Raw genomic sequence first — 54,498 nt, forward strand, 5'->3', positions numbered from 1 at the left:
TTGCCCTCCTTCCAGACGATGTGGCCGGCGTAGCGCTTCTTCTTGCCCGCTTGGAAGAACCGGCGATACAGTTTCTCGAACTCTATCTGGAACCGGTGGTCCTCGGCGTTCAGGCGCTCGCTGGCGAACTCGTCGTAGGAGGCGTTGATGACGTCCTCCAGTTCGAACCCCTTCTCGATGGTCGCCGCGACGGTCAGCAGTTCGTCGTCGTCCATCTCGGGGTGTTTCGCCCGTATCTCGTCGGTGACTTCGACCTCGCCGTCGACGTCTTCGGGGCCGACGTCGCCGACCTGCAACATCACGGAGTCGGTGTCGCCGTAGACGACTTCGTACCCCTCCTCGGCCACGACTTCGTCTGTGTAGTCGATGACCTCCCGGCCGGTGGCCGTGACGGCCGCGCCCATCTCCTTGTCGTAGAGGCGGAACCGGTCCCACCCCAGCACGCCGTACAGCGAGTTCATGATGACCTTCACGGCGGCCTGCTGGCGGTCGTAGCGCTCGTACTCGGGGTCGTCCGGGTCGTGGCTGTTTCGCAGGCCCTTCTTCTCCTCGCGTTCGGTCAGCAGTTCGTCGACCATCTCCCGGATGACGCCGTCCGGTTCCTTCCGGAAGTGGGTCCCGTTGGGTGCGACGTAGGTGTCGCCGTCGTATCGGTCGGGGTCGACCTTCGTCTCGGGACTCGCGTTGGTCGTCACCATGCACATCGGGTACAGCGACTTCAGGTCCAGCACCGTGACGTTCTCGCGGACCCCGGTGATGGGGTCGAAGACGGCCCCACCCTCGTAGTCCTCGCTCTCCTGTTGACCCTTCGAAGGGAGCGCGTACTCCCCGTACAGTTTGTGCAGGACGTACATGTCGACGGCGTCGCCGGGCGTCGTGGCGTCCTCCAGTTTGCACCCGACGAACGTGCGGACCTCGTCCCAGAAGTCGATGATGTCCTGTTCCCGGTCCAACTCGACGCAGAGTTCCACGTCCCGGAGGTTGTACTCCAGCAGGCGCTCGGGGTTCTCCTCCCAGAGGTCGCCGATGTCGCCGGTGTACCGCTCCTTGCCGACGCCGAGTTCCTGTTCGCCGACGGCGTCCAGCCGATAGGACTCCAGTTCGGTGAACTGCGTGCGCTTGTAGGCGTACAGCAGGTCGAAGACGACACGACCCTTGATGTCGGGGCCCTGCCAGTCGCTGCGCCACACCTCGTTCACCCGCGAGAGGCGGTTCACGTCGAGGTCGTAGTCGTGGGCCGGACTCGACAGTTCGTCGAGTCGGTCCAGCAGGTACGGCGCGTCGAAGTCGTCGAAGTTCCACCCAGTCAGCACGTCCGGGTCCGTCTCGACGACGTAGTCGACGAACGCCTCCAGCATCGCCTCCTCTCGCTCGAACACGCGCACGTCGGCCTCGAAGTCCGCGTCCTCGCGGATGGGGTCGTACTCGGCGAGCGCCGCCGGCCCCTCGATGCCGTCGGGCGACTCGTACAACCAGACGACGTACTCGTCCTCGTAGGAGTCGTGGGAGGTGAGACAGACGATGGTCTCCTCGCCCTCTTCGGGGAAGCCGTGCCGGTCGTCCACTTCGATGTCGAAGGTGTTCACGCGCGGTTCGGCGCTGGCGTCGACCGGCGAAACCTCCTCGTGGTGGACCTTGTAGCTCCCGTCGTCCAGTTCGCGGGCGGGGACCCGGATCCCGCTGGTGATGTCCTTGTCGATGAGCAGGCGGTTCGGGAAGAGGATGTCCGCCTCGTAGTGGTCGAAGTCGTCCCGCATCTGCCCGACGTCCCGCGGCGTCTGGCCGAATATCTTCACGAGGCGCTCTCCGCGGATGGACTCGTAGGGGTCGCCGTCGGCGTCGGACTTCTCCCACCCGGTGATGCGGTCGTACTGCCGGAGTCTGTCCTCGCCGACGCTGCCGGCCGGCGCGTAGAAGTACGGCTTGAACTCGTAGACGCGTGCGTGGACCGGGTCGTTCGCCTCGGTCCGCCCGAAGACGTGGACCACGGGGAACTCGTCGTCGCCCCGTCCCTCCACCGTGTAGTCCACCTGCGTGACAACGAACTCGACTGTCTCCTCGACGTCGGGGAACTGGCGCTCGTCGATGTCGACGACGCTCGCACCGTTGCCCCCGTCGCCGGCGACGGCCGCTGCCTCCTCGGCCGGCCGGTCCTCGCCCGCACCCTCGTTCTGGAAATCCCCGAAGGTGCGTTGGCCTTCGTCACTCATTCTTGGCGACCCTTCGAGACCACGGATAAAAACGTCGGTGGTCGGCGGTGTTTGACACGGACAGAAGATATATGGTATGGAATGTCATACCAACGCACGACGTCCCCATGTCGCACCACGCATCTCCCGACGGTCAGTCGGACAGGGCGGACGATATTCGGTCGGAGCCTGCACTCCCGGACGCCGTGCAGACCACCGAGACCTACGAGACCGAACAGGGGACAGTGTTCTACGACGCCCAACACCCGCTGGCGTGGATTCAGACTGACACCACGCTCAAACTGCGGGACGCGACCTGACTGAGAAGTCCTTTTGGTGGTCGCGGTCCCACGGAGAGTCGTGCTAGACGGTCCCGACGAAGACGACCCGGCCGACGCGCCGGGGGTCCTCTCGGAGAAGAGCCCCTACGAACCCGAGGAGTTCGACCCGGAGAGTCTCGGCCCGGACGTCCCGAAAGCGCCCAGTCCTCCGGACGGCGGCGCGAACAGCGACGCCGCCGCCCTGTTCTGGAAACTCGTCCTCGTGTTCAACGTCGCGCTGTTGGGCCTCTCCGTCGGGCCGATGCTGGTCTACTTCGAGGGGCAGGTCGACCTCGGTCTGCAAGTGTTCCTCGTCGGGTTCGTCGCCTTCGCCTACGGGACCTTCCGCTACGTCAGGTTCAGACAGGACCGCGAGAGCGACAGCGATTCTGCCGATGAGTCCGACCCCGACGAGTCCCCGAACGGGGACGACGCCGACCACAACGGCTAACCGCGACCGCCGGCTAGCCGACCCATGCGCACCGTTCGGGACGCCTCGGGTACCCGCTACATTCTGGTGAAGGAGTCCAGCGACGCGAGTCTCGTCCGGAACCCCGAGACGGGGGCCGAGCGCCACCTCCCGAACGAGGACCTCGAACCGGTCGAGGGCGAATCGCCGCTCGCGACGGCCGCGGGTGCGGTGCCGAGCGACGTCCGGACCGTCGTCACGGCGGCCCACGACGACCGGTCGCTGGGTCTCCTCGTGGAACTCGACGCCCGCGGCCCCCTCTCGGTCCACGACCTACTGGACAGCTACGACCTCTGTGAGAGCGACCTGCACGGCCTGCTGGGGGAGTTCCGTGCGGCGGGCCTCGTCGAGGAAGCCGAGGTGACCGGTCAGCGGGGTTACGACGCGACGGACGCGGCGGGCGACGCCCTCCGGATACTGACCGCCAGCGAGTAATCAGGCCAGTTCCGCCACGGACTCCTCGATTCGCTCGACCCGGTCGACGTGCGACCGGTTCGACGTCGCGTCCTTCTCGACGCGGACGAGGTCGTCGGCGGCCCCGACGAGTTCCTCGTCGTGACTGACGACAAGAATCTGCTCGACGCCCACCTCGTCGCGCATGTACTCCACGAGGTCCAGCAGTTGCGTGACGTGGCCCGAGTCGAGGAAGACGGTCGGTTCGTCGAGGATGAGCGGCGGCATCGGGGCCGACCCCTCGATGCCCTCCGCGAGCAGTCGGTAGATGGCACAGCGCAGGCTGAGGTTGAACAGCGCCCGCTCGCCGCCCGATAGCTGTTCGGGTTCGAGGGGGTCGCCGTCCTTCTGGAACACCGTCAGCTGGTACTCCCCGTCGAGTTCGATGTGGGAGTACGAGTCGTTCTGGTACACCAGCGAGAACGTCTGGTTGAGCATCCGCTCGAGCGTCTCGACGTTCCGCTGGCGCAGTTCGGCCCGGAGCGTGCCGTACATCCCCTGTAGCTGTTCGGCTTCGTCGTACAGCCCCTCCAATTTCGAGAGGTCGTCGGCCAGTGCCTCGCGCTGTTCGCGCAGGTCCTCGAGCGCCGCTATCTCGTTCTCGACGGCCCCGATGGCGCTCTGTGTCTCGTCTCGCTGTTCGCGCAGTTCGTCGAGTTTGGCGTCGGCCTGTTCGATGTAGTCCGACGCTCGCTGTTTCTCCGACCGTGCCTCCTCGACGCGGGACTCGTCGACCTTCTCAGAGAGGTCCTGCTTTCGCTCGCGCTTCTCGGCGAGGCGCTCCCGACGCTGCTCGTTCATCTCGGCCTGCTGTGAGCGTTGCTGGCGTCGCTGTTCGATTTCCGTCTCGCGCTCGTCGACGTCCTCCAGTAGGTCCGCCACCTGCTCTAGCCGCTGGATGGCCTGTTTGACCCGCTGGTGTTCCTGATTGCACTCGCCGATGACCGACCGACAGTCGGCGGCCTGCTGTTCGGCCTCCTCGGCCGCCTCGCGCTTCTCCTCGGCCTCGGATTCGAGTTCCGCGGCGGCCTCGCGGAGTTCCTCGATGCGCTGTTCGTCGGCTTCGAGGCCCGACTCCTTCTCCTCGATGAGTTGCACCACGTTCGAGCGGTTGGCTTCGAGCGTCGACAGTCGGTCGGCGGCCTTGGCCAGCGATTCGGCCCGTTCGCGGTCGGCTTGGAGCGTCTCGACCGTCTCACGGGCGTCGTCCAACGTCGACTCCAGTTCGGCGACCCGTTCCCGGTCGTCCTCGATGGACTCGACGTGCGGCGAGTCCTCGACGTCCTGCCCGCACTCAGGACACTTGCCGGCCTCGAGCAGTTCCTCGGCCTCCCGAAGGGATTCGCGCTCGCTCCGGAGTTTCGTCTCCAGTTCGGTCACGCGCTGGCGGGCCTCCTCTAGGTCCTCGGCGACGGCGTCCCGATGACTCGCCGCCTCGCTCCGTTCGACGTCGCTCTCCTCGAACCGGGCCTCGAGCGTCTCGATGTCGTCGTCGATGTCGGCGAGTTTCTCGCGGCGGTCCGCGACGCTCTCTCGTGCGCTCTCGACGTCCGATTCGAGGTCGGCCGCCTCCTCGCGCTTGGCGTCGGCCCGAGACTGGAGGTCCTCGGCCTTCGACTCGAGCGAGTCGGCCTCGCCGCTGTGCTTCTGGGCCTCGACTCGCTGTTCCTCGATGCGCGAGCGGAGGTCGTCGGCGCGGTCCTCCAACTCGTTCAGGCGGGCGGCGACGGCGTCCGCGTCGGCCTCGTCCAACTCGGTCTCGGCGAGCGTCGCTTCGAGGTCCGACTCCAGCGACTCGCGCTCCTCCTTCAGGTCGGCGATGCGCTGTTTGAGACGGTCGCGCTCGCTCTCGGTTTCGGTAATCTCGGCCTCCAAATCCTCGATTTCGGCGGTCAGTTCCGAAAGCGTCTCGCGGCGCTCCTCGTACTCTTCGAGGACGGACTGTGCCTGCTCCAGCGTCTCCGCGGCCGTCTCGCGTTGCCCTTCGATGCGCTCGATTTCGGACTGCGTCTCCGAGAGGTCAGATTCGAGCGCGTTCAACCGCTCGTGGAGGTTTCGGTCCTCCTTGGATTCGATTTGCTCGTCCAGTTGCGAGACGCGGCTCTGTTTGTCGTCTCGCACGCGCTTGACGCCGACGCGGGCGTCGCTGGCCCGTTCGCGGTACTCCTCCAGTTTGCCCAGTTGCAGGAGGTCGTCGAGCATGTCCTGCCGGTCGCTCGGCGAGGCGTTGATGAGTTTGTTCACCTCGCCCTGCCGGACGTAGGCGCAGTTGACGAACGCCTCGCTGTCCATCCGCAGGAGTTCGGTGACGCGGCGGCGAACGGCCCGCGCGCCCTCGAACGTGTCCTCGGGGGTTTCGAGGACGCACTTGGCGGTGGTCGCTCGCTCCCCCGTGTTCCGCACCCGACGCGTGAGGTGGTAGTCGCCGCCGGCGTGACTGAACCACAGTTCGACGGTGCAGTCGTCGGCCCCGATGGTGACCACCTCGTCTAAGTTCTCGTCGATGGCCTTCGACCCGTAGAGGGCGAAGAAACACGCCTCCAAGAGGGAGGACTTCCCGCTCCCGTTGAGGCCGTGGATGACCGTGACGCCGGGTCCGACGGTGAGGTCGGCGTCGTCGTAGCACTTGAAGTTCTCCAGACGGACGCGCTGGAACCGCATCAGCAATCCCCCCTCACAGGAACTCCTCCATGCTGGATTGGTCCTCGCCGTCCGCGGGGTCGACCTCCCTCTCCGCGCGGTCGTCCATCTTCCCGTCCGTCCCTGTCGCGCTCGACGCAACGCCGTCCGTCTCGCCGCCGTCCGCTTCGGCCGTCGCCGCGGCCGCGTCGGCGTCGGCCGTGCCGACATTCGCCTCGTCGTCCGCCGCATCGGGCGTGCCAGTCAGGGCGTCGGGGTTCTCGTCGACCAGTTCGCGAATCCGGCTCTCGACTGCGTCGGCCACGTTGGCGTCGGCGACTTTCGACGCCCGAACGGTCTCGTCGATGTCGCGGGCGGCCTCGCTGAGACCGAGTTCCCGCACTCGCTCGGAGACGGCGTCGTCGGGGTCGGCGAAACTCACGCTGGCCTCACGTTCCTCGCTCGCCAACTCCCGATGGTCGGTGACCCGGGCGACGAGCGCACCCTCCTCCAGCGCGAACTCCTCGACGCTGGCCGGGGCGATTGGGTCGCCGTCGCCGTCGATGCTGACGATGACGACGGCGTCCTCTAGGTCGTGTTGGCCGACGCGGCTCCGGACTCGTTCGACTCCCTCCTCCGGACCGAGGTCCACGTCGACGAAGACGAACTCGCGGGTGTCGAGGCCGCGCCGGGTGATGCGCGTCTCGCCGTCGAAGGTGACGATGTTGTACCCCCGGTCCTCGCGTTCGCTGGCGCTTGCGCGCTCGGTCGACCCGCAGTAGGTGACCCACGCGCCCTCGACTTCCTGTTTCCCCGGCTTGTGGTTGTCTCCGAGCAACAGGGCGTCGAAGTCGACGGACGATTCCGAGAGGACTTCGGCGGCGTCCCAGTCGCCGTAGTCGAACGGCTGGAACAGGCCGTGGGTCACCAGCGCCGCGTGGTCGGCGTCGTGGGGCGCGAAGGCGTAGTCCAAGTCGTCCCGCTTCGACCGCGGGACGAAGTCGAGGCCGTAGAAAGCGGTGTCGCCGACGACGGTCGGGTCGGCGTCCAGCCGCGTCGCCAGCCCCAGCGACTCGTAGAGGTCGAGCCACTGAGCGTCTCGCTTGGCCTCGTGGTTGCCCACGACGGCGAGGAAGGGGACGTCGGCGTCCGCGAGTTCCTCCAGTACCTCGAGCGTCCCCATGATGTCCGAGAGCGTCGGCCGCCGGTCGTGAAACAGGTCCCCCGCGTGGACGACGGCCTCGACGTCGTCCTCGATGGCGTCGCGGACGACGCGGCGGAAGGCGTCGAGGAAGTCCTGCCGGCGCTCGGGTACGTGGTACTGCTGGTACCCGATGTGCGTGTCGCCGGTGTGTATCACCCGTGTCATCTGTCGGGTCGTATGCAATGCCCTCCTAAAGAGGTGTCGCGACCACGGTGAAAGTAGTCGGCGGCGCTGGAGTGGGCGTCTCCCGCCCCCGGACTTTTGGCGCTCGCACCGAAGGCAGTGGCATGGCGACACAGCTCCCAGCGTCGGCCTATCGGGACCGAATCGAGTCCGTCCGGCAGGAACTGGCCGAGACGGACGCGGACGCCGCCGTCTGGTTCGGTGCGACGGCCATCGAGTACGTCAGCGGCTTCGCGCACATACAGACCGAGCGGCCGGTCGTCCTCGCGCTCACGCTGGACCGCATCGAGATTACGGTGCCGCGGCTGGAAGTCGAACGCGTCGCTCCGAATCCCCACATCGACGCCGTCCACGACTACTTCGACTACCCCCAAGGTCACCCCGTCGAGACGGCCGCGGCGATGCTCGACGGCCTCGGCGTCGAGCGAGTCGCCGCCGACGCCGACGGCGCGCCGGGCGTGATGGGGTACGAGGGGCCGGCGCTCTCGGTGTTCGTCGAGGTGGAGACCCAGTCGTGGGTCGACCGGATGCGCTGGGAGAAGAGCGACGCCGAAATCGACCTGATTCGCGAGTCCGCGAAGTGGGCGAACCTCGGTCACCGTTATCTGGCGGACTACACCGAAGTCGGCGCACACCCGGCGACCGTCTCTCAGCGGGCCTCCACCGACGCCTCCCGTGCGATGCTGGATACGCTCGGTGACCGCTACGTCGAGCGCGTCCGGGGGAGCGGGCCGGTCCACGCCGGCTACATCTCCGGTGAGGAGACGGCCCTCCCGCACGGTCACACGCCCAACGAACGGCTCTCGGAGGGCGACGTCCTCGTCACCGGCGCGTCCGCGAACGTCGACGGCTACCACTCCGAACTCGAACGGACGATGTTCGTCGGCGACCCGAGCGACGACCAGCGCCACTACTTCGCGCTGATGAAGGAGGCACAGGACGTCGCCATCGACGCGCTCGGCCCCGGCGTCGAGGTGGCCCACGTCGACGAGGCGGTCCACGACTTCTTCGTCGAACAGGGCGTCGCCGACCTCGCACAGCACCACGTCGGTCACAACATCGGGCTGGGCGCTCACGAACCGCCCTACCTCGACCGGGGCTGGAGCGACGCGGACCACGTCGACGGCGACGACGCCCTGATTCAGCCCGGACAGGTGTACACCATCGAACCGGGCGTCTACACCGACGAGTTCGGCTACCGGCACTCGGACACCATCGCCGTCACCGAGGACGGTGTCGAGTGGCTCACCTACTTCCCCCGAGACATCGAGGCGAACACGATTCGCAGGTAGGACGCCGGTAGCCACCGATTTACTCCCGCTCGCGTCCACTCTCGCCAGCGTTCGCGACCGCACGGAACCGCTCGAACGCGTCGAGCGCGGTCCGTCCCTCCTCGGCCAACCCGCTCACCTCGCGTTCGGCCAGTTCGACCGCCTGTTCGAGGGCGTCGACACCCACCGTCTCGGCGAACGTTGCGGCCGCTTCGAGGTCGTCTACGGCCCGGACGGCCGCCTCGATGACTGCGCGGTAGTCCTCCGAGTCGGCCACCTGCGACCGGTCGTCCGCCGCTCGGCCGCCGGTACGACGACGGTCGGGGACCCACCGGTCGGCAGTCTCTCCCTCGCCGTGTGCGAGCGCCGCGAGCGCCGCTTTCACCTGTTCGTCGTCTGCCACGGGCCGTCTGGGTCCGGCATCCCTCAAGAAGGTTCGGTCAGCCCCCGCCGCTCCGAAGGTTCAAGTACCGAAACGAGGCGACGGCCGTCCATGACCGACGTGAAGACGCTGGAAGAGCGGGTCAGGACCGTCGAGCGCGCCGTCACCGACGGCGACTGCGACGTACCGGCGGCCGGTGACCTCTCGGAACTGGACGCGCGCATCGCGGCAGTCGAGGAGCGCGTCGAGCGACTGGACGAGCGCGCATCGGAACTCGAAGCGGCGACGCAGGCCCTCCGAGGGTACGTCGGCAACGTCCGCTCGGTCAACGAGGCCGTCGAGCAACGCGCCGACAGCGCCCTCGCCGCTACGGACCGCATCGAACGACGCCTCGACGAGTTAGACCACGGGTCGGAGCAGGGAAGGGGGTCGGTCCCCGGCGCGGAGCACGGGCCGGACGGAGGACCGACGGGCGAGTCGAGCGCACCGACGGCGCGTTCGCCGTCCGACCGGACGACGGGCCACCGCGAGGACGCCCGGAACTCGCGTCCCGACACCGGGCAGACCGACTCGCTCGCTGACGGCGAGACCGACGACCGGTCGGCGACGGCCGACGCGGGCGTCATCGAACAGATACGGGCGCTGCTGTGATAGCGCGCTTGGCCCTCGGCGCGGCGCTCACTGCCGCGCTCCTCGCGGCGACCGGTCCCGCCCTCTCGACGGCGCAGGCCGACGCCGCCAACGCCGCCGTCGAACGGCAACTGTCCGCACTCTCGGCCCGTTTGGAGACGATGGTCGCCACCGACGACCCGACCGTCGGGTCGGGTGCCCGCCGCGTCGCCGAGATTCGGGTGCCGTCCCGAACGCTGACGAGCGCTGGCGTCGCCACTCTGCGGTTTCACACACGGGGAGGCGTCGGCGTCGCCAGTTGGCGAGTCGGCGACGCGCGCGACCACAGCACCCGTCTGGTCGGCGTCCCGGTCCGGTCGGCGGACGGACCACTCACGCTCCGAGAACCGGGCCTCCATCGGCTCACCTTCCAGTTGCGAGAGCGAGACCGACGGACGGTCGTGACGGTCGGACGGGTGGCCGACACGCCCGACAGCGGCGACGGGGAGGGGCAGTCGGCCGATGCGTGAGTGGTTCACAGCCGACGAGGGGAAGGATGGGGATGCCTGCCGCTGTACCCCAACTTTCGACGGCGACGTGCTGTCGGTCGCGGCGGACGACTGCCCGGGGAGCGGGCGACTGAAAGAGTCCCCGGCCTGCCGGGCGACGGTGGTCGAGGCACTCGGGACGGCCGACGTCGACGCCGTCCGAACGCGGAGCGACGGGGTCGAACGTGCGTACCTCGACGGCGCGGCGGGACTGCTCGTGGCTGCCGCGCGGTTCGCCACGCGGGTCGCGCCCGCCGACGAGCGACTGGCCGACAGCGCCCGGCGTGACCCGCTAGCGGCGGCGACCGAGGCGACGGGGCGAGCGGGTCACGTCGCCGACCTCGCGGCCGAGACGGGGTTGGCGATCGCCGCGGACCGGGGGGCTCCCGATACCGCACTCGAACCGTACGTCGGCCCGACCGTCAGCGACGCCCGAATCGCGTCGGCTCCGCCCGAGGACGCGGCGCTCCGGGACCGACGGACGGTCGAGACAGGTGCGGTCGTTCGCCGCTACGAAACGCCGGCCCCGGCACTCGACAGCTATCACGTTCGGCCTCGAGAGTTCGAATTCGACGCCGCGACGACGGCGGCGCTCGACGCGGCCGTCGAACGACTGGCGACCGCTCCGCTCGACGAGCGCCCGAGTCCCCACGAGGCGGCCGCGGCCGTCACCGAGGACGGCGGGACGGCGACGGCGCTCGGCGCAGTCCTCCGGAAACACACTCGCGGACTCGGCGTCCTCGAAGACCTGTTCGCCGACCCGCGCGTCTCCGACGTGTTCGCGACGGCGCCCGTCGGCGAGACCCGACTGCGGGTTCGCGTGGACGGCGAGACGCTACGGACGAACGTCCGACTGACGCCGGACGGTGCCCGGTCGCTGGCCTCCACGTTCCGGCGAACGAGCGGCCGCGCCTTCTCGCGAGCGAGTCCGACGCTCGACGCGACGGCCACGGTCGCTGACAGACAGGTCCGCGTCGCCGGCGTCACCGAGCCTTTGAGCGACGGCCTCGCCTTTGCCTTCCGTGCCCACGACGAGCGGCGGTGGCGATTACCGGACCTCGTCTCGAACGGGAGCGTCCCGCCCCCGGTCGCCGGTCTCCTCTCGGTCGCCGTCGAACGCGGCGCGGCGTGTCTCGTCGCCGGGCCGCGCGGCGCGGGGAAGACCACGACGCTCGGGGCGCTCCTGTGGGAACTGCCCCCCGAAGTCCGAACGGTGGTCATCGAGGACACTCCGGAACTTCCGGTCACGGACCTGCAAGCCGACGGCCGGGACGTCCAGCCGTTGCGGACAGCGAGCGGCGACGGTCCCTCGATAGACGCCGCCGACGCGCTCCGGACGGCCCTCCGACTCGGCGAGGGTGCGCTCGTGGTCGGAGAGGTCCGCGGCGAGGAAGCCGGCGTCCTCTACGAGGCAATGCGCGTCGGCGACGGCGACGACGCCGTACTGGGGACGATTCACGGGTCGGGTGGCGAGAGCGTCCGCGAGCGCCTCGTCTCGGACCTCGACGTGCCCGAGAGTGCGTTCGCGGCGACTGACCTCCTCGTGACCCTCGCACCGCCGACGGCCGAGGTCGGACGCGGCGTCGCCGCCGTCGAAGAGGTCCGCGGCGGCGACGGAGTCGGATTCGCGTCGCTGTTCGAGCGCGAGGGCGACCGTGCGACCGCGACGGGCCGCCTCGACAGGGGGACCAGTCACCTGCTCGAACGTCTCGCCGACCCCGGCGAGTCCTACGCGGACGTGTTGGACGCCGTCGAGACGAGAACGGCGCAGTTCGCCGACCGGACTGTCGGCCAGACTGGGGTCGAGTCGGACTCGACGAACGGATGACCGGACCGACAGATTCTGTCGGGGTGCTCGACCGACTGTCCGACGCCGTGCCGGTGCCTGAAGGGTACCGCGGGGCCGCACGGACGCTCGGTATCGACGCCCGCGCCGAGCGGTTGCTCACGGTGAGTTACGCCGCGACACTGGGGTTCTGGCTCGCAGGGCTGGCGACACTCGTCGTCGGGGCCGGACCGCTCACAGCCGTCGTCGGCACAGCGTGCCTCCTGTCGGCGCTGGCCTGTGGGCTGGGGGGCCGGTACGGAGTCGTGCTGGCCGCACGGGCACGGCGGATACGGGCGCTGGGGGCCGCCCCGTCGCTCGTCGCCACGCTCGTTCTCGGGACGACGCTCTGGCCGAGCGCCGAACGGGCGGCGGCGTTCGCCGCGGCCGCGGACGACGGACTGCTCGCCGAGCGTCTCGGTGCGTACCGGAGACGCGCGAGGGGGACACCCCGGGACGGCCTCGGTGCGTTTTCGGACCGCTGGAGCGCGGAGTTCGACGCGCTCGGCGAGGCCATCAGATTGGTCCGTCGGGCGGCCGTCTCCGCACCCGACGACCGCGAGGCGCGACTCACCGCGGCGCGCCGACGGATACTGGAGGGGACCCGCGAGGAGATGGCGGAGTTCGCGGCCTCACTCCGTGCACCCGCGACGATGCTGTACGCCTTCGGGGTCTTGCTCCCGTTGGCGATGGTATCGTTGCTCCCGGCGGCCACCGCCGCTGGCGTCCCGGTCACACCGTCCCTCCTCCTCGTCACCTACGGGTTGGGTTTTCCCGCCGGACTCGTCGGTGCGAGCGCGTGGCTTCTCGCTCGCCGGCCGGTCGCGTTCCCGCCGACGCCGGTCCCGCGAACGCACCCGGAGGTCCACTCGACACCAGTCCCAGCCGTTTTGAGCGGGGCACTGGGAACGAGTGCGGGGTATCTCGCGGGCACCGTCGCACTCCCCGGGTGGGGGCCACCACTGACGGCCGTCGGCGCGGGTGTCGGGAGCGCCCTGGTGGTCCACTTCCGTCCGGTTCGTGAGGTTCGTGCCCACGTCTCGGACGTCGAGTCAGACTTGCCCGACGCGCTGGCCGCAATCGGCCGTCGCGTCGACCGCGGCGAGTCCGTCGAGGCGGCGCTCGAAGCGGCGGTCACGGAGACGACGTCACCGCTCTCGGAACATCTCGATGCGACCGTTCACCGCCAGCGGACGCTCGGTGTGAGCATCGAAGACGCGTTTTCCGGGAAGTACGGGACGCTCTCGGACCTACCGAGCCCGCGGCTTCGGCGAGCCGCGACGTTGCTCGACGCGGCCGCGGAAATCGGTCCGCCGGCCGGCGAGACGATTACGACGATGGGCGAGCACCTGTCGGAGCTGTCGGCGGTCGAACGGGAGACGCGTCGTGACCTCGCGCAGGTCACCGGGACGCTCTCGAACACCGGTGCGCTGTTCGGCCCGCTAATCGGCGGCGCGACGGTGGCACTCGCCGCGACGATGGAGGGCGGCGGCCCCATCGAGGCCGTCTCGACGGCGACACTCGGACCGGTCGTGGGCTGGTACTGTCTCGCCCTCGCGGCCGTGTTGACGGCGCTCTCGACCGGTCTCCACCGCGGACTGGACCGGGCGCTCGTCGGATACCGCGTGGGATTGGCGCTGTGTTCGGCGACCGCGACCTATCTCGCGGCCGTCGTGGCGGTGGGGACGCTGGTCTGACGCGATCGTTTAAATCGGAAGGGGCGGCCAACCAGCCCTATGTTCGACACCCACGCCGACACGCTGTACGTCTGGGTGGCCCTCGGAGCCGTGAGTGTCGCCGTCTTCGGCGTCGTCGTCGCGATGCCGGCGTCGGCGACGCCCGACGCGACCGCCGTCGCGGGGCTGATAGACGAAGTTTCGACCAGTCCACCGGGGTCAGTCGCCACGAGAGAACTGACGGCCGACGAGTGGTCCCTCTCGACTCGGCAGGTCGGCCTGCGGTCGACCGGAGGGACGACCCACGCGTCGGCCCTCCATGGGTTCGTACCAGCCACAGGGGGACGCCTCGCCGCGGTTCTCGACGGGCGGGCACCGAGACAGTCGTTCGGTTCCCCCGAGGCCTTCCAGCGGGCCGTCCAGCGGGAACCGGCCGCCGAGAGCGAGTGGCGACCAGCGCCGGACGTGGTGACCGTCAGGCGAGTCGCGTGGGGAGGTGTCGATGTCGTCCTCGTCGGCTAGGGGCGCGACCGACCCCCTCGCGGCACTCGTCGCAGTCTTCGCCGTGTCGATGGGGTTGGCGCTGTACGCCGGCGTCCTCGACGACGCGTTCGCGGCGTCGGGTCCCGACCGGAACGTCGCGGCACCCACAGCCGATTCGGTCGAGCGCCGACTCGGTACGGCCGGCGTACTCGACCCGAAACGGATGGAACACGCGCTCTCGGCCGTACCCGAGGGTTACGAGGGAAACGTCACGCTTCGGGTCGAACGCCGGTGGTGCGTAGGGCCGACGCCGCCGACTGATGCGGCGCGTACCCGCCGCACGGTCAGCGTCTCCGTCACACCGGCGACCGTCCGGCGCGGTACGCTTCGGGTGGTCGTCTGGCGATGAGTCGAGCGACGAGTACGGTCCTCGACGTGACTGTCTTCCTGTTGCTCGTCGGGGCCGCGGCCATCGCCGTCGTGGGGGCCGTCACCGGTGGCGGCCCGACAGTCCGAAACCCGGCCGCCGAAGACGCCGAACTGCTCGCGAGTAGCACCGCGAGCGTGACCTACGCGCTCGATCCGCCGGGCCGACCGCCAGAGTGGACCGCGAACGCCACCGCGAGCCATCAGCGGACGGCCCACGGGACCGTCGCCGAACTGCTCGCCGAAGCCGCGATGAGCGGCGTCGCCGTCGACGGGGAGCGACTGTCCGGGGCCGGCACCGACTTCGAGCGAGCGGTCGCAGGTGCGACCCGAGCGCGACTGTCGAGCCAGAACCGACAGACTGCCGTCCGCGTCCGCTGGGAGCCGTACCGCGGTGCACCGGTTCGCGCGGCCATGCGACTGGGCGAGCGGCCCCCGCCGTCGGCGGACGTTCGTTCGGCCACGCTCAGCGTCGCGAGTCCGGTGGCTGACGCGACCACCAAGGCACGTCGCGCCGCGCGCGAAGTGGGATTCCACGGCGTCGCCACGGTGGTCGCGTCGGCCGTCGTCACCGGCCTCTTTCCACCCGCAGAGACGCGGTTAGCTCTCCGCGGGGACTACCCCGGAGACAGGCTCGCGGCGGCGCGTTACCGACGGATGGGTCGGCTCACCGGAGCGGGGTCGGCGGCCCCGTCGGCGTCGGTCGAGGACCGCAACGCTCGTCTGGCGGGCCACCTCGCTGACGACTTCGAGGCCGACGTGCGACGGCGGTTCGAGACGCCGCTCGCCGCGGCCGACTCCATGCGAACCGGGCGCGTTCGCATCACCGTCAGGACGTGGACACCGTGATTTCGGACACTCGCGCTCGCGTTCCGTTCGCGCTGCTGGGCGTCCTCCTGTTGGTGAGCAGTCTCACTCTCGCACCGACGCTGACGCCGACAGCGGTGCCGACCGAGACCGCCGTCGAACGGACGCTCGACCGGGCGACGGCCGGGACCCAGACGGCGGTTCGAAGCGGCGTCGCGACGGCGGGCCGACGGGCGGCGGCCAATCCGGTGCTGGAGCCAACGAACACCTCTGTCGGGCGGGCGCTGAACGACTCCCGACCGTTCCGAGACGCGCTTCGCCTCCGCGTGTATCTACAGGTCCGCGAGCGTCTGCGCCGCGTCGACGCCACCAGCGAGGGCGTCGAGGCGACGGCGACGCTGCCCGCCGTCGAGTCGACCAGTGAGTATCGACGGGCAATCGAGCGTGTACATCTCGCGCGGGCTGGGCTGAACGGCACCGCGCTGAGGGCGACTGTCGAGAACGTCACGCTGACGGTCACGCGGGGAGACCGGCCCGTCACTCGTCGGGACGTCTCTCCCACCGTCGTCGTTCCCACCCCGGTCCTCGCACTCCACGAGCAGGTACAGACCTACGAGCGGCGGGTGAACGCCGGAGTGGGACGACCGGGGCTGAGTCAGCGCCTGACCGCGAGGCTGTACCCCATCGCGTGGGCACGCGGGTACGCCCAGTTCGGCGGTGCCCCGATAGAGAACGTCGTGGCGAACCGGCACGTAAGCCTCGCGACCAACGGGGCCCTGCTGGGCGTCCAGCGGTCGACGTTCGGCCGGAGCGACCCCGACGGCCGACGGGCACTCACCGAGGCGACGGCAGCGGTCGGCATCGAGGACGTCATTACGGGGTCCAACAACAGCGCCCTCTCTCAGCAGGTCCTCCGAGAGACGTCCTATCGACCTCCCACGGAAGACATCGGCACGGAACCGACCGGGCAGTACCCCCGACCGAACGAGACGATGCGCGTCGGCGTGAACGGGACGGCCGACGACGCCTTCGAGTCGGTCGCCAGTCCCGGTTCCCTCGCGGCGACGACTGCCGCGGCCTACACCGTGGAGGTAAGACTGGTCGCCGACAGTCGACGAGTGAGCGGCGGGCCCCCGCCGCGGCCCCCATCTCCGGGCCAGAACTGGAGTCTCGTGAGCGACGAGACCACCGAGAGCACCACGACAGTCGGGTCCGCGCCCGCGAGGCCGAGAGCGCCCGACGGGTGGCACGAACTGGACAGTTTCGGTCGGCGGGTGGCTGTCGAGTACACACGAGTAGCCGTCTGGGCGAACGGCACCGAGCGGACGACGACGGCGACCCAGCGGACGGAACGCCGGCGGGTGACCGTCTCGCTCGTCGGTCGGCACGAGAGCGATTCGGGCGCGCCCGACCGCCGAATCAGGACCGCACACGAGCGCGACGGCAGTCCGCTGGGCGGTCCAAATCTGGCCGACGTCGAACCGCGCGCGGAGCGAGCGCTCGTCGACCGAGCGGGCGGCCGCGACGCCGTCGCCGCGCGCGCTGCGGACGGCCGCCTCCGGACGAGGGTCGTCCCGGTCACGAGCGAGCGGCCGGACGCGCTTCGGGCGTGGGTGTACCGGGACCTTCGACAGTTGCGTGAGCGAGTTCGCGTGACGAACGTGACCGCCGAACGCGGTGCGGTCGGGAGCTTCGAGGTCAATCCGGCGCGCGAACTCCGCCAGCGGCTCGCCGAGCGTCGCGAGGAACTGGTCGACGCACCGGCGGCGTACGACAGTGCGGCACAGAAGGCACGAGTCGTGGCTCGAATCGACTACCTCGACGCGGTCGACCAGCGCCTCGCGGCACGCGCGGGACGGCACGAGCGCACACGGTCGCGAGTGGACGGCCAACTCCGAAACCGGACCACCGGGTCCCTCCGCGACGTCCGTCGAGGTCTGACCGCCCGCGAGATACAGGTCCCTCGCTCGCGGCCGGTGCCGACCGGTCCCGCCGGGCCGGTCCGTACCCGCGTCGACGCCCGGCCGCAGTATCTCACGCTGGCCTCGCTGGACGAGTCGGCACATCCGGCGGTCGAGGGGAGCGAGCACCCGCTCGTGGCCCGCAACGTGAACGTGTTCACGGTCCCGTACGGCGACGCCGCGGCCGCCGCGACAGAGGGGCTGACCGCGACGGGCGACAGGGTGCGGCTCTCGACGGCGGCGACGACACTCGCCGCGGCGAACGCGACGGTCGGCGAGTCGTCGAACGCCACGCTCGACGGCCGGCGACAGCGGTTGCAGAGCCGCGTGGCGCGGGCGAACAGCCACGTCGCCGCCGAACTGACCGCGACGGTCGGCCACGTGACCGGCGCGGACGCGGCGGCGAGCGAGGGAATCGTCGCGGCCGGGTTGGGTCGCTGGAACTCAACTGCCGCCCGCGGCCGGGCGCTGGCGAACGGGTCGGCGGCGTCGAGCGTCGCCACCGTCGCCGCCGAGCGGCGCAATCTTTCGGTGGTCGAGCGAGACTGGCTCTGGGTTCGCCTCCGGCGCACCACCGACGACGCGCTGACCCGACCGATAACCCGTCCGCGGAGTCCGCTCGTAGAACAGACGGCCGCGGCGGCGCGGACCGTCGCCGAAGACCAGTTTCGCCGCCTCCTCGCCGACGCCGGCCGACGGCGGGCGGAACAGATTGCCGAGCGTCGCCTGGGGACGAAGACGCTCCCCGCCGGACTGCCGATGTGGCCGACGTTCTCACCACACTACCTGACCTTCAACGTCTGGGTGGTCACCGTCGAGGGGGAGTACGCACGGTTCGCGGTGACGGCGAACCACGGGTCGCCGACGACGCCGGGCGCTACGACGACGTACGCTCGGGACGGCGACCCGGTGCGTCTCGACGTGGACGGCGACGGAGCGGGCGAGCGTCTCGGCACCAGCACCCGACTCTCCTTCCGGGCCGGTACGACCGTCGTGGTCGTCGTCCCGCCGCGGCCGCGGGGCGTCGGCGACAAGAACGGCGTCGCCGTCGAAACGTCGGCGGGGTGGCCCGACGCCGGCGCGCCCGGAGAGTGACAGCGACTAATACCCCCCGCACGTACCGACGCCCATGCTCAGAGCGGAGTTCCCCGAGGCGGGCGAGCAGTCCCCGGAGGCGCTGTTGGACGCCTACGAATCGGTACTCGCGTCGACAGTCGAAGTCGTCGGTATCGACGAGGTGGTCGCCGCGACGTCGCTCGACCGCGACACCGTCGAGGCCGTTGCGGCGGGCGATGCCGCCGACCTGACGCTGTCAGAGGCCGCCGCCGTCCTCGCCGCCGACCCGGACCGAACGGACGCCGACGCGATTCAGGCGGAGGCACAGGACATCCTCCTGATGGGGATGACCACGGCCGTGATGGACGTCGAGTCGCTGGCGTCGGGCATCGACGACGAGATGGAGCCCAAAGAGATACAGCAGAAGATAGAGGGACGCTACCCGATGACGCTGGCCGAGTACGCCGTCCTGCACGCGTACATCGAGAGCCAGCAACGGTGACCATGCGAGTCGCGATACTCGGGTGTGGCTACGTCGGCCTCGAACTCGGACGGCAGATGCGAGAGACCCACGAGGTAGTCGGTGTCCGACGCTCCGAAGAGGGCGTGGCCGCCATCGAAGACGCGGGATTCGACGCGGTGCAGGCCGACGTAACGGACGTCGATTCTCTCGACGCCGTGCCAGACGTGGACTGGGTCGTCTTCGCGGCCAGTTCCGGCGGCCGCGGCGCCGAGGCCGCCCGCGAGGTGTACGTCGACGGCCTGCGGACCGCCGTGGACCACTTCTGGGGCCGCGAGGAGGCCCCGGAGCGCCTCGTCTACACGTCGAGTACCGGAGTCTACGGCGACCACGGCGGCGACTGGGTGGACGAATCGACGCCGCTCGACCCGCAGACCGAAAAGACCGAGGTGCTGGCCGAGGCCGAGCGAATCGCTCGCGAACTGCCAGCCGAGTCCGGCGGACACGGCACCGTCGCTCGCTTCGCCGGCCTCTACGGCCCGGACCGCTACCGGCTAGAGCGGTACCTGGAGGGCCCGGTAACCGCGGGCTACCTCAACATGGTCCACCGCGACGACGCCGCCGGTGCGGTACGGTTCCTGTTGGAGGGGGACCACCGCGACGAAGTCGTTCTCGTCGTGGACGACGAACCCGTCGAGAAGTGGGCGTTCGCGGACTGGCTCGCCGAGCAGTGCGGGGTCCCGTTCCCGCCGAAGCAGACGACGGAGGAGCGGTTGGCCGACCCGGACCTCTCGTCGACGGCGAAGCGGCGTATCCGGACCAGCAAACGGTGTTCGAACGACCTGCTACGGTCCCTCGGATACGAGTATGCGTATCCGACGTTTCGGGATGGTTACCGGTCCGCTATCCGGAAGTATCGCCGGCGTTAACGCTGGGGGAACCTTCTTATCGTATCCGGCAGCATCTACCCGTATGTCACAGGTGGCTGCCGGGGACCTAGCGACGCAGGCGCAACGGGTCACCGCCTTCGCCATGGAGAATCCGGCGACAGTCGCCGCCGCCGTCGTCGGCTTCCTCGTCCTCTTCGGCCTCGGGGTGGCGCTCTATCGGTATCTGACTCGCACGCCCGCCGACCACCTCACCTCGATACTGAGTCGCTACGACGAGGTAGCGGTGCTCATGCACCCGAACCCGGACCCGGACGCGATGTCCTCGGCGCTGGCCGTCGACCAGATGGCGGCGGCCGTCGACACCGAGGCGACGCTCTACTACCCCGGCGAGATTCGCCGGCCGGAGAACCGTGCCTTCGAGACGGTACTCGACCTCGACTTCGACCGCATCGAGACGGCAGACGACATCGGTCCGACGCAGGTCGTGCTGGTCGACCACAACGACGCGCGGGGGTTCCCGGGTGCAGGTGACATCGACCCGGTCGCGGTCGTCGACCACCACCCCGGCGACGGGACGGGGAGACAGTTCACCGACGTCAGGACGAACGCCGGAGCCTGTGCGACCATCTTCGCGGAGTACTTCCAGTCGCTCGACTGGGGCTTCTACGACGTCGACACGGCGCTGACCGACGGCGGCGTCGAGACGACCGACGTCCCGACGGACGCCCTCCCGAGTCACGTGGCGACCGGCCTCATCTACGGCATCCAGTCGGATACCCGGTCGCTGACCAACGGGTGTTCCTCCGAGGACTTCGCCGCGGCGGCGTACCTCTACGACGGCATCGACTCCGACCTCCTCAACCGAATCGCCAACCCCCAAATCGACGCCGAAGTCCTCGACGTGAAGGCCAGAGCCATCACCGAGCGCGTGGTCCAGTCGCCGTTCGCGTACAGCGACGTCGGCGAGGTGTCGAACACCGACGCCATCCCACAGGCCGCCGACGAACTGGAGACGCTGGAGGGCGTCTCGGCCGTCGTCGTGGTTGGAGAGTGCGACGGGACCCTCCGCATCGCGGGCCGGTCCCGGGACGACAGAGTCCACATCGGTCGGGCCATCGAGTCCGTCGTCGAGTCGATTCCGATGGGCGAGGGCGGGGGACACGCACGGATGGGCGGCGGGCAGATTCCCGTCGAGTACATGGCCGGCATCGGCCCGAGCGACGGCATCACCCGTGAAGACCTGCGCGAGCGGGTGTTCGAGGCGATGTCCGGCGAGCGCTGAATCTCGCCCCTTTTGTCCGGTCGGCCCGAATGGACGGGTATGGCCACACGGGAGGCGACATGGGCGTACCGGGACGACCACGAGGACTTCGCGCGAACCTTCTACCGCCGCTTCGGCGACGGCGTCGTCTCCAGCGTCGGCGTCGGGACGTATCTGGGCGACCCGACCGACGAGCGCGACGAGGCGTACCACGACGCCATCGTCACGGCGCTCGACGGCGGAGTCAACGTCCTCGATACGGCCATCAACTACCGCCACCAGCGCTCCGAACGCGTCGTCGGTCGGGCGCTATCTGACGCGGACGTGGACCGGGAGGCAGTCGTCGTGGCGACGAAGGGCGGGTTCGTCCCCTTCGACGGCGAGCGGCCCGACAATCCGGGTGCGTACGTGCAATCGGAGTACGTCGACACGGGCATCGTCGACCCCGACGACCTCGTCAGCGGCCAGCACTGCATCGCACCGGCGTTCCTGTCCGACCAGTTGGACCGCTCGCTCGACAACCTCGGACTCGACACCGTTGACCTGTACTACGTCCACAACCCCGAGACGCAACTGGCAGAGAACAGCCGAGAGGAAGTGTACGACCAGCTAGAGGCCGCCTTCGAGCGCCTCGAAGAGCGGGCGGCGGCCGGCGACCTGAACCACTACGGCGTGGCGACGTGGGAGGCGTTCCGCGTCCCACAGAGCCACGACAGCTATCTGTCCCTGCCAGAGGTCGTCGAACGGGCCCGGGCCGCCGCGAAATCCGCCGGCAACGCGGCGACCCACTTCCGGGCCATACAGGTCCCGTTCAACGTGTTCATGGCCGACGCGTTCACCGTGGCCGCCCACGACGGCGCGGACGGCCCCCAGTCAGCGCTGTGGTTCGCTCACGAAGCCGGTCTGAACGTGTTCACGAGCGCCTCGATTATGCAGGGGCGACTCTCGGAGGAGATGCCCGAGAGCGTCGAAGCGCGACTCGACGGCGAGACCCGCGCCCAGCGTGCGCTCAACTTCGCGCGGAGCGCCCCCGGCGTGACCTGTTCGCTGGTCGGGACCGGGTCGGTCGACCACGCCGAGGAGAACGTCGACGCCGGCCGCTACGAACCGCTGGGTGCGGACGCGTTCGACGCGGTCTTCGAGTAGAAACGGTCGGGTCGGCCCGATACGGTGGTGTCTCCGGCGCGTCAGCCCAGTTCTTTCCACTCCGTGCCGCAGTCGGGGCAGACGCGGACCTTCCCGATTTGGTCCGGCTGGTTGTCCGTCGACAGCGGTTCGTCACACGACGTACACGAGAGTCGCCCGTAGCTGTCCTTCTCCACGTCACCCGCACGCAGGGCCTTCCTGACCGAGTCCATGGCCCAACCTGTGACAGCCGTGGGTAAAAAGACCGCGGCGTTTCGGAAGGTCCTTCGGGGCGAGCGACGACTGACGAGTGTGTCTCGACGGTCAGTCTTCGGTTCCCTACTCGGGTTGGTGTTCCTCATCAACCTCGCACGCGTCGTGTTCGCGCCGCTGTTGGAGCCCATCCGGGTGGCGACGGGTGCGAGCGACGCGACGCTCGGACTGCTCGCGACCCTCGTCTGGGCCGGGAGCGCGGTCCCGCGCCTGCCGACCGGGTTCCTGTTGACCCGGGTGAGCAGGGCGCAGGCCATCTTCGGGTCCGGCATCGTCCTGACGCTGGGGACGGCGTTCACCGCGCTGACGACGGACCCGACGTGGCTCCTCGTGGGCGCGTTCACGATGGGGTTGGCCAGTGGCGTCTACATCATCGCCGCCAACACGCTCATCAGCGAACTGTACCCCGACGCGCCGGGCCGCGTCCTCGGGCAACACGGCGTCGCCAGTCAGCTCGCCGCCGTCGCGGCCCCGGCGCTCGTCACAGCGGCGCTCGCTGTCGGCGACTGGCAGGCGACCCTGCGAGCGATGGCCGTCGCCGCGGCGGTGATGACCGTCGTCTTCACCGTGGTCGCCCGCCGGACCGAGTTCCCCGAGGCCGGCCAAGCGGACAGGGACGTCCTCGGGGCGGTCCGGGCGCAGTGGCCCATCGTCCTCACGGCCATCGCGACGCTCGGGTTCACGACGATGGTGTGGAACGGGTTGTTCAACTTCTACGTCACGTACGTCACCACCATCGGTCTCTCGGAGGCGGCGGGGCGGACGCTCCTACAGGTCGCTTTCGGTGCCGGCGTCCCCGCCTTCTACGTGAGCGGGCGGTTGGCCGACCGCTTGCCGAGCCTGCCGTACATCCTCGTCATCGTCGCCGCGTTCACCGCCTGTATCCTCGTCCTGCCGCTGGTCCGGGGATTCTGGCCGCTAGTGGCGTTCAGCGCCGTCATGGGCTACGTCATCCACAGCAGTTTCCCGGCCGTCGACACGTACCTGCTGGGGTCGCTCCCGGACCGCCACCGCGCCAGCGCGTACGCGGCCTACGGCGGAGGCATGATGCTGATACAGGCCCCCGGGAGCCTCGTGGTCGGGGTCCTCCGGGACGCGAACGTCGCATTCCCGACCATCTTCGAGTGGATGGGCGGCGGACTCGTCGTCCTCTTGCTGGTCCTGTTGACCCTGCACTTCAGCGACCGACTGCCGGAGGCGGCCGCGGCCTGAGTCCGGAAACGCTGAAGCCCCTCCGGGTCACGCATCCGGTATGGACCTGACAGCCGACGACCTCGCGGGCGTGGTGGACCTCTTCGGGGCGCTCACCCGGGCCGAACTCGGGCGGGCCTGTTCGGAACTCGCCTTCAAGCGGGGCGAGAACGTCGACGCGGACGCCTTCGACGGGGACGCCGAGGAGGCGCTGGCGTCCTACCACCTTCTCGAGGTCGCCGACCACGACGCGGCCACCGACGACACCCTCCTCGTCGTCGGTCCGGCGGCGTTCCCGACGCTCCCGGACGGCGCGGCCGACCTGCCACACATCATGGACGTTCCGGACAGGACCCTCGACGTCGAGACGCGGGCCCGCGCCGCGGAAGCGCGGTTCCGTGAGGACGCCGTCCTCGCGGTGCAGGCCGACGACGACGAGCGAATCGCCGAGTTGCTGGACGTGAGCTACGACCTCGAAGCGTGGGGACCGGTGGAGCTCGCCGAGGCCCGTGACCGTCTCGACGACGCCTGAGACGACGCGGCGACCCAAGCGAGTTAAGAACGTACGCCGCCTCGGTTCGGGTATGGACTTCGACCGGTTGGCGGCACACGACCCCGTCGTCGTCGACGACGAAGAGCGCGAGGCGGCAGTGGTCGTCCCGGTCGTCACCCGCCGCGACGGCGAGGCCATCCTGTTCACCAAGCGGGCCGACCACCTCCCCGACCACCCCGGGCAGATGTCGTTCCCCGGCGGCGGCTACGAACCGGAGGACGACGACCTCCTCGGGACTGCGCTACGGGAGGCCAACGAGGAGATAGGGTTGGACCCGCAGGCCGCCCACGTCGTCGGTCGGTTGGACGACATCCGGACCGTCTCGCACTACTCGGTTCGGCCCTTCGTCGCGCGCATCCCCGACCGGGAGTACCTCCCGAGCGACGAGGAGGTCGCCGAGGTGGTCGTCCTCCCCGTCGCCGGCCTCACCGACCTCGACAACTACGAGTCAGAACAGCGGGACCACCCCTACTACGGCGAGATTCGACTGCACTTCTTCTACGTGAACGGCTACACCGTGTGGGGGGCGACGGCGCGGATGCTCGTCCAGTTGCTCGAACTGACGACGGACTGGGAGGCCCCCGCCGAACCCGACCGGTACGCCGGCCCGGACGACGCGTTCCCCGAGTCGGTGCGTGACCAGATACGGTGAGAACGACAGGACTTTGCGACCCCAGACGAACTGACTGACGAATGACGGCACTCTCGACCGGGACGCTGGCCGACGTTGGCATCGACGCGATAGCGCTCAAGCCGGCGGAAGTCGACCCGGCGCGCGCCGTCGACGTCGACGTAGGGACTCTCGCCATCGACTACGAGGGTCGGGACCACGTCCCCGACCGCGAGACGCTGGCGACGCTGGCCGACCACGCCGAGGTGCGACTGACGACGCCGGTTCGGGCCGACGGCTACGACCCGTTCGGCGACGATTCCGCGCTCGACGACGTCCCCGAGGCGGTCAGTCGCGTCCTCGTGGCCGGGCACGGGGCCTATCTGACGGGGACGGAAGCGGAGCGGGCGGTCGCACCGCGACTCCGGGCCGCCGCGGCCGACGCCGCCGACCCGTGGGTCGGCACCGAGGGCATCGAGCGCCTCGCGATGGCCGTCGGCGGGACGCAGTACGAACTGCTCTCACGGTCGACCGACAGGGACCTCCGAGCGCTCAGAGCCGCCGGGTTCGACGGCGACGTGGCGGTGTACGCGCCCGTCGTCCTCTCCGGCGACGACGACGCGGTACTCGACGCCGTGGGCGACTACGCCGCTCGCCGCCGACCGGTCCGGACGGCGCTCCCGGAGGGCGCACGGACGGACAGCGCGGCTACCGGACGGGCACGCGACGTCCTCGAACAGGCCGTCCGCGACTACGCACTGGTCGGCCGCCCGGAGACGGTGGCCGACCGAACAGAACAGTTGCGCGAGGCCGGGGCCGACACCGTCGTCGGCTACCCGGCCCGCGGCCTCGGCCCCCTTCTGGGATAGATGCGGGTCGCCGTGGTCGGCGGCGGGTGCGTCGGACTTGTGGTCGCCGGTGACCTCGCGGCACGGGGTACTTCGGTGACCCTCTACGAGCGAGACGAACCCGGGAGCGGCACCACCGGCCGGGCCGCGGGCATCTGCTACGACGCCTTCGCCGGGTCCGTCGACGCCGCCGTGGCCGCCCGCGCGCTCTCGCGCTACCGCGAGTGGGACCTGTTGACGCCGTGTCCGTACGTCTGGCTCGCCCGTGAGGAGGGTGACGCCGCGGCGATTCGCCAGCAGGTTCGGGAGATGCGGGGCCACGGGCGCGACGTCAGCGAACTGTCGCCGGCGTCGCTGAGCGAGCGGTATCCGGCGCTCGATACCGATGGCGTCGTCGCCGCCGGCATCGCCCACGCGGCCGGGACCCTAGACCCCGAGACTGTCGTGACGTCGCTGGCCGCACGCGCTCGGTCGGTAGGTGCCGACGTCCGGACGGACACGCCAGTCACGCTCGGCGGCCCGACGCGCGTCGAGACGGCCGACGGGACCGAGACGTTCGACGCCGTCGTCGTGGCGGCCGGACACGCGACGAAATCGCTGGTGGCCGACGTCGGCGTCTCGCTCGCGCTGGCGACCTATCGAGCGCAGGCGCTCGTCACCGACCCCGTCGATGCCGCGCTTCCGTCGCTGTACGACGCCACCGAGGAGTACTACTGGCGACCGACGGGAGCGCGACTGCTCGTCGGCGACGGTGCCCACGCCGCGACCCCCGAAGACTGGAATCCGTCGGCCGACCCCGAGTTCGTCGACTCGGCGTTGGCGAGGGTCCGAGCGGCGACCGCCCTCTCGCCCTCGGTCGCTCGCTCGTGGGCCGGCCTGTGTACCGCGACCCCCGACCGGGACCCCCTCGTCGGGCGGGTCGTCGACGGCCTCTGGGTCGCCACCGGATGGCAGGGCCACGGACTGATGCGTGCGCCCGCGGTGGGTGAGTTCCTCGCCGAACGCGTTCTCGGTGCCGACCCGACGCTCGACGTGCCGCTGAAACCGCGAGTCGACCCGACGCGGTTCGACGGCGACGAGTCGTTTCACCCGCTGGGCGACCCGACGGCCGACTGGTGACGTATGCGCCGTAAAACAGCGTATCCGCGGTCGCGTTACTCCTCGGCGTCGTCTCTTGCGTGTTCGTCCACGGACTCTTCGGCGTCGTCGGACGCCACCTCGTCCGCATTCTCGCTCTCGGCGGGCTCTACCTTCGGGATGCGGACCTGCAACGTCCCGTCGTGCTTCAGCGTCGCCGTCCCCGCTTCGGCGTCGACGACGGCGTCCTCGGGGAGCGTGACCGACCCGTCCAGCGCCAGTCCCCGTCCGGGGTAGCGCATATCGAAGCCGTCGCGGAAGTCCCGGAAACGGTCGATGCGGACCTCCACTCGGTCCTCGACGTACCGGACCTGCACGTCGCTCGCGGTGGCACCGGGGGCGTCGAAGACGACTAAGTAGGCGTCCTCGGACTCCAGTAGGTCCGCCGGCAGCGGCTTGTTCTCCTGCACCCGGCCGGCGGCCCGGCCGATGTTCTCGAAGATAGCGTTGCCGATAGACTCCCCGATGCCGCGAATCATAGCTCCACGGCCTCCAGACAGTCGGTGCCCCCGCAGTACGGACAGTCGAAGTCCGCGACACCGACGTCGTCCGGCATGTCGTACGTGTAGTGCAGCTCGAACATGTCGAGCGTACAGTCGTCGTCGGTGCAGACGACTTCCAGAGTGGCTGGCATGGTTTCCGGTTGGTCTGTGAGACTCAAACCGCTTTCGGAGGCGGCACTCGCCACCCAGTCGGCCGAACATTGATTACCGCGCCAGTCGAGCGGTCGGGCATGGGTTCCGGTGTTCTGGGAGTGGACTTCAGCGGCGCGAGCGCGGCCGGCGACGCCCTCTGGGTGACCGAGGCCTCGCGCACCGCCGCGGGGTTGCGAATCGACGCGTGCTACCGTGCGACAGACGAGTGGGGCCGTGACCGCGAGACCGCCCACGCAGGGCTCGTCGAGCGAATCGCGGCCGACGACGTCGAGACGGTCGGCCTCGACTTCCCGTTCAGTCTCCCTCAGTCGTTGCTCGACGCCCAGTGCGGCGGCGACTGGCGGGGGTTCCTCGAGTGGGTCGGGAGCGATAGCGGCCCGGCCAGTCCGGACGCGTTCTCGGAGGTGTGTCGCCACACCGCCGAGATGGCCGTCGGGAAGCGCGACGTGCGCCGGGAGACGGACGCCCGCCGGGCGGCGCTGTGCCCGTACACGAACCGGGTCCGGAGTATGACCTACCACGGCGCTCGGGACGTCCTCGGCCGCCTCGCCGACAGGCCCGACACGGCCGTCGCGCCCATGCAGGGCCACGACGCCGGGACCGTCGTCTGTGAGGTGTACCCGGCCGCGACGTTCGGGTGGCTGGGCTGTTACCGCGAGGGGTACAAGACGACGGAGGGCGCGGGTGCGCGCCGCGAAACCAACGTCGAAGCCGTCGAGACATGTGGTGTCGCATTGAGCGACCACCGCGAGGCGTACCTCGAACACCACGACGCACTGGACTCGCTCGCGGCCGCCGTCTCCGCCGGACGAGTGGCCGACGGTGCCCGACCACGCCCCGTCGGCACCGTCGAGGAAGGCTGTATCTACGTGTAGTCGCTCTCCCGAGGTATTTCCGTCCGCGCCCGATAGGACGTCCATGACCGACGAGCACGGCGGGTTCGAGGGGGTCCGCGAGAACGTCGACGGCCACCCCATGGTGAACCTCGTCGCCTACGCGACGCCGTACTGGGTGCGCCTCCTCGTCGGCGTCTGCGCCGCGTTCTGCACCCGATTCGCCCGCCTCGTCCCACCCATCGTCGTCGCGGCGGCCATCGACCGCGTGATTCTCGGCAGCGGCGACCCCGGCCTGCTGACGGCCGTCGGACTGCTCCCGGGTGGCAGCATCACCGACCGAGCGGCCCAACTCGCGCTACTCCGGCGACTCGTTACTATCGCCGCCGTCGCGTATCTCGTCCGGTCGGTGACTCGCTTCGCCTCCCGGTACCTGCTCCAGTCGACCGCACAGAAGATACAGCGCGACCTCCGGAACGACACGTACGACCACCTCCAGCACCTCTCGATGGACTTCTTCGCCAACCACCAGACCGGCGGGATGATGTCCATCCTCAACAGCGACATCAACCGGCTGGAGTCGTTTCTCAACACCGAGTTCCGCCAACTGATTCGGGTGGTGGCCACCGTCGGCGGTATCGCCGCCGTGCTCTACTGGCACTCGCCGACGCTGGCGCTCATCGCGCTCGCCCCGGTTCCCATCATCGGCGTCGCCAGCGGCTACTTCCTCACGTGGATAGAGCCGCGCTATCGGTCTATTCGCCGCACCGTCTCCAGACTCAACACCCGGCTGGAGAACAACCTGAGCGGCGCGCCGGTCATCAAGGCGTTCGACCGCTACGCGTTCGAGAACGAACGCGTCCGCGAGCAGAGCCAGACCTACCACGACGAGAAGGTGGCGGCGCTCCGGGTCCGACGGGCCTTCTTCGCCGGCCTGCGACTGCTGACCGGCGTCGTCTTCGTCGGCATCCTGTACGTCGCGGGGACGGACTTCGTCACCAGCGCCGACGGCGAGGCCGTCCTGCAGACGGGGACGTTCGCGCTGTTCTTCCTCTACCTGCGCCGCCTGTACTCGCCGATGCGTCGGGTGGGAAAGTCGGCGAACAAGTACCAACTCGCCAAGTCCAGCGCCGAGCGCGTCTTCGGGTTGCTCGGACAGTCGCCCGCCATCACCGACCCCGACGACCCGTACGAACCTGCGCACATCGAGGGGGCCGTCGCCTTCGAGGACGTGACCTTCGGCTACGAACCCGAGCGGCCGGTCGTCCGGAACGTCTCGCTCGACGTGCCGGCGGGCGCGACCATCGGACTGGCCGGACCGACCGGGGCCGGGAAGTCGACGCTCCTGAAACTCCTCCCCCGGTTCCACGACGTGGACTCGGGGTCGGTGCGAGTCGACGGCGTGGACGTCCGGCAGTACGGCCTCCAGTCGCTCCGCGACGACGTGGCCGTCGTCGAACAGCAACCGTACCTGTTCTCGGGCACCGTCGCCGAGAACGTCGCCTACGGCGACCGGGCGGTGCTCGACGGCGAGCGCGAGGGCGACGCCAGCGCCCGTGAGCGGGTTCGAGAGGCCGCACGCGCCGCACAGGCCCACGAGTTCGTCACCGACCTCCCCGAGGGGTACGACACAGAAATCGGCGAGCGCGGCGTCAAACTGTCGGGCGGACAACGACAGCGCGTCGCCATCGCCCGCGCACTGCTGAACGACCCGGCGATAATCATCTTCGACGAGGCCACCAGCGACGTCGACACGGAGACCGAAGAGCGCATCCAGCAGAGCATCGAGCGTCTCGTGGAGGACCGCACCGCCTTCGTCATCGCCCACCGCCTCTCGACGATACAGGACGCCGACCGCATCGTCGTCATGGACGACGGCGAAATCGTCGAGCGCGGGAGCCACGAGGCCCTGCTCTCGGCCGAGGGCGACTACGCCGACCTCTGGTACGCACAGGCCGACGAGCGTCCGGTCAGCGCCGACGACTGACGCGCCGCTCCGTCCCCGTCTGGGTCCCGCGCCAGACGCCGAGACGTCGCTGATTCGGAGGCGTTCCCGTTCCCGAACACGCGAACGGCGAGACCGTTCCGCCGGAGCGGGCGGCTTTTTGCGCCTGCCGCCCCTCTGTGGACCATGACCACCGCCGAGGACCGAGCGGTCAGGCGAATCGAGCGCGTCGCCCGGACGCTCGACGAGAGCGTCAGGCTTCCGGGCGTCGGCGTCCGCGTCGGTATCGACCCCTTGCTCGGCCTCCTGCCGGTCGCCGGCGACGTCGTGGCCGGCCTCTGCTCGCTGTATATCGTCGTCGAAGCCGTCAGACTCGGCGTCTCCCGCCGGACGCTGGCCCGGATGTGTCTCAACGTCGCGCTGGACGTCGTCGTCGGTAGTCTGCCGCTACTCGGGGACGTCTTCGACGCGCTCTGGAAAGCCAACGTCAGAAACGTCGCCCTCGTCCGAGAGGAGTTGTCGACCCGGGAGTGAACGGGCCCGCTACGCCGCCATCGCCTCGTTGACGGTGTAGAGCAGGGCGCGGTACTTGTCGCCGTGGAAGTCCCACATCGTCATCCCGCCGAAGTCGTTCTCGACGACGTACTCGGCTTTCATCGCCACCGAGCGCATGTTGTCGTAGCTGACGAACTCGCCGTCGGCCTTCGAGTAGAGGAACGGCGCGGCCGCGTCGTCGTGCCAGTGGTACTCGTAGTCGTTGTCGGCGTTGACGTTGTACTCGATGTCCCAGAAGTCGTAGACGCCCCGCTCCTCGGACGGGCGCGTCCCGTCGGGCACATCCTCGAACGGCCTGTCGAACCCGCGGTTGCCCGGTTCGACGCCGGTGTAGCCGCGGCCGAAGGTGGCGAACGTCAGGTTCAGTTTCGACGAGTCGATGGGTTGGGCCTTCCACGACTCCATGGCGTTGGCGACGTAGTAGGGGAAGTCCGGGACGCTGTCGGGGTACGGGTTGTACAGCGGCGCGCCGAACCCGGTCCGCTCGTCCCACGGTCCGGCGAAGTCGTACGCGACGACGTTGACCCTGTCGAGGGCGTCCGCTATCTCGGCGACGACGAGTTGCTCGGCGAAGTTCGGGTTGATGGCCGCCGAGAGGCTCAGTTCGTAGCGCTTGCCGTCCTCCTCGCCCGCCTCGTCGAGGCGTCGCCGGACGGACTGGATGAGGAGAGAGAACTGGCGGATGTCCCCGTCACGGGTGTACTCGTCGGCGTTCTCCCCGCTGGGGTAGCGCCAGTCGAGGTCCAATCCGTCGAAGTCGTACTCGCGCATCAGTTCGACGGCGGTGCGCGCGAAGCGGGCACGGCGAGTGCCGTCGACCGTCGCCCGCGAGTAGTACTGCGAGGCGAAGAAGCCCCCGATGGAGAGAATCATCTTCGTGTCGGGGTGGCGACGCTTGCGGTCCCGAAACGCGGCGAGGTTGCGCGTGTCGGCGAACCGGTCGGCATAGTCGACGCTCCCGTCCTCCTCGACGGCCAGATAGGCGTACTGGAGGTGGGTGACTTGGTCGAGGGGGACGTCGCTCGGCATGTAACCGCGCTCGTACCGGGACCACGACGGGTAGATGCCCACCACAGTCTTCCCCTCCGGCGGGGTGTTCGTGGCGTCCAGCGTCGCGTGAATCGGTCCGCGACGGGCACCGGTGGCCTCCCCGACCATACTCACGGCCGCCGTGGCGCCGAGGGCGCTCAAGAAGTCTCTGCGCGACAGTGCAGGTTTCATAATCTTACATATACGTACGCAAACGAAATATATAATTATTGTGAGTGATACAATCTCGGTGCGTATCTGGGCAGGACGGGCCGCGGCGTGACCGACCAGACACCGTTTTAGGCGTCGAGCGTCAACCCGGGCGCATGACCGTAGACCCCGAGACGCTCGACGTGACCATCGTCGACGGCTACGTCGACGAACCCGCCCACTTCGGGGTTCCGCCCTACGTCTCGACGTATCCGCGGTACGCCGCCGGTGCGATGGTCGACGCCGGCGTCCCCCGCGAACAGATAACATATCACACCATCGACGAACTCCGCGAGGAGCGCCACCTGTGGCGCGACGTGGAGGAGGCGGACCTCATGGTGTACGTCGGCGGGATGACCGTCCCCGGGAAGTACGTCGGCGGGACGCCCGCCGAACCCGACGAGGTGCGCAAGTTGGCGTGGACGGCCGACGGGACGAGCGTCATCGGCGGCCCGGTCCGCTTCGGCGTCGGCGAGGCCAACGAGGGAGCCAGCGAGACGGCCCGCGACGACCTCGACTTCGACTTCCTCGCCATGGCCGACGTCGAGGCGGCCGTCTACGACCTCGTGGACTCCGGGTTGGAGGGGTTCGAGAACCGCTACCGCTCCGTCGAGGAAGAGACCCGGTGGGCCCGCGCCGGTGCGTTCGTCGTCGAACAGCACCCGAACCACCCGGACTACCTCATCTGCGAGATGGAGACGTCGCGGGGGTGTCCGTACCGCTGTTCGTTCTGCACCGAACCGATGTACGGCAATCCGGACTTCCGGCCGCCCGAGAGCGTCGTGGACGAAGTCGACGCCCTCTCGGACCGCGGGGTCAAGCACTTCCGCCTCGGCCGGCAGGCCGACATCCTCGCTTACGGGGGCGACGGCGAAGCCCCGAATCCCGATGCCCTCCGACGTCTCTACGGCGGCATCCGCGAGGTGGCCCCCAACCTGGAGACTCTCCACCTCGACAACATGAACCCCATCACCATCGTGAAGTGGCCGGAGAAGGCCCGCGAAGGGATTCGCATCATCGCGGAGCACAACACGCCGGGCGACACCGCCGCCTTCGGCCTCGAATCGGCCGACCCCGCCGTCCAGAGCGACAACAACCTCAACGTCACCGCCGACGAGTGCTTCGAGGCGGTCAAAATCGTCAACGAGGTGGGCGGGTTCCGTCCGGGCGGTGACCGCGAGTCGGCGCCGAACCACGGCGACGACGCGGCCCGTCGACTCCCGAAACTCCTGCCGGGCATCAACCTCGTCCACGGCCTGAAAGGCGAGACGCGGGAGACGTTCGAACACAACAAGCGGTTCCTCCAGCGCGTCTACGACGAGGGGCTGATGTTGCGTCGTGTGAACATCCGACAGGTCATGGCCTTCGAAGGCACCGACATGGCGGACACCGGCGCGGACATCGCCAAGGACCACAAGCAACTGTTTAAGCAGTACAAACGAGAGGTTAGGGAGACCATCGACAACCCGATGCTCCAGCGCGTCGCCCCCTCTGGCACCGTTTTACCCGACGTTCACCTCGAATACCATCAGGACGGCAAGACGTTCGGTCGGCAACTCGGCACCTACCCGCTGTTGGTCGGACTCCCCGGCGAACGGGAACTCGGACGGACGATAGACGTCGCCATCACCGACCACGGCTACCGGTCGGTGACCGGGGTTCCCTACCCACTGGACGTCAACAGCGCCTCTATGGACGAATTGGCGACGATTCCGGGCGTCGGCAAGAGTCGCGCCGGCGACATCCTCGTAGGGAGGCCTTACGAATCCGGGGCCGAGGTCGGCGAGGACCTTTCGGAGTTTCTCACGGCCCGGTCGTCGGGCGACGCGGACTGACGAATCGCCCTCCCCGGCGGCCTCAGGGGTCGAGGCCCAGGCGTTCGACCGCATCCCGGTGCCCGAAGGCGATTTCTACCGGCCGCCCCGCCTTAACACCTGTCTAGAGCGTTAATACGCCGTTGTGGGGAATCGCGGCGCTCGAACGAACAGAAGGTACTTCTGGCTCCCTCGCACACTGGGCAACAATGAACGACGTCGAGGTGAGCGTGGTCCTTCCCGCCTACAACGAGGAGGACACCATCGAGCGGACCGTCTCAGTCACGCTGGAGACGCTCGCCGCCTTTCTTCCCGAAGGCACGTTCGAAGTCATCGTCGCCGAGGACGGCTGTGAAGACCGGACGCCGGAGATAGCCACCCGCCTCGCGGCGGAAGACGACCGAGTCCGACACATCCACTCTGACCGCCGTCTCGGACGCGGGGGCGCGCTAGAGTACGCCTTCGAACGCGCCGACGGTGGGACGTTGGTGTACTTCGACACCGACCTCGCGACGGACATGGACCACCTCGAGGAACTCGTCGAGAGCGTCCGCTCCGGCGAGTACGACGTGGCCACGGGGTCGCGCTGGATGCCCGAGAACCGCGCCGACCGGCCGGCCAAGCGCGGTATCCCGAGCATCGGGTACAACACGCTCGTCCGCACTATCCTGCGCTCGGACCTGAAAGACCACCAGTGCGGGTTCAAGGCGTTCGACCGCGCCGCGTTCGAGGCGCTCGGTCCGACCATCGACGACGAACACTGGTTCTGGGACACCGAGTTGCTCGTGAAGGCCCAGCGGCGCGGGTTCCGCGTCAAGGAGTTCCCCGTCGACTGGGAACCGAAGGGCGACTCGAAGGTGGACATCGTCCGGGACGTGTTCGGGATGGGGAGCCAGATTCTGCGGACGTGGTGGGAACTGTCCGTCAGCCCCCGCATCACCCGCCGCGTCTCGCTCGGCGCGGGGACGGCGCTCGTCGTCGTCGCCCTCCTGTTGATGACCCAGTACCTGAACCCCCAGACAGTCCTGGACGAGATGGCCGGTGCGGACCCGACGCTGATACTGGTGAGCGCCGCCGTCTACGCGCTCTCGTGGCCGCTTCGGGGCGCGCGCTACCGCGACATCCTCCAGTCGATGGGGTACCACGAGCGCTGGGACTTCCTCACCGGCGCGGTGTTCATCAGCCAGACGGGGAACCTCGTGTTCCCGGCACGACTCGGTGACGGTGTCCGCGCCTACGTGGTGAAGGCGCGACGCTCGATTCCGTACCCGACGGGATTCGCCTCGCTGGCCGTCGAGCGCGTCTTCGACCTGCTGACCATCACGCTGCTGGCCGGCGTCGTGATGATGGGGCTCGCGGCGACGGGGTCGGCCGACACGCTGGTCGGTGCGGTCACCGGCGACGTGGCCGGCGGTGACGCCGCCGCGAGCGGGCAGACGGCCATCGCGGTCGCCGCGTTCGTCGGTGTGGCCGCTATCGGCGCCGTCGTCGCCATCGTCGCCAGCGCCCACTCCGACCGGAACCTCGTCCGACGGACGGTCGGTCGTCTGAGCGACGACTCCTACGCCGACTACGTCGCGGGGGTCGTAGAGCGGTTCGTCGGCGACGTGCAGACGGTGGCCGGGGACGGCCGGTCGTTCGCCCGCGTCGGACTCGGGAGCCTCGTCATCTGGGCGCTGGACGTGGTGACGGCCTTGTTGGTCTTCGCCGCGTTCGGCCACGCGCTCACCCCCTCGCTGGTCGCCGTCGGCTTCTTCGCCGTCAGCGTCGGGAACCTCGCGAAGGTCCTCCCGCTCACGCCCGGCGGCGTGGGCCTGTACGAGGGCGCGTTCACCGTCATCGTCGTCCCGCTCACCCCGGCCGGCATCGGCGTGGCGACGGCGCTCTCCGTCGCTATCGTCGACCACGCCGTGAAGAACGTCGTCACTATCCTCGGCGGCGTCACCTCGATGGCGTGGCTCAACGTCTCGCTGACCAAGGCCGTCGAGGAGTCCCGGACCGCCGCCGACGTCGAACCCGAGGCGAACGACTGACGACCGGCGCGCCGGCGTGGCGCTTTCGACCGCACACCCCCCGTCGAAGGCGTCGTGACAGTTCGATTTATGTTTCCTGTCAACGTATCTCAAATCGGTGCCGAAACTATGGAACGAAACGTCGGCGGGTACGACCGCATCGGTCGCCTCTTGTTCGGCCCGGTCTTGCTGGTCGTCGGAGCCGCGATACTGCTGGGCGTCGCCAGTCTCGACGCCGGACGACTGGGCATCGCGGTCGGGGCCGTCGCCGTCGCCGTCGGGGCCGTCTTCCTCGTCACGGCGGGGGTACGCTGGTGTCCGATAAACGCGCTCGCCGGGTTCGATACCGGGGCGGGCCAGAAGACGACCGACGGCACGAGCGACGAGTTGGGGTCCGAAACTCGACCGAACTGACACCGGGGCCGTTGGTGTAAACAATCCAACCGCTTTATCGTCGCTGGCGGCGTACCAGCACACGGTGAGCACCACCATGGAGAAAAATGTCGGTGGCTTCGACCGCATCGCTCGGTTCGTCGTCGGACCGGTCCTGTTCCTCGTCGGCATCGCGGCGCTGGCCGGCGTGCTGACGCTGGCAGCGGGGACGATAGGGCTGGTTCTCGCGGCGCTCGCACTGCTCGTGGGCATCGTTCTCACGGTCACCGCAGTCACGCAGAAGTGCCCGTTGAACTCCGCACTCGGACTCGACACGTACCGGGGCGGGACACCGCCGGAGGCCGGCGACGAGGTAGACCGCGGGACGAGTGGGAACTGAGTCCGGCGTCCGGGGTGGTGAGGCTGGCGTTTATACGGTATCGTGTCGGTCGGTCAGGAACGGGCCGAACGCGCCAGCGACGGCGCCGGCCAACGCGTCCGTCCGCGTCAGTGCCCCACCGGTGTAGACGCCGACGGCACCTTCCTGTTCGCTGACGGCCTCGCGACCGAGTTTATCGTCCAACACCGGGCCGAGTTCCTCCCCGCCTCGAACCCGCGTCGCCACCTCGTCTGGGAGGCGAATCGAAGCCCCCTCTCCGAACGTCGTCGTCTCGCCGTCGGTGACCGCCGCCCACATGACCAGCCACAGCCCTGCGGGCCGGTCCCGGTCTGCGACGCCGCCCTCGATGCCGACGCCGAAATCCGCGTCGGTGGCCGAGAACGCCGCCGTCGCACGGTTCTCGGCACCCCGGACCGTCTCCTCGCGGCCCCGAGGCTGTTCCGGAACGCCCGAGTCGACGCCGACAGTCTCGACGGCGGCGTCCGGTACGATTCGCTCGACAGCGCGCCGCTTCACCGGGTTCTGGCTCCCGACTGCGACGGCCGTACCGTCTGAAACTACTGGATGATTCATTGACGTTGTTATTTGAATGGTCGTGTGTGTCGTACACAAACCGCTGTTTCGTGGCGTGAATCGCCTATCTTCGTCTCGATACCACAATTTTTAAATCTCTTTCGGACAGACGCAGTATTACCGATTGCCTCCGGGTTCTACGGCGTGTCACACCCGGTGAGCACCCGCCTTCGCAACCAATGAGCGAACACACGAGAACGCGACAACGAACGGACGAGCAGACAGAGGAATCGACGTCGACGGCCACGGCCTGCCCGGAGTGTAGCGGGTCGCTGGTGATGGACGACGAACACGGCGAGACGGTCTGTGAGGACTGTGGCCTCGTCGTCGAGTCCGACGAGATAGACCGCGGGCCGGAGTGGCGCGCGTTCGACTCCAGCGAGAAGGACGAGAAGTCCCGCGTCGGCGCGCCGACGACGAACATGATGCACGACAAGGGCCTCTCGACCAACATCGACTGGCGCGACAAGGACGCCTACGGCAACTCCCTGTCGGGCAAACAGCGCCAGAAGATGCAACGGCTTCGCAAGTGGAACGAGCGGTTCCGCACCCGCGACTCTAAGGAGCGCAACCTCAAGCAGGCCCTCGGGGAGATAGACCGCATGGCGTCGGCCCTCGGCCTGCCGGAGAACGTCCGCGAGACGGCCAGCGTCATCTACCGCCGAGCGCTGGACGAGGACCTCCTCCCCGGACGGTCCATCGAGGGCGTCTCGACGGCCTCCGTCTACGCGGCCGCCCGTCAGGCCGGCGTCCCGCGGAGCCTCGACGAGATTACCGACGTCTCCCGCGTCGAGAAGAGCGAGATAGCCCGCACCTACCGCTACGTGGTCCGGGAACTCGGCCTCGAAGTGAAACCCGCCGACCCCGAGAGCTACGTCCCGCGCTTCGCGTCCTCGCTGGACCTCTCCGACGAGGCCGAACACCGCGCTCGCCAACTGCTCCAGAACGCCAAAGAGCAGGGCGTCCACTCCGGAAAGTCGCCGGTCGGCCTCGCCGCCGCGGCCGTCTACGCCGCCGCGCTCCTGACCAACGAGAAGACGACGCAGGCCGCCGTCAGCGAGGTGGCCGACATCTCCGAGGTCACCATCCGCAACCGCTACCACGAACTGCTGGAAGCCGAGCAGGACCTCCCCGTCGCGTGACGGAGCCGACGGAACCGGCCGTCCGGTCCGGCTAGCGACGACACCCCGCGCGGTGCTGAAGAATCACGGCTGATAACCGCGGAGGTACGTTTAATCTGCTGGGCTCTCGGGGTGCATACATGGCTTCAGATTCGGGCACCGGGGCCCAGACTGCCGTCGAGACGGACGGCAAGGAACTGGGAACGGCAATCGACGAGTTGTTGCGTACCTCCGAGAGCGTCTCTACCAGTTCACAGGAGATTAGCGACCTCGCGAACCAGCAGTCCGAGAACATGCGAGAGGTCGCGGGCGAGGTATCGAACCTCTCTGCGACCGTCGAGGAGGTCGCATCCAGCGCGAGTCAGGTCCGACAGGTGAGCGACCAAGCCCGAGAACTCGCTGACGAGGGCCGTGAGGTGGCCGACGACGCCATCCACGCGATGGAGGCCGTCGACGAGGCCAACGAGACCGTCTCCGAGGACGTCGAGAAACTGCGCGACCGCATCGACGAAATCGACGAAATCGTCGAGGTCATCAACGACATCGCCGACCAGACGAACATGCTGGCGCTGAACGCCTCCATCGAGGCCGCCCGCGCCGGCGAGGCCGGCGAGGGGTTCGCCGTCGTCGCCGACGAGGTGAAGTCGCTGGCCGAGGAGTCCCAGCAGAACGCTACCGAAATCGAGCAACTCGTCTCGAACATCAAGGCCGACACGACAGACACCGTCGAGAGTATCGACGACGCCAACGAACAGGTAGAAGAGGGCATCGAACAGGTCAGCCGTGCTGTCGAGATTCTGCGCGACATCGACGAGGCCGTCGAGGAGGCCGCCCGGGGCGCAGAGGAAGTCGCCTCGGCCACAGACGAACAGGCCGCGTCGACCGAACAGGTCGCCAGCATGGTCGACGTGACCGCCGAGAACGCCGAGGAGGTCGCCGACGAAATCGAGCAAATCGCGGCCGCCAACGAGGAACAGACGGCGAAGATAAACGAGATTCAGACGCTCCTCGACCGTCGGTAACCACAAGACACGAGTCCCGTCGACTTCTGAGGCCGCTATGGAGACGAGTCACCGGGTCGTCACGGGCGACGCCCGAGAGTTGCCACTGGCGGACGACAGCGTCGAACTCGTCGTCACCTCGCCCCCCTATCCGATGATAGAGATGTGGGACGACATCTTCGCCGCACTCGACCCGGCGGTCGGGTCGGCGCTGGCGGCGGGCGACGGGGACCGGGCCTTCGAGTTGATGCACGACGTGTTGGATTCGGTGTGGGCCGAGGTCGAACGCGTCCTCGTGCCGGGCGGCATCGCCTGCATCAACGTCGGCGACGCCACGCGGTCGCTGGCCGACGGCTTTCGCTCGTACCCGAACCACGCCGAGATAACCGAGCGACTGACCGATAGGGGCCTGCGTGCGCTCCCGGACGTCCTCTGGCGGAAACCGACCAACAGCGGTGCGAAGTTCATGGGGTCGGGGATGGTCCCGCCCAACGCCTACCCGACGCTGGAACACGAGCACATCCTCGTCTTCCGCAACGGGGAACGCCGCCGCCTCGAACCGGGGGCCGACCGGCGCTACGAGAGCGCGTACTTCTGGGAGGAGCGCAACGAGTGGTTCTCCGACCTCTGGGAACTGCCCGGCGAGACCCAGCACATCGACGACGGCCTGCGGGACCGGTCGGGAGCGTTCCCGATGGCGATTCCGTACCGCCTCGTCTCGATGTTCTCCGTCTACGGAGACACCGTGCTGGACCCGTTCCTGGGCACCGGAACCACGACGCTGGCGGCGATGGCAGGCGCTCGCAACTCCGTCGGCGTCGAACGCGACCCCGACCTCGTCGACGCGTTGGCCGACCGAGCGGAGCGTATCCCCGACCGCTCGGAACGACTTGCTCGCGAGCGACTGGCCGACCACCGCGAGTGGGTCGAGCAGTACCGGGACGTCGGGAAGGAACCGGGCTACGAGGCCGAACACTACGACTTCGCCGTCAACACCAAACAGGAACGGCGCATCCGTCTGTACGCCGTCGACGGCGTCGAGCGAACGGACGACGGGTATCGAGTGAGCCACACGCCGGTCGAGTGACCGACCGTACGGGCGTCGAGTGCGGATGTGCAGGGCGCCCCTGCCAGTAGTGCTAACTGTTAACACACCACAAGTCGTAGAGGCGAGGTAGGGAGGGCGCCGATGACGTTACGAACCGTCCCCAGATACGACCGCGACCGGACGACCACGGTAGGCGGGCGTGCGGTGGTCGTCGGAGCGAGCATGGCGGGCCTGCTGACCGGGCGCGTCTTGGCCGACGCGTTCGAGACGGTGACAGTCCTCGACCGCGACCCACTCCCGGACGAACCCACGACTCGTCGGGGGGTCCCTCAGGGAGAGCACGTCCACGTCCTGCAGGAAGCGGGCCGAGTCACGTTCGAAGACCTGTTCCCGGGCTACGGTGAGGACCTGCTATCCGCAGGTGGACTGGCCATCGACGCCATGTCCGACTTCGTCCACTACGAGAAGGGCGGTTTGCTCGCTGACGGCGACAGGCGCATCCCGATGTACTGCGCGACGCGGCCGTTACTGGAGCACGTCACTCGGCGTCACCTCGCCGACGTCGAGGGGGTCACCCTCCGACAGGGGTGCCAGCAGACCGGCTATCTGACCAGCGGGGACCCACCGGCGGTGACGGGCGTCGAAGTGCGAACCGACGGCGGCGGGGTCGACGAACTGGACGCGGACGTGGTCGTCGACGCGACCGGCAGGGCGAGTCAGACGCCGAGGTGGCTTGCCGACCACGGGTACGAGGCACCGCCGGTCGACGAGGTTCACATCGACGTCGCGTACAGCACTGTCACCGTCGACCGGCCGAGTGACGACCGACGGGCGCTCTTCGTCCCGCCGGACCCACCACGGACCCGCGGTGCCGGGGTCTTTCCCGCCGAAGACGACCAGTGGGTAGCGACGCTGGTGGGCGTCCACGGCGACCACCCGCCGACCGACCCCGACGCGATGACCGAGTTCGCCGCCAGTCTCCCGGTGCCGGCCATTCGGCAGGTCGTCGAGGGACGCGAGTGGACCGGCGACGACGTCGCCTACTACCCGTTTCCGTCGAACCGTCGCCGTCGCTACGAATCGCTGGACCGGTTCCCCGACGGACTCCTCGTCGTCGGCGACGCGCTGTCGAGTTTCAACCCTATCTACGGTCAGGGGATGTCGGTCGCCGCGCTCGAAGCCCTCGCGCTCCACGACGCGCTGGCGACGGACGGGGCGTCCAATCTGGCCCGTCGCTTCTTCGACGACGTCGAGGCCATCGTCGACGTGCCGTGGTCGATAGCGGTCGGCGGGGACTTCGAGTTCCCGTCGACGACCGGCCCCAAACCCCGCGGAACCGACCTGCTCAACCGCTACATAGCCCGGACGATGCGGACGGCACAGAGGGACTGGCGGGTGAGAGAGGCGCTCGTCCGCGTCTTCATGCTGGAGACCCAGCCGAGTTCGCTGTTCCGCCCCGACGTCGCGTGGCGAGTGCTCGCGCCGAGTCGGTCCGCCGTCGCGCCCCGGTCGGACCGGCGGCCCACGGGCGACCCCTGAACGGGGTGACTGGTCCCGACCCGGAGCGCGTTTCGTGGCGGAGGCGGCGTCTTTTTACGCCATCTCCGCCGAACGTCGGGCATGGACTTCACCTCGTTCACGTTGCTCGCCGCCGGGTCCGACCTCTCGATGGAATCCGCGGCCCGCGAGGACGCCGACGGCGTCGAACTCCGGATGGACTTCGCAGAGGACCCCCTCGACCAACTCGACGCGTACGACGGGGACCTGCCGATACTGGTGACCAACCGCGTCGAGTGGGAGGGCGGCGAGGCCGCGGACGACGCCGAACGACTCGACGCGCTCGAAGCCGCCGTCGAGTGCGACGCGGTGACGGCGGTGGACCTCGAACTCGCGGCGCTGTCCGGCGAGGGGGGCCACGACGCCGGCCGCGTCGCCGACCACGCCCGCGACCACGGCGCGACGGTGGTCGTCTCCACCCACGACTTCGAGGCGACGCCTGACCGGGACGCCATCGCCGAGCGCCTCGAACGGGCCTGTGAGTACGGCGACGTGGGGAAGATGGCCACCACCGCCCACTCGCCGGACGACGTGCTGGCGATACTCGGTGCGACCCGGGACCTCTCGGCGGCGGGCCAGCAGGTGGCGACGATGTGCATGGGCGAGGCGGGCCGGCACTCCCGCGCCGTCGCGCCGCTGTACGGCTCTCGCATCGGCTACGCGCCGGTGGACCCTGCCGAAGCGACGGCCCCGGGCCAGTACGACCTCGCGACGCTTCGCTCGCTCGTCGAGCAGTTGCAAAGCGAGTGACGGGACGAAACGACGGCGTGTCTCCCAGCGAGTCGCGCGACGACCTGCTACGGGCCGTCCAATAAGCGGGCCCCGGCCGCCGGCCGCTACTGCGCGAGGTTCCGGAGTTCCTCGCCCGCCTCGAGTCGGTCGACGTTCTCCACGACGATGTCTGCCATCCGGTCCCAGTACTTCGGCGTGTGCCCGGCGTTGTGTGGCGTAATCAGGCAGTTGTCGAGGTTCCAGAGCGGGTGGCCGTCCGGAAGCGGTTCCGGGTCGGTCACGTCGAGCGCCGCCCCGCGGAGCCCGTTCGTCTTCAGCGCCGAGACCAGCGCGTCCGTCTCGACCACCTCGCCGCGGGCGACGTTGACGAGGACGCTGTCCGGGTCCAACAGGGTGAGCGCCGTCTCGTCGACGAGGCGCTCGGTCTTCTCCGTGAGCGGACAGGCCAACACGAGGTAGTCCGTCTCGGGCAGGTACTCCTCGAAGCCGTCGAAGCCGACTATCTCGTCGGCCGGCCCGCCCTTCGAGGGCGTGTTCCGGACGCCGACGGTGTCCACCCCGAACGGGTCGAGTCGGTCGAGGACCGCCCCGCCGATGGCACCGGTGCCGACGACGGTGACCGTCGACCCCTCGAGTTCGTCGGCGCGGTAGTGACGCCACGTCCCCTCGCGGCTCTGGTCCCAGCCTCTGTCGAGGTGCCGGGCGAACGAGAGGAGGTACGCGAGCACCTGTTCGGCCGCGCTCGGGGCGTGGACGCCCGAGGCGTTGGTCACGCGCACGTCCTCGGCCGCGAGGGCCTCCGTCGGCAGGTGGTCGGTGCCGGCGTACGTGCAGGCGAACAGTTCGAGGTTCTCGGCCATGGCCACCGTCTCGGCGTCTATCTCGACGCCGGTGACGATTCGCGCCTCGGCGACGAGTGCCGCCGTCTCGCTCGGCGTCGAAGCGAGGCGGACGGTTCGGTCCGGGAGTCGCTCGGCCAGCACCGACCGGTACTCCCGGGGCGACATCCCGTGAATCGGCTGGTTCAACACGAGAACGTCTGTCTCGGTCATCACGCTGACTGAGGGGGAGACGGCACAAAAAGGGTAGCGCCCGTCTCAGCGACCGTACGTGAGGCGCGTCGCCACGTCGTCGAGGCGGCGCTTGAGGCCGGAGAGCCACGCGCCCGGCGAGACGGCCCGCGCCTCGTCGTCGGGCACCTCGATGCGGTGTTCGCCGAAGGCGTCGGCCCCGTCGCCGCCCGCGACGTCTACGACGGTGGTCATGCTACACCGGCCGCAGGCCTCAGTCTCTTTGCTCATGATATACCGTGACGTTCGTCGGAGGAATAAAGCTTGCCGATGTGCGCTACCGGCGGGGAACCGACTGGGCGTCGCCGTCGTCCCGACGGGAGGTGCCCGTTACGCTACGGGGTGTCGGAGGAGGGCCCCGACGCCCTCGAACCCCTCCGCGAACCGCTCACCGCGGTCGTAGCCGGTCGGGACGACGACGGTGTCCGCGCCGGTCTCCTCGGCCCGTCGAGCGAGTATCTGAGCGTCGGCGGCGTCGAGCGAGTCGGCCAGCAACACCGTCTCGGCGGCCCCCTGTTCGAGGACGTCCGCCGTCTGGTCGTGGCCGTAGACCGCCGGGTCGTCGCCGTCGAGGTCGGCGAAGAACGTATCCAGCGCCTCGCGGGCCTCGCCGACGTCGAGGGCGTCCGCGTCCTCGGCCGCGTCCACCAGTTCCCGGAGGCCCTGTTCGGAGGCGTAGGCCACCTCGAAGGGACCGGCGACCCGGTCCCCGAGACGGTCCGACAGGTGGTCCCCGTCGTGGAACCGCTCGACCACGACCTCGCTCCCACCGAGGACCAGTCGGTCTATCTCGGCGTCGGGACTGTCGGTCCCGGTCCCGGCGTCGTCGAGGAACGCCCGCGCTGCGGCCTCGCCGACCCGGTCGAAGAACTCGTCTTCGCGCTCGTCGCTCCGGCCTTCGAACCGGTCCTCGTTCCGCCCGGCGGCGGCCTGTTTGCTCGGCACCTCGCTGGTCACCTCGTCGACTGCCTCGACCGTCTCGGCGTCGTAGCGGCCCACGACCGCCGAGTCGCGGGTGACGACCAGTAGCCCGTGCGTGGGCGTCTCCGGCGTCGGCGCGACGCTCACGTCCAGCGGTGACGTGTCGAACTCGTTGGACCGGGTGTACGTCGACTCGGTCACCGGGTCCGCGAGGTCGTCGAAGACGTGCGTCCGGAGGTCGCCGTCGACGACGCCGGCGTAGACGACCAACCCGTTCTCCGGCGTGGCGTCGTAGTCGTGGAGGATGCGGCGTACCTCTTCGAGTGCGTCTTCGACGTAGGTCTGGGTCGTCTCGTCGGTGTCGAGATAGTTCGCCTCGGCGTGGTCGGCCTCGACCCGTTCGAGCGTCTCGCCGAGCGAGTCCGTCGCAGGAATAGCCACCGTCAGCAGGCGGTCGGTGTCTGCCGTCGCTGTCTCGACTGTCTCGATTCGTCCTCGGAACTCGTCCGCGTGGGATGTGTCGGTCATTGCGTTCTGTGGTGGACGACTACCGTTGGTCGTCGGCACTGTGCGAACGTCGACACTGCGGGCCGCGGACGTCACGTCGGTCGCATCGGACTGGTGACCGCGGGAACCTGTTAAAAGCCGTGGTCGCAGGTGGCGCGGGGGCGTCCCGTACCGCCCTTGAGCGTCCGGGCGACGGGGCGACGTTTTAGGTGGCTCGCCGTCCAGTACGTGGTATGGGGTATCATCACGTCACACCGGAGGACGTCACGCCGACGCCGGACCGACCGTGCGTCCAGCGTGCGATTGGCGGGGTCGCCGGCCTCGAACAGGTGGCCGCGAACGTCTACGAGGTGGACCCGGGCGAACAGATTCCGCTGGCGTACCACTACCACGACCAGCAAGAGGAGGTGTTCTACGTCCTCTCGGGGACGCTCCACGTCGAGACGCCCGAGGGGACGTTCGAAGTCGAGTCCGACGAGGCGTTCGTCGTCGAACCCGACAGCCCGCAACGGGCGTTCAACCCGGAATCGGCCAGCGAACGAGTCCGCACCTTCGTCGTCGGGGCACCGCCCGTCGACGACGACGCCCACGCGTACGACCCCGACGAATGAGCGAATCAGACGACGCCCGACGGGGGACGGACGGCGCTGACCAGACCCGCGAGGGGACCGACCCGGCCGACGCGCCCGACCTGCCGACGTGGGACGACGACTACCTTCAGCGGGTCGCCGACCGCTTGCAGTACAACTACGACCTCGAACGGGACTACGCGGCCGACGGGGAGCGCTTCGACATGTACGGCCGCCTCTACGTCGAGAGCCAGAAGCAGTTCCTCCACCAGTCCATCAACTGGGCCAACTACGAGACGGTCGAGCACCTCTACGTCCGGCGGGCCGACGGCGTCTCCGTGGCCGACCTCGATGCCCTCGTGGAGTTGGGTCACGACCTCGCCGACGAGCGGATAGACCCGAGCGAGGAGCACCAGGGGACGGACTTCACGTTCGTCCTCGTCGTCCCGGACGTCCCCGAGGACGTGCGGTCCTACGTGGACGGCTTCCGCGACCGGACGCTGTTGAAGTACGGCTACTACGGCGCCTACGAGGTGAACCTCGTCGTGGTGGCCCCAGACCGAGAGGACGCCGTCGGAAGCGCCGAGGCCGACGTGACCGCCGCCTTCGAACTGTGGCGAGACTTGGAGGCCGGACCCGACGGCCTGCTGGGTCGGCTCCGCGCCTGGCTGGGATGACCCGACCGGTCGTCGCCCTCGCTCTCGTCGCCGCCGTCGCGCTGGCAGGCTGCTCGGGCGGCGGCCCCTCTCGCGTGGTCGCCTCCGGGTCGCCGGCGACGGTCGACCCGGGTGCGCTCGACGGCACAGGGTACGAACACGTGGGGACGACCAACCGGACGTTGAACACGACAGTCGGCGCGACCATCAGCGGGGACGTGAAGATGAGCGCCGAGCGGCCGGTGACGGCGACGACGCCTCTCGCTACCTACCGGCGGGGGACAGACAGCGGCTCAGCACTTGTCGTCGCCGCCACCGCGCCAGCAGTCAGACCCATCGAGAACCAGCCGGTCGTTCGAAATCCGCTCGGGACGCTCTCGGCCGGCGAACTCGTGACCTACCTCCAGTCGACCTACGCCGTCGAGTCGCTGGACCGCGGCGAGAACGTCACGCTCCGACTACTCGACGACGAGACGGCCGCCCGGACTTACACCGGCGAGGCGTCCCGCGACGGAGACACAGTGCCAGTGACCGTCACGGTCGCGTCGGTGCGTGACAGCGAGGAGTTCGTCACCGTCGTCGCCGTCGCGCCGCAGTCGACGGCCGACCCCGAGCGAGTCCGGCGGGTCGTCGGCGGTGTCGGGCACTGAAAAAGTACTGCGAAGCGTCGTGGAGCGGTGTCGGCAGTGTGCCGACCGCCGCTCAGTCGTCTGCCGGGGTGCCGCTCGGACGTTCGCGCACCGTCCGGATGTTCTTGTAGCCTATCCAGACCAGCGAGAGCGCGAGGCCGACCAGCACCAGCGCCAGCACGATTTGGACGGCCACGGAGATGCGCGCGAAGATGCCCGCACCCTCGGCGAAGCCGCCCTGGATGAACTGCTGGTAGAGGTTCTGGTACAGCGAGAGGTACAACAGCGCACAGACGGTGATGACGGTCATCAGCGCCATCGGGACGCCCGTGCTGATGAGCTGTTTGTCGTCGTCCCAGTTGGCCAGCCACACCGTCGCCGTCAGCAGGGCCAGCGCGGCCAGTAGCTGGTTCGCACCGCCGAACAGCGGCCAGAGGCTCGCCCACGACCCGCTGGCGACCAGCGCGTAGGCGACGAGACACTGGATGGCCGCGTTACTGTAACGGTTGGTGCCGACCTCCTGTGCCTGTCGCACGACCGTGCTGTCGGCGTCTGGAGTGCCGACGATTTCCTCGGCCATGTACCGTCCGAGTCGGACCGCGGTGTCCGTCGAGGTGAGCAGGAAGCTCACGAGGACGAGCGCCATGAACGGCGCGCCGACGGAGGTGGGGATGCCGAAGCTCGTCAGCATCACACTGCCACCGGACGCGAAGTTCGGGAGCGCCCGACCGATACCGCCGCCCGCCGTGACGCCCGCGATGGCGACGGTGCCGAGCGCGACGGTGGCGAGCAGGCCCTCGCCGAGCATCCCGCCGTAGCCGATGGGGCGGGCGTCCGTCTCCTTGTTCAGTTGCTTCGCCGTGGTGCCCGAGGAGACCAGCGAGTGGAAGCCGCTGATGGTCCCACAGGCGATGGTCACGAACAGCAGCGGGAACAGCGGCAGGCCCGCGGTCCCCATGAAGCCGTAGTACGGCTCCAGCGAGATGGTCAGCGGCTCCGCGGACGTCCCGAGCAGGGTGCCCACGATGACCGCCAGCAGCGCCCCGCCGACCCCTGCGTACAGCAGGAACGACGAGAGGAAGTCACGCGGCTGGAGCAGCATCCACACCGGTAGCACCGACGCGATGGCGGCGTACAGCAGGATGACCGGAATCCAGCCGGCGGTGTTCGCACCGAGCGTCCCCGCCGCGGGGATTATCGAAGCCAGACCGGAGCCGAACAGGACCGTCGTCCCCGCCGGGTAGGCCCCCGCCTCGGCGGCCGGGAACAGGGCTATCGGGAACTCGATGCCGACGAAGACGCCGCCGAACACCGCGGCGACGAACGCCGCCGTCCCCGGGATGAACGGGAGGTCTAGCTGGTAGAGGTACACGCCGAACACCAGCGCCAACGCGATGTAGACGAAACTCGCCGTCGCCGCCTGCGGGTAGGCGTTGAACACGATGGCGACGACGAGTGCGAACACCGCCACGACGAGGATAATCGTCAGGAACGCGAACCACAGCAGCATCTTCTTCCCCCGCTCTCCGACGTACTCGCCGATGATGTACCCGATAGACTTCCCCTCGTGTCGGAGGCTGCCCGACAGCGAGACGAAGTCGTGCACGCTCCCCATCAGTGGGTTCCCGATGGCAATCCACAGCAAGGCCGGCACCCACCCCCAGACAACGCCGGCGGTGATGGGCCCCACGATGGGAGCCCCGCCGGCGATGCTCGAATAGTGGTGGCCGAGTAACACCGGCTTCTTCGAGGGGACGTACTCCTGCCCGTCCTCGTATTTGTGTGCGGGCGTCTCGTTGTCGTCACTCAGTTCGACGAACTGTGCGAGATACCGTGAGTAACCGAGGTATCCCACGCTGAACGTGAACAGCGTCGCTACCACGAGCCACAGTACTTGTACCATGTTATTTACCCTCATCCGTATCTGTGGGCAAAAAGTATTTAATAATTGTGGACGATTGCAGGCAAAATCGATAGAAAGAGACCGAGCAGAGGCTACACCGGCCCGCCGAACACCCCGGATGTATCAGGCCTGCGGCGGGGACGTGGCCGTCTCGATGTCCAGTTCCGCGGTGACCTCCGAGAGGAGGTTCCCCTTTATTTCGGAGACGCGCTGTTCGATGACGGCGACGACCGGTTGGTCGAACTCCGAGTGGATGCGGTCGAGGCGGTCCTGTTCGGTCCGGTAGCGCTCTCTGAGGTACGTCGCCCCGGTCCCGGTCTCGTCGTCGTCCGGTTCCGGTGCGACCTTGTTGACGACGAGGCCGCCGACGGTCAGGTCCGCATCGGTCAGGTCAGCGACGGCGCGGTGGGACTCCTCGATGGAGAGTTCGTCGGGGTTCAACACGAGGTAGAACCTCGACTCCTCGCGGAGCGTCTCACCAGCGAACTCGAACATCTCCTTGCGTTCGGTGAGGCGGCGGATTATCGGGTCCTCTTTCAGTTTCTGTCGGGCCTCCTTGTCGCCGATGGCGGCCTTCTCGAAGAGGTCGACGCTCTCCTTGCGCTTGGCCGTGAGCCGCTCTATCCACGATTCGAGGAACTCGGGGAGCGCCAGCAGTCGGAGCGTCCCGCCCGTGGGCGACGTGTCGAAGACGACCCGGTCGTACTCCTCGCTGTCGCGCATCACGTCGATGAACCGGTCGAACAGCGCCGCCTCGTACGCGCCGGGCGTTCGGTGGGCCAACTCTATCTGCCGGTCTATCTCGTTGACGATGGCCGGACTCACTTGGTCCGACATCGTCGACTTTATCTCCCGCATGTGGCGCTGGACCTCCTCGTCGGGGTCCAACTCCATCGCGAAGAGGTCGTCGTGGCCCTCAACGGGTTTCGGGTCGTCGTCGAACTGCTGGTCGAAGACGTCCGAAGTGCTGTGGGCCGGGTCCGTCGAGACCAGCAAGGTCCGAAGGCCGTCGCGGGCACACTTCAGTCCGTAGGCGCTGGAGACGGTGGTCTTGCCGACGCCGCCTTTTCCGCCGAAGAAGACGAACTTGTTCATGTTAGAAGTGGTACTGCTGGCCCTTGCGCTCGATGTACGACTGGCGGTCCCACATCCGCCGTTCCCACGCGACGAACTCGTCAGTCAGGTAGGGGAGTAGTTCGGCCGTGTAGTAGGAGACTGGACTCGGGATGCCGAAGGCGTCCGCGAAACAGGCGAACATGAACACGTCCGCGGTGTCCTCGGCCTCCTTCTCTATCTTCTCGAACGACGGGTGCTCTATCATCCCGTGATAGAGGCCGTGCAGCCACTCCTCTACCGTATCGAGGTAGGCCTGAATTCGGTCATCTACGTTCATGGGTATTGGTAGCAGGCGCTTCCCAGATACGTGTTCCGCCGTTCAGCAGGCGCATCCGGTCGACCCCTGCGACCGCTCGAACCGCATCTCGTCCCCACAGGTCGGGCATTCGGGCGGTTCCTCGCCCTCGACGTCGACGTCTCTGATGCGTTCGCCGCAGTCGTCACACCAGTAGGCCCCCTTCGACATCTCCTCGGTGACGTCGCCCCGATTGGCCGACTGGGTCGACGCCTGTAACACCTCCTTGACCGTCGTCAGGATGCTCATACGTCGGAGTATTCGGCCAAAATGGCATAAACGTTCGTGCATGTCTGTGTCGGCCGTACACAACCGCCCGACCGACGTCTCACGGTGTCACGCCGTGCGTTCGGACAGGCCATCGAGCAATCGGTCGAGTTCGCCCCGTCGTTTCCACGCGGCCACGCGGTCCGTCAGCGAGGGCAGGGGGAGGCCGAGGCTGACCGACGACCGGACCGTCACGTCGCTCCCGTGGTCGCTGGCGGCGTAGGTGAGCGTCGTCTCCATCGCCTCGAAGGGCCCCTGCTCGCCGACCTGTCGGTAACGGAGTCCATCCGGTCGCTCCTCGAAGGCGAAGACGGCTTCCACCCCGCCGCCCCGGGCCGTCACTCGCACGTCGTCGTCGTCGTCCTCGACGCCGACCACCTCGAACGTCCCCTCTAGTTCGACGACCGCCCTCGGGGAGAGTGTACGCCCGAGTTCGGCGGGCGTCGCCTCTACGAACCGGCGTCGTTCCACCTCGCGCATGGCAGTGCAGTCACCGCCGCCCGCCATAGTTCCACGGGCTACTGCGCCACCAGAGGGAGCGCCAGCGCGGCCACGCCGAGAAAGCCCGCGACCAGCCCGTAGAGGAGGCGTCTGAACCGGGCCTCGGCCGGCACCTCACCGCGGAGGGAGGGCCGCTCGGTCCAGACGTAGCGGTGATACGCGACAGCGGCCGTCACGGCCGTCGTCACCGCCGCGACGACGAGACCGACCGGGAGCGAGGCGCCCAGTTCCATCACGTAGATTGGGCCGAAAGAGAAACTGACGGCGAACCCCAGCCCGGTCACTACGAGAAATGGGACGGGGTCGACCGGGGTTCCCTCGCGGTTGTGAACCATCAGATACCTGTTGGGCAGACTGGATTATCAACCCTCTCATCTGGGAGGAGAGTCACGAACGTCCCGTACAAATAAGAGCGTCGCCGTCCGCACTGTGGGTATGGCATCCGACGGGGACATACGGGTTCTGCTGGTGCTCGACCTCCTGCTCTCGCTCGCGTTCAGCACCGTCGTCGTGTGGGGGCTGAGCTTCTTCGACCTCGCCTCGTTCACGGTCCGGACCGTAGCCACGACGACGCTGTTTCTGGCCGTGCTGACCTACCTCCTCGTCCTCCGATGACCGTCACTCCAGCCAGTCCGGGTTCGGCCGCGGCGGACTGAACACGTCGATGGCGAGGAGGTCCACGTCCCCGCGGTTCTCGGCGGCGTGGACCTCGTGGCTCTCCAGCGAGTAGGACTCGCCCGGGCCGACAGTCACCGTCTCGTCGTCGAGCACGAACGTCTGTTCGCCCTGATAGACGAAGCCGACCTGTTCGTGGTGGTGGCTGTGGGACGGCACCCGCCCGCCGGGTTCGATGCGCAGGTGTTGGATGCTCATCTCCTCCCCGGCGGCGAGTTGCGCGAGATAGACGCCCGGTTCGACCTCCACCTCGTCAGCGTTCGAGTTTGTCACTACGTCCATACGGCTACGTCGTGGGCGACGGCCAAAACGATACTCCCGCCTTCGCTCACTGTCGGTGACGGTCTGACGCCCGTCGCTGGCTCCGTACGGCGTGGTCGCGGCCTGAATACTCAGGAGTTCGGAAGATATACGGGTTTGTGCCACCGACGTTGCAACTATGTCCGAAACAGGGCGCAAGCGGCCGTGGCTCGCCGCAGTGCTCGCCTTCCTCTACCCCGGTCTGGGGCACGTCTACCTGCGGGAGTGGTTGCGTGCGGTCCTGTGGTTCGGTCTCGTTATCAGCACCACGACGCTGCTGGTCGGCGAGAACACGACGGCACCGCTCGACGGCGGCGTCACCCTCGACGGGGTAGTCGCCGCCTCGCAGAACATGCCCGTCGAGGCGACGGTGGCGCTGCTCGCCATCACCGCGCTGAGCATGGCCGACGCCTACTGGATGGCCACTCGCGAGAACGCCGCCGCCGAAGTCGTCGAGGGAGCGAAGTGCCCCAACTGCGGGAAGGAACTCGACGAGGACATCGACTTCTGTCATTGGTGTACGACTGAACTCGAACGGCCGGACGCGAACGCAGAGCGGTAATCTCGGTTCGGAGTGCTCGGCCGGTCGGGTCGGACGACCGCCGAGAAACAGCGAAAACAGCTGAGTTCGACCGTCTTACTTCTCGATAATGCTCTCTTCTATCTTCTCGCCGAAGTGGGTCGCCGTGTCCTCGTAGTGGACGAGAATCTCGTCTCCCGGTTCGAGGTCCGTGACGGCGGTGCGGCCGTCGCGGGTGTGGACCTTGATGGTCTCGGCGTTCTGGAGGAGCGTCTCGATGCGGTCGCCCTCCTCGGTTTCGGCCTGCACCCGGAACATCGGACGCTTCTCTATCTTCGCGCGGCCGACGATGGCCTCGCGGGTGTGGCCGTTCGAGTCCACTATCTGGACCTCGTCGCCGGACTGGAGTTCCGAGAGGTACTTCGTGCCGCCGTCGGGCGTGCGGACGTAGGCGTGGACCGCGCCGGCGTTGACCCGGAACGGACGAGAGGCCACGTATGGCGATTCGGCCGTCTCCGCGTGGACGAAGAAGAGACCGCGGGCCATCGACCCGACGAGCATCCCCTCGTCGTGTTCCATCAGGTTGCCCGTGTCGATGCAGACCCGGTCGGCGGAGCCAGTCTGCTCGATGGCGGTCACCTCGGCGTACTCGAGGTCGACCTGTTCACGCCCCATCTCGTCGCGGACCTCGACGGTCTTGCGAATCTCGTCGACGTCGTCGGTGTCCAGCAGGACGCCGTCCGCCCCGCGTTCGAGCGTCTCGTAGGCCGTGCGGGCGTCCTCGGCGGAGGTGACGCCGGCGACGAGTTCCGTCTCCTCGCCGACGCGGGCGATGAGATTCTCCAGCGGGATTATCTGCCAGTTCTCGCTGACGACGAAGGTGTAGTCGGCTTCCGCCGCGACGGCCTCGGCGAAGGCCTCGTAGTCCTCGTCGTAGATGCGGACGTACCCGCCCTCGGGGGCCGCGCCGTTCTGCCGAAGCGCGGAGAGGTCCGCAGAGCCAGAGAAATCAGAGGGCAAGTCGACGGTGCCGTCCCCTTCGCCGTCCTTGCCGACGACGGTGGCGTCCGCGTTGGACTCCTCGGCCTCCGCTTCCATGACGTGGACGTCGCCGTTGGTGAAGGCGGCGACGTTGACCGCGCCGAGGTCCTGTACTCGGTCTACGTCGTCCTCGTCGACCAGTACCCAGTCGACGCCGGCCTCCAGGCCGGCAGTGATACGCCGCTTTCGCGCCTCCCAATCGCCGACCTCGTCGTCGGCTTTGAGCCACACGCTTCGTGTCATACGCCCACGTCCGCGACGGTGGGGCTTGAACGTGGCGGAACCCACGGCCGCCGCGCCGCCGAGTTTCAGTACTGAAACTTCGGGGGATAGAGTTATCAATGAAAGTGATAAACAACAATTGCAACAGGAGGGCGGTGGGTGGCACCAATGGTTACGAATCACGTCTACACGGTCGCAGGAGCGAAGGGCGGCGTCGGAAAGACGACGACGAGTATCAACCTCGGCGCGTCGCTCGCCGAGGCGGGGTACTCGGCGGTCACCGTCGAGTTGGACTTGGCGATGGCGAACCTCGTCGACTTTCTCGAAGTGGACATCGACGTCTCCGAGGCGACGACGCTCCACGACGTCCTCGCCGGCGACGCCGACGTGAGAGACGCCATCTACGAGACGGAGAGCGGCCTCTCGGTCGTCCCCAGCGGCACCGACCTCGCGGGCTACGCGGGGACCGACCTGAACCGCCTCCCCGACGTGGTCGAGACGCTCCGGTGGCACCACGACGTCGTCATCCTCGACACTCCGGCGGGTCTGAGCGAGGAGACGGTGCGACCGCTCCAGTTGGCCGACGACGCGTTGCTCGTCTCGACGCCGCGCGTGGCCT

General features: G+C 68.5%; 59 protein-coding genes (2 of these 59 only partly in view). 39 read left to right on the plus strand and 20 right to left on the minus strand.

Features of this window, described 5'->3' with window-relative positions:
* Positions 1 to 2,210, minus strand: the 5' portion of a protein-coding gene (locus Hhyl6_RS03715) for a DNA-directed DNA polymerase (RefSeq protein WP_483737880.1). The gene continues 595 nt to the left of window position 1, outside the view; the window shows 2,210 of its 2,805 coding nt (coding positions 1-2,210); the start codon lies at positions 2,208 to 2,210; the stop codon falls past the left edge of the window.
* A gap of 107 nt (positions 2,211 to 2,317) precedes the next feature.
* On the opposite strand from Hhyl6_RS03715, the gene Hhyl6_RS03720 reads away from it, so the two are divergent.
* The 3 genes from Hhyl6_RS03720 to Hhyl6_RS03730 are packed head-to-tail and all read left to right on the plus strand — an operon-like array spanning position 2,318 to position 3,413.
* Entirely contained in the window at positions 2,318 to 2,509 is a 192-nt protein-coding gene (locus Hhyl6_RS03720) for a DUF7331 family protein (protein ID WP_483737881.1), read from the plus strand.
* Between the two features lie 40 nt (positions 2,510 to 2,549).
* A complete protein-coding gene (locus tag Hhyl6_RS03725; RefSeq protein WP_483737882.1) occupies positions 2,550 to 2,960 on the plus strand; it encodes a DUF7322 domain-containing protein in 411 nt (136 codons plus the stop codon).
* Positions 2,961 to 2,984: 24 nt separating this feature from the next.
* Positions 2,985 to 3,413 (plus strand): DUF7346 family protein, encoded by a 429-nt coding sequence (locus Hhyl6_RS03730; protein ID WP_483737883.1) that lies wholly within the window; start codon positions 2,985 to 2,987, stop codon positions 3,411 to 3,413.
* On the opposite strand, the gene rad50 is transcribed toward Hhyl6_RS03730, so the two are convergent.
* Complete coding sequence (gene rad50 / locus Hhyl6_RS03735) at positions 3,414 to 6,092, minus strand: DNA double-strand break repair ATPase Rad50 (protein ID WP_483737884.1); 2,679 nt, start codon at positions 6,090 to 6,092, stop codon at positions 3,414 to 3,416.
* Positions 6,093 to 6,105: 13 nt separating this feature from the next.
* On the minus strand, positions 6,106 to 7,419 hold the full coding sequence (gene mre11, locus Hhyl6_RS03740; RefSeq protein WP_483737885.1) for a DNA double-strand break repair protein Mre11: 1,314 nt from the start codon (positions 7,417 to 7,419) through the stop codon (positions 6,106 to 6,108).
* Between the two features lie 122 nt (positions 7,420 to 7,541).
* On the opposite strand from mre11, the gene Hhyl6_RS03745 reads away from it, so the two are divergent.
* The gene (locus tag Hhyl6_RS03745; protein ID WP_483737886.1) at positions 7,542 to 8,729 is read left to right on the plus strand and encodes a M24 family metallopeptidase; all 1,188 of its coding nucleotides are present in this window, start codon (positions 7,542 to 7,544) and stop codon (positions 8,727 to 8,729) included.
* A gap of 19 nt (positions 8,730 to 8,748) precedes the next feature.
* Here the strand turns inward: Hhyl6_RS03745 and Hhyl6_RS03750 are convergent, their stop codons facing one another.
* The gene (locus Hhyl6_RS03750; protein ID WP_483737887.1) at positions 8,749 to 9,111 is read right to left on the minus strand and encodes a DUF7966 family protein; all 363 of its coding nucleotides are present in this window, start codon (positions 9,109 to 9,111) and stop codon (positions 8,749 to 8,751) included.
* Positions 9,112 to 9,201: 90 nt separating this feature from the next.
* Between Hhyl6_RS03750 and Hhyl6_RS03755 the strand changes: the two genes are divergently transcribed.
* The 12 genes from Hhyl6_RS03755 to Hhyl6_RS03810 are packed head-to-tail and all read left to right on the plus strand — an operon-like array spanning position 9,202 to position 22,238.
* A complete protein-coding gene (locus Hhyl6_RS03755) occupies positions 9,202 to 9,741 on the plus strand; it encodes a DUF7310 family coiled-coil domain-containing protein (RefSeq protein ID WP_483737888.1) in 540 nt (179 codons plus the stop codon).
* Entirely contained in the window at positions 9,738 to 10,229 is a 492-nt protein-coding gene (locus Hhyl6_RS03760) for a DUF7311 family protein (RefSeq protein WP_483737889.1), read from the plus strand. Before Hhyl6_RS03755 ends, Hhyl6_RS03760 begins: the two co-directional genes overlap by 4 nt.
* The gene (locus tag Hhyl6_RS03765) at positions 10,222 to 12,075 is read left to right on the plus strand and encodes an ATPase, T2SS/T4P/T4SS family (protein ID WP_483737890.1); all 1,854 of its coding nucleotides are present in this window, start codon (positions 10,222 to 10,224) and stop codon (positions 12,073 to 12,075) included. Before Hhyl6_RS03760 ends, Hhyl6_RS03765 begins: the two co-directional genes overlap by 8 nt.
* Entirely contained in the window at positions 12,072 to 13,769 is a 1,698-nt protein-coding gene (locus Hhyl6_RS03770; protein WP_483737891.1) for a type II secretion system F family protein, read from the plus strand. Before Hhyl6_RS03765 ends, Hhyl6_RS03770 begins: the two co-directional genes overlap by 4 nt.
* Before the next feature lie 39 nt (positions 13,770 to 13,808).
* Positions 13,809 to 14,270 carry a DUF7283 family protein gene (locus Hhyl6_RS03775; RefSeq protein ID WP_483737892.1) on the plus strand — a complete coding sequence of 154 codons (462 nt, stop codon included), beginning with the start codon at positions 13,809 to 13,811 and terminating at the stop codon, positions 14,268 to 14,270.
* Complete coding sequence (locus Hhyl6_RS03780) at positions 14,251 to 14,640, plus strand: DUF7285 family protein (RefSeq protein ID WP_483737893.1); 390 nt, start codon at positions 14,251 to 14,253, stop codon at positions 14,638 to 14,640. The genes Hhyl6_RS03775 and Hhyl6_RS03780 overlap by 20 nt, the downstream gene beginning before the upstream one ends.
* On the plus strand, positions 14,637 to 15,506 hold the full coding sequence (locus Hhyl6_RS03785) for a DUF7284 family protein (protein ID WP_483737894.1): 870 nt from the start codon (positions 14,637 to 14,639) through the stop codon (positions 15,504 to 15,506). The genes Hhyl6_RS03780 and Hhyl6_RS03785 overlap by 4 nt, the downstream gene beginning before the upstream one ends.
* The gene (locus tag Hhyl6_RS03790; RefSeq protein ID WP_483737895.1) at positions 15,503 to 18,520 is read left to right on the plus strand and encodes a DUF7286 family protein; all 3,018 of its coding nucleotides are present in this window, start codon (positions 15,503 to 15,505) and stop codon (positions 18,518 to 18,520) included. Before Hhyl6_RS03785 ends, Hhyl6_RS03790 begins: the two co-directional genes overlap by 4 nt.
* Before the next feature lie 34 nt (positions 18,521 to 18,554).
* Positions 18,555 to 18,983 carry a DUF5791 family protein gene (locus Hhyl6_RS03795; RefSeq protein ID WP_483737896.1) on the plus strand — a complete coding sequence of 143 codons (429 nt, stop codon included), beginning with the start codon at positions 18,555 to 18,557 and terminating at the stop codon, positions 18,981 to 18,983.
* A 2-nt stretch (positions 18,984 to 18,985) separates the two neighbouring features.
* A complete protein-coding gene (locus Hhyl6_RS03800; protein WP_483739664.1) occupies positions 18,986 to 19,870 on the plus strand; it encodes an SDR family oxidoreductase in 885 nt (294 codons plus the stop codon).
* Positions 19,871 to 19,913: 43 nt separating this feature from the next.
* Positions 19,914 to 21,113 carry a DHH family phosphoesterase gene (locus tag Hhyl6_RS03805; protein WP_483737897.1) on the plus strand — a complete coding sequence of 400 codons (1,200 nt, stop codon included), beginning with the start codon at positions 19,914 to 19,916 and terminating at the stop codon, positions 21,111 to 21,113.
* Positions 21,114 to 21,152: 39 nt separating this feature from the next.
* Entirely contained in the window at positions 21,153 to 22,238 is a 1,086-nt protein-coding gene (locus tag Hhyl6_RS03810) for an aldo/keto reductase (protein ID WP_483737898.1), read from the plus strand.
* A 41-nt stretch (positions 22,239 to 22,279) separates the two neighbouring features.
* Here Hhyl6_RS03810 and Hhyl6_RS03815 read toward each other — a convergent pair whose 3' ends face one another.
* Positions 22,280 to 22,450: an HVO_0758 family zinc finger protein gene (locus tag Hhyl6_RS03815; RefSeq protein ID WP_483737899.1), complete on the minus strand. Its 171-nt coding sequence runs from the start codon at positions 22,448 to 22,450 to the stop codon at positions 22,280 to 22,282.
* Positions 22,451 to 22,565: 115 nt separating this feature from the next.
* Here Hhyl6_RS03815 and Hhyl6_RS03820 point away from each other — a divergent pair, with 115 nt between their 5' ends.
* The 5 genes from Hhyl6_RS03820 to Hhyl6_RS03840 are packed head-to-tail and all read left to right on the plus strand — an operon-like array spanning position 22,566 to position 26,811.
* Complete coding sequence (locus tag Hhyl6_RS03820; RefSeq protein WP_483739665.1) at positions 22,566 to 23,702, plus strand: MFS transporter; 1,137 nt, start codon at positions 22,566 to 22,568, stop codon at positions 23,700 to 23,702.
* A gap of 40 nt (positions 23,703 to 23,742) precedes the next feature.
* The gene (locus Hhyl6_RS03825; RefSeq protein ID WP_483737900.1) at positions 23,743 to 24,213 is read left to right on the plus strand and encodes a DUF7109 family protein; all 471 of its coding nucleotides are present in this window, start codon (positions 23,743 to 23,745) and stop codon (positions 24,211 to 24,213) included.
* Positions 24,214 to 24,265: 52 nt separating this feature from the next.
* Positions 24,266 to 24,886, plus strand: a complete 621-nt coding sequence (locus Hhyl6_RS03830; RefSeq protein ID WP_483737901.1) for an NUDIX hydrolase — start codon at positions 24,266 to 24,268, stop codon at positions 24,884 to 24,886.
* A 41-nt stretch (positions 24,887 to 24,927) separates the two neighbouring features.
* Positions 24,928 to 25,713: a DUF7388 family protein gene (locus tag Hhyl6_RS03835; RefSeq protein WP_483737902.1), complete on the plus strand. Its 786-nt coding sequence runs from the start codon at positions 24,928 to 24,930 to the stop codon at positions 25,711 to 25,713.
* Positions 25,714 to 26,811 (plus strand): NAD(P)/FAD-dependent oxidoreductase, encoded by a 1,098-nt coding sequence (locus Hhyl6_RS03840; protein ID WP_483737903.1) that lies wholly within the window; start codon positions 25,714 to 25,716, stop codon positions 26,809 to 26,811.
* Between the two features lie 35 nt (positions 26,812 to 26,846).
* Here Hhyl6_RS03840 and Hhyl6_RS03845 read toward each other — a convergent pair whose 3' ends face one another.
* Complete coding sequence (locus tag Hhyl6_RS03845; RefSeq protein WP_483737904.1) at positions 26,847 to 27,308, minus strand: Hsp20/alpha crystallin family protein; 462 nt, start codon at positions 27,306 to 27,308, stop codon at positions 26,847 to 26,849.
* Positions 27,305 to 27,463, minus strand: coding sequence for a DUF7559 family protein (locus Hhyl6_RS03850; protein WP_483737905.1), 159 nt, complete (start codon positions 27,461 to 27,463; stop codon positions 27,305 to 27,307). The genes Hhyl6_RS03845 and Hhyl6_RS03850 overlap by 4 nt, the downstream gene beginning before the upstream one ends.
* Positions 27,464 to 27,562: 99 nt before the next feature.
* Here Hhyl6_RS03850 and Hhyl6_RS03855 point away from each other — a divergent pair, with 99 nt between their 5' ends.
* The 3 genes from Hhyl6_RS03855 (at position 27,563) to Hhyl6_RS03865 (ending at position 30,797) form a co-directional block, all read left to right on the plus strand.
* Complete coding sequence (locus Hhyl6_RS03855; protein WP_483737906.1) at positions 27,563 to 28,360, plus strand: DUF429 domain-containing protein; 798 nt, start codon at positions 27,563 to 27,565, stop codon at positions 28,358 to 28,360.
* A 43-nt stretch (positions 28,361 to 28,403) separates the two neighbouring features.
* Positions 28,404 to 30,305: an ABC transporter ATP-binding protein gene (locus Hhyl6_RS03860; RefSeq protein WP_483737907.1), complete on the plus strand. Its 1,902-nt coding sequence runs from the start codon at positions 28,404 to 28,406 to the stop codon at positions 30,303 to 30,305.
* 144 nt (positions 30,306 to 30,449) lie between these two features.
* The gene (locus Hhyl6_RS03865; RefSeq protein ID WP_483737908.1) at positions 30,450 to 30,797 is read left to right on the plus strand and encodes a DUF4112 domain-containing protein; all 348 of its coding nucleotides are present in this window, start codon (positions 30,450 to 30,452) and stop codon (positions 30,795 to 30,797) included.
* 9 nt (positions 30,798 to 30,806) lie between these two features.
* Here the strand turns inward: Hhyl6_RS03865 and Hhyl6_RS03870 are convergent, their stop codons facing one another.
* Complete coding sequence (locus Hhyl6_RS03870; RefSeq protein WP_483737909.1) at positions 30,807 to 32,039, minus strand: glycoside hydrolase family 18 protein; 1,233 nt, start codon at positions 32,037 to 32,039, stop codon at positions 30,807 to 30,809.
* 134 nt (positions 32,040 to 32,173) lie between these two features.
* On the opposite strand from Hhyl6_RS03870, the gene Hhyl6_RS03875 reads away from it, so the two are divergent.
* The 4 genes from Hhyl6_RS03875 to Hhyl6_RS03890 all read left to right on the plus strand — a co-directional run bounded on the left by Hhyl6_RS03875 (position 32,174) and on the right by Hhyl6_RS03890 (position 36,655).
* Entirely contained in the window at positions 32,174 to 33,892 is a 1,719-nt protein-coding gene (locus tag Hhyl6_RS03875; RefSeq protein WP_483737910.1) for a radical SAM protein, read from the plus strand.
* A 188-nt stretch (positions 33,893 to 34,080) separates the two neighbouring features.
* Entirely contained in the window at positions 34,081 to 35,904 is a 1,824-nt protein-coding gene (locus tag Hhyl6_RS03880) for a flippase-like domain-containing protein (RefSeq protein ID WP_483737911.1), read from the plus strand.
* Between the two features lie 108 nt (positions 35,905 to 36,012).
* Positions 36,013 to 36,297, plus strand: coding sequence for a YgaP family membrane protein (locus Hhyl6_RS03885; protein ID WP_483737912.1), 285 nt, complete (start codon positions 36,013 to 36,015; stop codon positions 36,295 to 36,297).
* Positions 36,298 to 36,373: 76 nt separating this feature from the next.
* Entirely contained in the window at positions 36,374 to 36,655 is a 282-nt protein-coding gene (locus Hhyl6_RS03890; protein WP_483739666.1) for a YgaP family membrane protein, read from the plus strand.
* 30 nt (positions 36,656 to 36,685) lie between these two features.
* Here the strand turns inward: Hhyl6_RS03890 and yjjX are convergent, their stop codons facing one another.
* Positions 36,686 to 37,228 (minus strand): inosine/xanthosine triphosphatase, encoded by a 543-nt coding sequence (gene yjjX / locus Hhyl6_RS03895; protein ID WP_483737913.1) that lies wholly within the window; start codon positions 37,226 to 37,228, stop codon positions 36,686 to 36,688.
* 179 nt (positions 37,229 to 37,407) lie between these two features.
* Between yjjX and Hhyl6_RS03900 the strand changes: the two genes are divergently transcribed.
* The 5 genes from Hhyl6_RS03900 to Hhyl6_RS03920 all read left to right on the plus strand — a co-directional run bounded on the left by Hhyl6_RS03900 (position 37,408) and on the right by Hhyl6_RS03920 (position 42,705).
* A complete protein-coding gene (locus tag Hhyl6_RS03900) occupies positions 37,408 to 38,370 on the plus strand; it encodes a transcription initiation factor IIB (protein ID WP_483737914.1) in 963 nt (320 codons plus the stop codon).
* Between the two features lie 119 nt (positions 38,371 to 38,489).
* Positions 38,490 to 39,371, plus strand: a complete 882-nt coding sequence (locus tag Hhyl6_RS03905; protein ID WP_483737915.1) for a methyl-accepting chemotaxis protein — start codon at positions 38,490 to 38,492, stop codon at positions 39,369 to 39,371.
* Between the two features lie 37 nt (positions 39,372 to 39,408).
* Positions 39,409 to 40,437 (plus strand): DNA-methyltransferase, encoded by a 1,029-nt coding sequence (locus Hhyl6_RS03910; protein WP_483737916.1) that lies wholly within the window; start codon positions 39,409 to 39,411, stop codon positions 40,435 to 40,437.
* A gap of 102 nt (positions 40,438 to 40,539) precedes the next feature.
* Positions 40,540 to 41,937 carry an FAD-dependent oxidoreductase gene (locus Hhyl6_RS03915; protein ID WP_483737917.1) on the plus strand — a complete coding sequence of 466 codons (1,398 nt, stop codon included), beginning with the start codon at positions 40,540 to 40,542 and terminating at the stop codon, positions 41,935 to 41,937.
* 81 nt (positions 41,938 to 42,018) lie between these two features.
* On the plus strand, positions 42,019 to 42,705 hold the full coding sequence (locus tag Hhyl6_RS03920; RefSeq protein WP_483737918.1) for a type I 3-dehydroquinate dehydratase: 687 nt from the start codon (positions 42,019 to 42,021) through the stop codon (positions 42,703 to 42,705).
* Positions 42,706 to 42,791: 86 nt separating this feature from the next.
* On the opposite strand, the gene Hhyl6_RS03925 is transcribed toward Hhyl6_RS03920, so the two are convergent.
* The 3 genes from Hhyl6_RS03925 to Hhyl6_RS03935 form a co-directional block, all read right to left on the minus strand.
* A complete protein-coding gene (locus Hhyl6_RS03925) occupies positions 42,792 to 43,739 on the minus strand; it encodes a D-2-hydroxyacid dehydrogenase (protein WP_483737919.1) in 948 nt (315 codons plus the stop codon).
* Positions 43,740 to 43,784: 45 nt separating this feature from the next.
* Entirely contained in the window at positions 43,785 to 43,988 is a 204-nt protein-coding gene (locus Hhyl6_RS03930) for a DUF8007 family protein (RefSeq protein ID WP_483737920.1), read from the minus strand.
* Between the two features lie 99 nt (positions 43,989 to 44,087).
* Positions 44,088 to 45,206 (minus strand): baeRF10 domain-containing protein, encoded by a 1,119-nt coding sequence (locus tag Hhyl6_RS03935; protein WP_483737921.1) that lies wholly within the window; start codon positions 45,204 to 45,206, stop codon positions 44,088 to 44,090.
* Positions 45,207 to 45,418: 212 nt separating this feature from the next.
* Between Hhyl6_RS03935 and Hhyl6_RS03940 the strand changes: the two genes are divergently transcribed.
* The 3 genes from Hhyl6_RS03940 to Hhyl6_RS03950 are packed head-to-tail and all read left to right on the plus strand — an operon-like array spanning position 45,419 to position 47,060.
* Positions 45,419 to 45,796, plus strand: a complete 378-nt coding sequence (locus Hhyl6_RS03940) for a cupin domain-containing protein (protein WP_483737922.1) — start codon at positions 45,419 to 45,421, stop codon at positions 45,794 to 45,796.
* On the plus strand, positions 45,793 to 46,431 hold the full coding sequence (locus tag Hhyl6_RS03945; protein WP_483737923.1) for a DUF8052 family protein: 639 nt from the start codon (positions 45,793 to 45,795) through the stop codon (positions 46,429 to 46,431). Before Hhyl6_RS03940 ends, Hhyl6_RS03945 begins: the two co-directional genes overlap by 4 nt.
* Positions 46,428 to 47,060, plus strand: a complete 633-nt coding sequence (locus Hhyl6_RS03950) for a DUF6517 family protein (protein WP_483737924.1) — start codon at positions 46,428 to 46,430, stop codon at positions 47,058 to 47,060. The genes Hhyl6_RS03945 and Hhyl6_RS03950 overlap by 4 nt, the downstream gene beginning before the upstream one ends.
* A gap of 52 nt (positions 47,061 to 47,112) precedes the next feature.
* On the opposite strand, the gene Hhyl6_RS03955 is transcribed toward Hhyl6_RS03950, so the two are convergent.
* The 6 genes from Hhyl6_RS03955 to Hhyl6_RS03980 all read right to left on the minus strand — a co-directional run bounded on the left by Hhyl6_RS03955 (position 47,113) and on the right by Hhyl6_RS03980 (position 51,456).
* Positions 47,113 to 48,942, minus strand: a complete 1,830-nt coding sequence (locus Hhyl6_RS03955; protein WP_483737925.1) for a carbon starvation CstA family protein — start codon at positions 48,940 to 48,942, stop codon at positions 47,113 to 47,115.
* 123 nt (positions 48,943 to 49,065) lie between these two features.
* On the minus strand, positions 49,066 to 50,037 hold the full coding sequence (locus tag Hhyl6_RS03960; protein WP_483737926.1) for an ArsA family ATPase: 972 nt from the start codon (positions 50,035 to 50,037) through the stop codon (positions 49,066 to 49,068).
* 1 nt (position 50,038) lies between these two features.
* Positions 50,039 to 50,335, minus strand: coding sequence for a DUF7990 family protein (locus tag Hhyl6_RS03965; RefSeq protein ID WP_483737927.1), 297 nt, complete (start codon positions 50,333 to 50,335; stop codon positions 50,039 to 50,041).
* Between the two features lie 42 nt (positions 50,336 to 50,377).
* Positions 50,378 to 50,602, minus strand: coding sequence for a hypothetical protein (locus Hhyl6_RS03970; protein ID WP_483737928.1), 225 nt, complete (start codon positions 50,600 to 50,602; stop codon positions 50,378 to 50,380).
* Between the two features lie 87 nt (positions 50,603 to 50,689).
* The gene (locus Hhyl6_RS03975; RefSeq protein ID WP_483737929.1) at positions 50,690 to 51,100 is read right to left on the minus strand and encodes an SRPBCC family protein; all 411 of its coding nucleotides are present in this window, start codon (positions 51,098 to 51,100) and stop codon (positions 50,690 to 50,692) included.
* Positions 51,101 to 51,138: 38 nt separating this feature from the next.
* The gene (locus Hhyl6_RS03980; protein WP_483737930.1) at positions 51,139 to 51,456 is read right to left on the minus strand and encodes a hypothetical protein; all 318 of its coding nucleotides are present in this window, start codon (positions 51,454 to 51,456) and stop codon (positions 51,139 to 51,141) included.
* Positions 51,457 to 51,556: 100 nt separating this feature from the next.
* Here Hhyl6_RS03980 and Hhyl6_RS03985 point away from each other — a divergent pair, with 100 nt between their 5' ends.
* Positions 51,557 to 51,736: a DUF8107 family protein gene (locus Hhyl6_RS03985; RefSeq protein WP_483737931.1), complete on the plus strand. Its 180-nt coding sequence runs from the start codon at positions 51,557 to 51,559 to the stop codon at positions 51,734 to 51,736.
* A gap of 3 nt (positions 51,737 to 51,739) precedes the next feature.
* Here the strand turns inward: Hhyl6_RS03985 and Hhyl6_RS03990 are convergent, their stop codons facing one another.
* Entirely contained in the window at positions 51,740 to 52,078 is a 339-nt protein-coding gene (locus Hhyl6_RS03990; RefSeq protein ID WP_483737932.1) for a cupin domain-containing protein, read from the minus strand.
* Positions 52,079 to 52,235: 157 nt separating this feature from the next.
* On the opposite strand from Hhyl6_RS03990, the gene Hhyl6_RS03995 reads away from it, so the two are divergent.
* Complete coding sequence (locus Hhyl6_RS03995) at positions 52,236 to 52,658, plus strand: zinc ribbon domain-containing protein (protein ID WP_483737933.1); 423 nt, start codon at positions 52,236 to 52,238, stop codon at positions 52,656 to 52,658.
* Positions 52,659 to 52,733: 75 nt separating this feature from the next.
* Here the strand turns inward: Hhyl6_RS03995 and Hhyl6_RS04000 are convergent, their stop codons facing one another.
* On the minus strand, positions 52,734 to 53,900 hold the full coding sequence (locus Hhyl6_RS04000) for a 3-dehydroquinate synthase II (protein WP_483737934.1): 1,167 nt from the start codon (positions 53,898 to 53,900) through the stop codon (positions 52,734 to 52,736).
* Between the two features lie 147 nt (positions 53,901 to 54,047).
* On the opposite strand from Hhyl6_RS04000, the gene Hhyl6_RS04005 reads away from it, so the two are divergent.
* A protein-coding gene (locus tag Hhyl6_RS04005; RefSeq protein ID WP_483737935.1) for a P-loop NTPase crosses the window boundary here: on the plus strand, positions 54,048 to 54,498 show its 5' end (the start). The gene runs 911 nt beyond the window's last position; 451 of the gene's 1,362 nt are visible here — the first part of the coding sequence; it begins with the start codon at positions 54,048 to 54,050; its stop codon lies off the right edge, out of view.

The organism is Haloarcula sp. H-hyl6, assembly GCF_056934455.1.

Bases quoted from the DNA above. Each gene is read 5' to 3' on its own strand.
- Hhyl6_RS03950 (WP_483737924.1), top strand. From the start codon at position 46,428: ATGACCCGACCGGTCGTCGCCCTCGCTCTCGTCGCCGCCGTCGCGCTG.
- Hhyl6_RS03745 (WP_483737886.1), top strand. From the start codon at position 7,542: ATGGCGACACAGCTCCCAGCGTCGGCCTATCGGGACCGAATCGAGTCC.
- Hhyl6_RS03985 (WP_483737931.1), top strand. From the start codon at position 51,557: ATGGCATCCGACGGGGACATACGGGTTCTGCTGGTGCTCGACCTCCTG.
- Hhyl6_RS03860 (WP_483737907.1), top strand. From the start codon at position 28,404: ATGACCGACGAGCACGGCGGGTTCGAGGGGGTCCGCGAGAACGTCGAC.
- mre11 (WP_483737885.1), bottom strand. From the start codon at position 7,419: ATGACACGGGTGATACACACCGGCGACACGCACATCGGGTACCAGCAG.
- Hhyl6_RS03795 (WP_483737896.1), top strand. From the start codon at position 18,555: ATGCTCAGAGCGGAGTTCCCCGAGGCGGGCGAGCAGTCCCCGGAGGCG.
- Hhyl6_RS03840 (WP_483737903.1), top strand. From the start codon at position 25,714: ATGCGGGTCGCCGTGGTCGGCGGCGGGTGCGTCGGACTTGTGGTCGCC.
- Hhyl6_RS03900 (WP_483737914.1), top strand. From the start codon at position 37,408: ATGAGCGAACACACGAGAACGCGACAACGAACGGACGAGCAGACAGAG.
- Hhyl6_RS03965 (WP_483737927.1), bottom strand. From the start codon at position 50,335: ATGAACGTAGATGACCGAATTCAGGCCTACCTCGATACGGTAGAGGAG.
- Hhyl6_RS03935 (WP_483737921.1), bottom strand. From the start codon at position 45,206: ATGACCGACACATCCCACGCGGACGAGTTCCGAGGACGAATCGAGACA.
- Hhyl6_RS03825 (WP_483737900.1), top strand. From the start codon at position 23,743: ATGGACCTGACAGCCGACGACCTCGCGGGCGTGGTGGACCTCTTCGGG.
- Hhyl6_RS03915 (WP_483737917.1), top strand. From the start codon at position 40,540: ATGACGTTACGAACCGTCCCCAGATACGACCGCGACCGGACGACCACG.
- Hhyl6_RS03720 (WP_483737881.1), top strand. From the start codon at position 2,318: ATGTCGCACCACGCATCTCCCGACGGTCAGTCGGACAGGGCGGACGAT.
- Hhyl6_RS03845 (WP_483737904.1), bottom strand. From the start codon at position 27,308: ATGATTCGCGGCATCGGGGAGTCTATCGGCAACGCTATCTTCGAGAAC.
- Hhyl6_RS03800 (WP_483739664.1), top strand. From the start codon at position 18,986: ATGCGAGTCGCGATACTCGGGTGTGGCTACGTCGGCCTCGAACTCGGA.
- yjjX (WP_483737913.1), bottom strand. From the start codon at position 37,228: ATGAATCATCCAGTAGTTTCAGACGGTACGGCCGTCGCAGTCGGGAGC.
- Hhyl6_RS03875 (WP_483737910.1), top strand. From the start codon at position 32,174: ATGACCGTAGACCCCGAGACGCTCGACGTGACCATCGTCGACGGCTAC.
- Hhyl6_RS03810 (WP_483737898.1), top strand. From the start codon at position 21,153: ATGGCCACACGGGAGGCGACATGGGCGTACCGGGACGACCACGAGGAC.
- Hhyl6_RS03835 (WP_483737902.1), top strand. From the start codon at position 24,928: ATGACGGCACTCTCGACCGGGACGCTGGCCGACGTTGGCATCGACGCG.
- Hhyl6_RS03995 (WP_483737933.1), top strand. From the start codon at position 52,236: ATGTCCGAAACAGGGCGCAAGCGGCCGTGGCTCGCCGCAGTGCTCGCC.
- Hhyl6_RS03990 (WP_483737932.1), bottom strand. From the start codon at position 52,078: ATGGACGTAGTGACAAACTCGAACGCTGACGAGGTGGAGGTCGAACCG.
- Hhyl6_RS03730 (WP_483737883.1), top strand. From the start codon at position 2,985: ATGCGCACCGTTCGGGACGCCTCGGGTACCCGCTACATTCTGGTGAAG.
- Hhyl6_RS03775 (WP_483737892.1), top strand. From the start codon at position 13,809: ATGTTCGACACCCACGCCGACACGCTGTACGTCTGGGTGGCCCTCGGA.
- Hhyl6_RS03910 (WP_483737916.1), top strand. From the start codon at position 39,409: ATGGAGACGAGTCACCGGGTCGTCACGGGCGACGCCCGAGAGTTGCCA.
- Hhyl6_RS03755 (WP_483737888.1), top strand. From the start codon at position 9,202: ATGACCGACGTGAAGACGCTGGAAGAGCGGGTCAGGACCGTCGAGCGC.
- Hhyl6_RS03980 (WP_483737930.1), bottom strand. From the start codon at position 51,456: ATGGTTCACAACCGCGAGGGAACCCCGGTCGACCCCGTCCCATTTCTC.
- Hhyl6_RS03940 (WP_483737922.1), top strand. From the start codon at position 45,419: ATGGGGTATCATCACGTCACACCGGAGGACGTCACGCCGACGCCGGAC.
- Hhyl6_RS03960 (WP_483737926.1), bottom strand. From the start codon at position 50,037: ATGAACAAGTTCGTCTTCTTCGGCGGAAAAGGCGGCGTCGGCAAGACC.
- rad50 (WP_483737884.1), bottom strand. From the start codon at position 6,092: ATGCGGTTCCAGCGCGTCCGTCTGGAGAACTTCAAGTGCTACGACGAC.
- Hhyl6_RS03890 (WP_483739666.1), top strand. From the start codon at position 36,374: ATGGAGAAAAATGTCGGTGGCTTCGACCGCATCGCTCGGTTCGTCGTC.
- Hhyl6_RS03880 (WP_483737911.1), top strand. From the start codon at position 34,081: ATGAACGACGTCGAGGTGAGCGTGGTCCTTCCCGCCTACAACGAGGAG.
- Hhyl6_RS03815 (WP_483737899.1), bottom strand. From the start codon at position 22,450: ATGGACTCGGTCAGGAAGGCCCTGCGTGCGGGTGACGTGGAGAAGGAC.
- Hhyl6_RS04000 (WP_483737934.1), bottom strand. From the start codon at position 53,900: ATGACACGAAGCGTGTGGCTCAAAGCCGACGACGAGGTCGGCGATTGG.
- Hhyl6_RS03975 (WP_483737929.1), bottom strand. From the start codon at position 51,100: ATGCGCGAGGTGGAACGACGCCGGTTCGTAGAGGCGACGCCCGCCGAA.
- Hhyl6_RS03870 (WP_483737909.1), bottom strand. From the start codon at position 32,039: ATGAAACCTGCACTGTCGCGCAGAGACTTCTTGAGCGCCCTCGGCGCC.
- Hhyl6_RS03920 (WP_483737918.1), top strand. From the start codon at position 42,019: ATGGACTTCACCTCGTTCACGTTGCTCGCCGCCGGGTCCGACCTCTCG.
- Hhyl6_RS03925 (WP_483737919.1), bottom strand. From the start codon at position 43,739: ATGACCGAGACAGACGTTCTCGTGTTGAACCAGCCGATTCACGGGATG.
- Hhyl6_RS03885 (WP_483737912.1), top strand. From the start codon at position 36,013: ATGGAACGAAACGTCGGCGGGTACGACCGCATCGGTCGCCTCTTGTTC.
- Hhyl6_RS03905 (WP_483737915.1), top strand. From the start codon at position 38,490: ATGGCTTCAGATTCGGGCACCGGGGCCCAGACTGCCGTCGAGACGGAC.
- Hhyl6_RS03850 (WP_483737905.1), bottom strand. From the start codon at position 27,463: ATGCCAGCCACTCTGGAAGTCGTCTGCACCGACGACGACTGTACGCTC.
- Hhyl6_RS03780 (WP_483737893.1), top strand. From the start codon at position 14,251: ATGTCGTCCTCGTCGGCTAGGGGCGCGACCGACCCCCTCGCGGCACTC.
- Hhyl6_RS03855 (WP_483737906.1), top strand. From the start codon at position 27,563: ATGGGTTCCGGTGTTCTGGGAGTGGACTTCAGCGGCGCGAGCGCGGCC.
- Hhyl6_RS03945 (WP_483737923.1), top strand. From the start codon at position 45,793: ATGAGCGAATCAGACGACGCCCGACGGGGGACGGACGGCGCTGACCAG.
- Hhyl6_RS03770 (WP_483737891.1), top strand. From the start codon at position 12,072: ATGACCGGACCGACAGATTCTGTCGGGGTGCTCGACCGACTGTCCGAC.
- Hhyl6_RS03930 (WP_483737920.1), bottom strand. From the start codon at position 43,988: ATGAGCAAAGAGACTGAGGCCTGCGGCCGGTGTAGCATGACCACCGTC.
- Hhyl6_RS03805 (WP_483737897.1), top strand. From the start codon at position 19,914: ATGTCACAGGTGGCTGCCGGGGACCTAGCGACGCAGGCGCAACGGGTC.
- Hhyl6_RS03970 (WP_483737928.1), bottom strand. From the start codon at position 50,602: ATGAGCATCCTGACGACGGTCAAGGAGGTGTTACAGGCGTCGACCCAG.
- Hhyl6_RS03830 (WP_483737901.1), top strand. From the start codon at position 24,266: ATGGACTTCGACCGGTTGGCGGCACACGACCCCGTCGTCGTCGACGAC.
- Hhyl6_RS03765 (WP_483737890.1), top strand. From the start codon at position 10,222: ATGCGTGAGTGGTTCACAGCCGACGAGGGGAAGGATGGGGATGCCTGC.
- Hhyl6_RS03785 (WP_483737894.1), top strand. From the start codon at position 14,637: ATGAGTCGAGCGACGAGTACGGTCCTCGACGTGACTGTCTTCCTGTTG.
- Hhyl6_RS03955 (WP_483737925.1), bottom strand. From the start codon at position 48,942: ATGGTACAAGTACTGTGGCTCGTGGTAGCGACGCTGTTCACGTTCAGC.
- Hhyl6_RS03865 (WP_483737908.1), top strand. From the start codon at position 30,450: ATGACCACCGCCGAGGACCGAGCGGTCAGGCGAATCGAGCGCGTCGCC.